Below are 54,679 nucleotides of genomic sequence, written 5' to 3'. Positions count from 1 at the left end.
AGCGCATTTTCAATCAGGTTGCCCAGCACGGTGACCAGCACGGCGACCTGTTGCTCGTTGGCGTTGTCCGGTACGCGTGACTCTTCGGCCAGCGTCAGCGTGAAGCCGGCTTCTTTCGCGCGATTGATTTTGCCGAGCAGGAACCCGGCAACTATCGGTGATCTAATTTTATGCTGAATCTCGCCGATATCGGTCTGATAATTTTGCGCGGTTTGCAGAATATACTCTTCCAGCTTGTCATAGCGCTTGATGTGCAAAAGCCCGAGGATCACGTGCAGTTTATTCATAAATTCGTGAGACTGGGCACGCAGCGCGTCGACATAGTTAACCATGCCATCCATGCGCTGCATCAGTTGGCTGACTTCGGTTTTATCGCGGAAGGTGCAGATCGCGCCAATCACGCGGTTTTGGCTGCGCACTGGTACGGTGTTGGTGAGTAACAGGCGCCCATTGCAGCCCACTTCTTGATCCGGAATCGCCACCCCGGTCGCCAGAACCTGTTGCAGGTTTCCCTGCAACGGCGCATGCGGCGGTTCTCCCGGCTGGCGATTGTTGGCAGAAAGCAGAATTTGCCGCGCAGTATGGTTAATTAGCGTCACGTTGCCGAGGCTGTCGACGGCAATCACCCCTTCTTTGAGCGATTGCAGCATTGCCTGACGCTGTTCGAATAGCGTAGAAATCTCATAGGGCTCAAGCCCGAAAAGAATATTTTTTAGCACCCGAACCAGCACCCAGGTTCCGAAACTGCCAATAATGGCGCTGAAAAGCACAAACCAAATGGCGTTCCAGCGGCTGGCATTGATTTGCGCCTGAACATCGTTCATGGAGATGCCGACAATCACCACGCCAATTTGTCGGCGCTGTGCGTCATAAATGGGCGTAAAGACGCGAAGCGCTTCTTCCAGCACGCCGTGGTTCACCGAAACGTTTTCCTGGCCGAGCAGGGCGGGCTGTAAATCTTCTCCGATAAAGCGCTGACCAACGCGACGGGGATCGGGGTGTGAGTAGCGGATGCCATGCATATCCGTGATCACCGCATAAAGCAAATGATTACGTTGTTCCACGGCGGTTGAAATCGGTTGAATAATATCGCTGTATGAGGGGGAGGTGAGTCCGCGTTTGATTTCCGGCGAATCGGCAAGTGTGCGCGCGATAGCGAAGGCGGTGTCCTGCAACCCCGTGCGCGTGGCTTTGGCGATTTGCGCAAGATAAAACGTGTAGATAACCAGCAGGACGGCACCGATGACACCGCAGACCATTAAGGTGACCAGCGTGCTGAGCTTCATCGGGCGTTTTGTCGCGCGTTGAGGCTGCTGAAAATCGTGCATCGGAATCCCTGTCATCAATAATAAACAAGCATTATCGCTGATAAGCCCGATTTCTTAAAGCGGCGTGACCCTTAGTAAAACAAACGTCTCTTTGTGACGCCACTCTCAGGCTATCCATATGAAACACTTTATATTGAGAGGCAACTCATAATAAGGAGGCAGTTTATGAGCATTAAGCTTACCGATGCAGTCATGGAGCGACGCAGTGCTGTTACCGCCGATATCGACAGATTGTCCACCGAGGACATGCTTAACGTTATCAACCAGGAAGATAAACGTATTGCCGATGCCATCACGCCATGTCTGGATGAAATTACCCGTTTAGTGGATCAAGCTGCGGCGGCGTTAAGCCGCGGTGGGCGTTTAGTGATAGTTGGAGCAGGGGCGTCGGGGCGCGCCGGGATGCTGGCTGCCAGTGAGTTTACCCCGCAGGGCCACGGCCCGGTTGTCGGGCTTATCGCGGGCGGGCCGCAGGCGATGCTGAATGAAAAAAGCGATGCCGCCTACGATTACGATCGTGGAGTGCTGGATCTCCAGGCGATTGGCTTTAATGAAAAAGATATGCTGCTGGGCCTGACCGTCGGTGGCAAGACGCCATGGGTGTGGGGTGCCATGCGCCACGCGTGGTCGCTGGGCGCGCCGGTTGCCGTGCTGACGCGCAATCCGCAAAGCGAAGCCGCGCAGCTGGCGTCGCTGGTTATCGCGCCGCAAACCGGGGCGGAAGTCGTTGCGGGCTACGGTAATCCTAAAGCCAACGCCGCGCAGAAGCTGGTTCTGAATATGCTGACCACCGGGCTGGCGATTCGCAGCGGTCGGGTTTACAGCAATTTGCGTGTGGATCTGCAAGGGGACACCACCCAGTGGTGCGAACGACAGATTGCGATTGTGATGGAAGCGGGAAGTTGTTCGCGCGCTGTGGCGAAAGCCGCACTCGAACGCTGCGATCATCATTGTAAAACCGCGATCCTGATGGTGCTCACAGGAATGGAAGTACAGGATGCGAATGCCCTGCTGGCGCAGAACAATGGTTTTGTGCGAGTGGCGTTGCAGGAAGCGCCATAGTCGTTGCTGGATTTAAAAACGAAAAAAGCCCGCTATGCGGGCTTTCAGATTGCTGACAAGGTGCGCTTTGTTAATGCCGGATGCGGCGTAAACGCCTTATCCGGCCTACAATCGTACAAATTCATGATGTTGCAGAAACCCTGTAGGCCTGATAAGCGTAGCGCATCAGGCATAAAGCCCGCTATGCGGGCTTTCAGGTTGCTGACAACGTGCGCTTTGTTAATGCTGGATACGGCGTAAACGCCTTATCCGGCCTACAATCGTGCAAATTCATGATGTTGCAGAAACCCCGTAGGCCTGATAAGCGTAGCGCATCAGGCATAAAGCCCGCTATGCGGGCTTTCAGGTTGCTGACAACGTGCGCTTTGTTAATGCCGGATGCGGCGTAAACGCCTTATCCAGCCTACAATCGTTCAAATTCATGATGTTGCAGAAACCTTGTAGGCCTGATAAGCGTAGCGCATCAGGCATAAAGCCCGCTCTGCGGGCTTTATGACCTGTAGAGGTTAGAACTGGTAGGTCAAGCCTACGCCCACCACGTCATCGGTAGAGATACCGTTGTCTTTGTAGAAGCGAGCGTCGTTATCCAGCATGTTGATTTTATAATCAACATAGGTAGACATGTTTTTGTTGAAGTAGTAAGTCGCCGCAACAGAAATGTAATTCACCAGCGCTTTGTCGTGGTAAGTCACTTCGTTGTGATAGTCGTTACCGCCCAGGTCTTTACCCTTAGAGTATACCCACGCTAAGGATGGACGCAGACCGAAGTCGAACTGGTACTGCGCAACCGCTTCAAAGTTCTGAGTTTTATTGGCGATGCCGTAGTCACCATATGGCGTCATGTTGCGGGTTTCCGCGTACATCATCGCCAGGTAAACGTCGTTGGCATCGTATTTCAGACCAACGGTCCAGGCTTCCGCTTCAGAGCCACCTGCGTTTTTGCTGTAGCGGTTGTCGATGCCGCCAGCAATAACTTGTTCATTGGTACGGTCAGAAGAAGAGAATGCCGCACCAACGCTCAGGCCTTGCAGTACGTCACCGAAATCATAGGTAGTGGACATACCGAAACCGTCGCCGTTCTGGAAGCGATAATCCTCGTGACCGTTTTTGGTACCTTCCTGATCTTCGTTCGCGTTGCTGCCTTCGTTATTGCCCTGATATTGCAGCGCGAAGTTCCAGCCTTCTACCAGACCGAAGAAGTCGGTATTACGGTAGGTTGCTACACCGTTTGCACGGCCGGTCATGAAGTTATCGGTCCAGGTATAGGAGTCGCCACCGAAAACAGGCAGCATATCGGTCCACGCTTCTACGTCGTACACAACGCCGTAGTTACGACCGTAGTCAAAGGAACCTGCATCGGCATAGCGCAGACCGGCAAAAGCCAGTTTTGCGTACATGTTGTCGCTGCCTTCGGTATCGTTCGCCTGAACTTTCATCAGCGCGTTACCAAAGCCAGTCAGTTCGTCGGTGATCTGCGTTTCACCTTTGAAGCCCAGTTCAACGATGGTTTCATCACCATCATCACCCGGATTGTCAGAGAAAGTATGACGAGCATCGACTTTCCCATAGAGATCCAGTTTGTTTCCGTCTTTATTATAAATTTCCGCCGCATTTGCTGCACCAGCCACTAATAAAGCCGGGACAATAATTGCCAATACTTTTCTTTTCATTATTTATTTCCTTTAAATAATAATGTTTATGAATGCTTTTAGATGTGTCGGCATTGCAATGGCGATATTATCTATAGAGTTCATTTTATTTTACGCTAAAAATGTAACGGATTTATATTAAATATTGCTAAATGTTTCCATTATTTTTGATGTGTATATTAAAGCTTTCATGTATTGGCGTTGATTATTTAACATGATGATTTTATTGATAAAGGTGTGATGTGCTTTGTTTGGTATTTATGCTTGTTATATGTTTTTGCTGAGCAGCAGGAGAGGGTATTCAAAAAAAAGCCCAATAAAAAAGTTTATCGGGCCTGCTTTAGATGAAAAAATTAACGAGTGCAGTGTTAAACAACAAAAGGCTAATAACGGAATTATAGTTACATGAACCAGATGAAAAAGAAAGTCTGAAAACGGAGCGTTGATTATCACAAAGATAAATATAAATACTATTTACATATAATATAATTATTTTTCTCAACACGTTACTACGCCACGGAACGCGTGTCTGTGAAACTTTTTTGAGCAACCAAAATTGCCGAAGATCAAACGATCGGCATTTTGCGCACCGGCAGAAGCGCCCCCTACTACTCTGCCTGCAAAGAGTCGCTATAATGTGACCGAAATCACACTTATGCCTTAAGTGGAATTTCAGTAACAACGATTTTCCTCGCTAAATGAGAGTGTTATATGGAAGAAACAATGACGCGTGGCCCTGGCGGAAAGCTGGCGTTATGGGTTTTTTATGCGTTCTGCGGTTATTTTGTCTGGGCGATGGTGCGCTACTTTTGGGTGATTAGCGAGGTAGAAACGATTCCTGGTGCGACGCTGGATGGCGAAATCGCCTCAACATCCGGCAAACTACTTGGTGCGCTTGTCGGTTTTATCGTGCTGGGTCTTGTTGGGCTGATCCTCGGCGGCATTGCCTGGTATACCCGTCCTCGCCAGATTCAGGACTGATACATTAAGCGAAACTTGTTATGCTCGTGGTCTTTTAAAAGGATGAAGAGCCCACGTATGACAATCGATGCCTGGCAAGCGCGTTTTGAAGAGTGGTTCACGCAACACTATTCTTGCGGCGATGCCGCCCACGATATTTCCCATTTCCGCCGGGTCTGGCACAGCGCCAGACACATCGCCGCAGACGAACCGGTCAACTTACTGGTGCTGCTCACGGCCTGCTATTTTCACGACATTATCAGCCTTGCTAAAAATCATCCCGATCGTTCTCGCGCGTCTCGGTTATCCGCCGAACGTGCGCAGGTCATACTGCGCCAGGATTTTCCTGACTTCCCGAACGAGCACTTACCCGCGCTGGCACACGCCATTGAAGCGCACAGTTTTAGCGCACAGATAACGCCACGGACGCTGGAAGCGAAAATCGTGCAGGATGCCGATCGTCTTGAAGCGTTGGGCGCAATCGGCCTCGCACGTGTTTTTGCCGTGTCGGGGGCCATGAACACGCCGTTGTTTGATGCAGACGATCCTTTTGCCGATTCTCGCCTGTTAGACGATAAACGTTGGGCGCTGGATCACTTCCAGACCAAGCTGTTACGTTTGCCGCAAACCATGCAAACGGCGAGGGGGCGCATGCTTGCACAACATAACGCGGATTATATGGTGCAATTTTTGGCCAAACTGAGCGCTGAGCTTCGCGGTGACCCTCAGGGGCTGGATGAGGCCGTCGTACGGCGATTTGCGCCGTCAGAATGAATTTCCTGCCGCAAAGTATGGTAATCTCACGCTTATTTGTCTGGTCTGGTTGAATCTATGCAACAGAGTGAGTCACTGAGTGCGGCCCCGCATCGGGCGGTTGAAACCGATGCCCAGGCACTGTTTGAACATGTGCTGGAAATTTACGATCTCAAAACCGTCGTGGCGCAGCTAAATTCGGTGGGTGAGCAGCACTGGAGCCCGGCTATCGTTAAACGGGTCGTGACGCTAGCGCGTGCCAATACGCGGTTGAGTGAAAATGAAGTTACCCAGCTGGCGGCTTTATTACCTAAACCTCCCGCACATCATCCTGATTACGCATTTCGGTTTGTTGATCTGTTTGCCGGTATCGGCGGTATTCGAAACGGGTTTGAAGCCATTGGCGGGAAGTGCGTGTTTACCAGTGAATGGAACAAACATGCGGTGCGTACCTATAAAGCTAACTGGTACTGCGACCCAAACGAGCATCAGTTCAATGCCGACATCCGTGATATCACCTTAAGTCATCACCCTGATGTGAGCGACAGCGAAGCCCGGGCGCATATTCAGCAACATATTCCCCAGCACGATGTGTTGCTCGCGGGCTTTCCGTGCCAGCCTTTTTCTCTGGCGGGCGTATCCAAGAAAAATGCGCTGGGCCGGGCACACGGTTTTGCCTGCGATACACAGGGCACACTGTTTTTTGACGTGGTGCGCATCATCGACGCGCGTCGCCCGCCCATCTTTGTGCTGGAGAACGTCAAGAACCTCAAAAGCCACGACGGCGGGAAAACCTTCCGCATCATTATGCAAACGCTGGATGAACTGGGATACGAGGTCTCTGATGCGGCGGATATGGGCGCTGACGACCCGAAAATTATCGATGGTCAGCACTTTTTACCGCAGCACCGCGAGCGTATCGTGCTGGTGGGTTTCCGCCGCGATCTTGGGCTGCATAAAGGCTTTACCCTGCGTGATATTCCTCACTACTACCCGGCGCGGAGGCCAGAGTTTGGTGAGCTGCTGGATCCCATAGTGGATGAGAAATTCATTCTGACCCCCGTACTGTGGAAATATCTCTACCGTTACGCGCGAAAGCATCAGGCAAAAGGCAACGGTTTTGGTTATGGCATGGTTGACCCGACGCGTCCCGGCAGCGTGGCGCGTACGCTTTCCGCACGTTATTACAAAGATGGTGCGGAGATCCTCATCGATCGCGGCTGGGATAAGGCACTGGGTGAGAAAGATTTTGACGATCCGCAAAATCAGAAACATCGTCCGCGCCGCTTAACGCCACGGGAATGCGCTCGTCTGATGGGCTTTGAACAACCCCAGAAACATCAGTTCCGCATTCCGGTTTCCGATACCCAGGCATATCGCCAGTTTGGCAATTCAGTTGTGGTGCCGGTTTTTGCCGCCGTGGCGCGTTTGCTGCGTTCGCGCATTCTGCAGGCCGTTGCAATGCGAGAGAAAAGTGGCGGACGTTCACGATAAAGTCACCCGCAGCAAAAACATGCGGGCAATCGGTACGCGCGACACGGCGATTGAACAACGTGTCGCCGCGTTACTTACCGAGTGCGGCTTCGCCTGGACGGCTCAGCAAAAAAACCTGCCTGGGCGTCCCGACTTTGCGCTCGACGAATACCGCTGCATCATCTTTACACACGGCTGTTTCTGGCATCACCATGACTGCTATCTCTTTAAAGTCCCCGCCACGCGCACGGAGTTCTGGCTGACAAAAATCGCCAGCAATGTGGCGCGCGACAGGCGCGATGTTGCCCGGCTGCATCAACTGGGCTGGCGGGTATTGATTATCTGGGAATGCGCCCTGCGCGGGCGGGAAAAACTGGCGGATAACGACCTGAAAGAACGGCTGGAGGAGTGGATCTGCGGCGGTGAAGGCAGCGCGCAGATCGGCACTCAGGGGATGTCGCAACTGATGGTTACTTCTCTTCCTGACAAGACGTAACGCTGCTTCTCGCCCCGACCAGATACTTCCCTAACGTCACCAGCACCACGGCGGCGATAATGATCACCAGCGCCAGCCACTCGACGCCCGACAAACGCTCGCCGTTGAACCCGGTACCCAGCAGTACAGCCACCACCGGGTTAACATAGGCGTAACTGGTGGCCACCGCCGGCGAGACGTTGCGGATTAAAAACATATAGGCATTAATGGCAATGATAGATCCGAAAACGGCAAGGTACGCCACCGCCAGCAAACCTGAGGTATCGGGCATTGTGCTCAGACGCTCACCCGTCAGCAGGGAAGCGCTCATCAGTACGATACCTGCCGCCAGCATTTCAACCGCGCCGGCCATCATGCCGACAGGCAATTCGATGCGCGAACCGTAGACGGAACCGAAAGCCCAGCTCATCGAACCAATCAAAATCAGTACCGCGCCCCACGGGTTACCGCTGAGGTTGCCGCCGCTGTTAAGAAGAATAATTCCACCAAGACCGATGGCGATACCCAGCCATTCGAGTTTACGCGTCGCAATACCAAAAAAGCGGCTGAAGCAGAGCGTAAACAGCGGCACCGTCGCCACCATCACGGCGGCAATACCGGAAGGCACATTCTGGTGTTCGGCGACGGTCACCATGCCGTTACCCACCGACAGCAGCAGCACGCCAATTAACGCGGCGTTCAGTAATGGGCGCCAGGCCGGCAGACGATGGCCGGTTAACAGCAGATAGCTCAGCAGCAAAATTCCCGCCGAAAGAAAACGCACACCTGCCATCATCAACGGTGGCCAACTGGCAACGCCGATGCTGATGGCGAAGTAGGTCGAACCCCAGATAATGTAGAGCGCAAATAATGCACCGATTAGCGGTAACAGTTGTTTGATACGCATAATTTCTCACGGGAAAACACCAAGGCGGGATATAGTAAGCGGCAAAATGATTCTCTGCGAGTGCTTTTATTCGTAGCGAAATGTTGAATTTGTGTATGCAAAATGTATTGTATGTGTAACCCGTACATTTGCATCATACTGTGTGATTAATAAACATAATAATGAAAGGAACGTACTGTGGCGGGAAGTAGTTTATTAACCTTACTGGATGATATTGCCACGTTGCTGGATGACATCTCCATGATGGGCAAGCTGGCGGCGAAAAAGACGGCGGGTGTGCTGGGCGATGATTTGTCGCTGAATGCGCAGCAGGTTTCAGGGGTGCGCGCGAATCGTGAACTGCCGGTGGTCTGGAGCGTGGCGAAGGGTTCACTACTGAATAAAGTGATCCTCGTGCCGTTGGCGCTGCTGATCAGCGCATTTATTCCCTGGGCCGTAACTCCGCTGCTAATGATAGGCGGGGCGTTCCTGTGCTTTGAAGGTGTTGAGAAAGTGGTGCATACGCTACATGCGCGTAAGCACAAAGAGGACGATGCCGCGCGTCAGCAGCGATTAGACGCCATCGCCAATCAGGATCCGATGGTTTACGAGCGCGATAAAGTCAAAGGCGCGATCCGCACCGACTTTATTCTCTCCGCAGAAATTGTCGCCATTACCCTTGGCATCGTGGCAGAAGCCCCGCTCCTGAATCAAATTCTGATTCTCTCGGGTATCGCTATTTTGGTTACTATTGGTGTTTACGGCCTGGTGGGCATCATCGTTAAACTGGACGATATGGGCTACTGGCTGGCGGAGAAAAAGAGCGCGCTGGCCCAGGGCACCGGCAAAGGTTTACTTTTTATTGCCCCCTGGTTGATGAAAATATTGTCAGTGGTCGGTACGCTGGCGATGTTTTTGGTGGGCGGTGGGATTGTGGTTCATGGCGTGGCGCCGCTGCATCATGCGATTGAAGGCTTCGCCGCGCAGCAGGGAGCGCTGGTCGCTATACTGCTGCCGACGCTTGCGAATCTGGTGCTCGGTTTTATTATCGGCGCGGTGGTGGTGGCGGTCGTCAATGGCATCAACCGCCTTCGTCAACGTGAAGGATAAAAAGTGCGCCCAGATTACGCAAACCCGCTGGCGATCGACTAATGTGAAACTGTTTCACCCTGATACCGGAGGCAACTATGGTCTTTTTGGTCAGTGATGAAGTTCGGGCTAAGAGTGGTGGTCAGCGCATGGTCGTAACGGGTTATGCCAGTGGGATGGTTGAATGTCGCTGGTATGACGGTTTCGGCGTCAAGCGTGAGGCCTTCCGTGAAGATGAACTGATGCCCGGCGGCGATCGCGCGCAGGAGAAAGCGTAGACAAAACGCCCGGCACTGGTCGGGCGTTTTTGACTCGAGACCGCGATTGTTGTACATCATGAATTCAAAGCTGTTTTTCCGTTCAGGAGTAAGTACGTTGTCTCTTCATCAGGAGTTTTGCCGGGAGCCTTTGTGCATCCCGTAACCCCCGAAAAATCCCCCGGTTGGTTGAGAAAGCTTAGCCAGCACACCCGACCCGGTAGAGTGGTAAACCTCTGCTTTTGCGTTGTTCTGCTGTTTTCAACGGTTCTGACGTGGCGTGAAACGGTGGTGCTGGAAGAGGCTTATATCTCCAGCCAGCGCAATAATCTGGAAAATGTCGCCCGTGAGATGGATGGGCAGCTGCAATTCAACGTCGATCGCCTGCTTTTTTTTCGTCATGGTATGCAGGCGGCGCTGCAGGCGCCACTGGGGTTTGAAGTTTTGCGCAACGCGGGAGCGGAATTTTCCAGTAAGCGTCAGGAGCCTGACTGGCATATTGCGCTGGAAAACCGTCGTACACTGCCGCTCAATGGTGTGTCGGACGCGTTTGTCGAGCAGTCTGATTTCTTATCTCGCGATAACCCTTTGGTCGCCAACGAGTTCACCGCGGCGTTAGAACTGGGCTATTTACTGCGTCTCTCTTCAATTACCGGGCAGCATCTTTCGCGCTTTTCACCGCGCATGCTCTACGTCTCGCGAGCCGGATTCTTCCTCAGCAGCGAACCGGTGACGCGTAATATTACTGAACAATTTTATGAACTGGTCACCAGCCCGTGGTTCATCCAGCAGTCTGAACGTGAAAATCCCGGACGCGGTGTGCGCTGGTATACGACATTCTCCAGTGATAAACAGCACGAAGCGCAGATGGTTACGGCGTCGGTGCCGTTGAATTATCAGCATTACTGGTTCGGTGTGCTGGCGGCGCAGCTCTCCGTCAGAGAAATGGGGGAGTTTTTGTTGCGTGCCGTGGAAGGCGAAACGGAAGGGGAGTATCAGCTTTATGATAGCCGCATGAACCTCATCGCCTCGTCCGACCCGCATGTCACGCCGCTCACGCAGGAGGTGCAGGCCCAGCTTGCTCGCGCTTACGAAGATAATAATCGCGGTAGTTTGCGTGAAATGACGCGCTATATCAGTTGGGAAAAGCTGCGTAATTTTGACGGTGTTCTGCTACGCATTCACAGCCTTGAAGAGGGGTTAAAGGGGGATTTTGGGCGTATCAGCATCGCGCTAACGCTGTTGTGGGTGCTGTTTACCGGCATGTTGATTCTTTCGTGGGTGGTGATCCGCCATATGGTGAGTAACATGTCCACATTGCAAGAATCCTTGCAGTGGCGTGCCTGGTACGATGCACTGACGCGTTTATATAACCGTGGTGCTTTGTTCGAGCGTGCTGCAACGGCATCGGCACAGTGTCGGCAGTCAGGAAAACCGCTGGCGGTTCTGCAACTCGATCTCGATCATTTTAAATCAATTAACGATCGCTACGGCCATCAGGCCGGCGACCGCGTGCTGGCACATATCGCCCGCTTAATTGCCAATAAAATACGCGAAGGGGATATTGCCGGGCGTGTGGGCGGAGAGGAGTTCTGCGTCGTCCTGCCAAACGCCACGCTCGCGCAGGCGCGAGAGATAGCCGAGCGGATCCGTGAATGTATCAACCGCCGCGAGATACTGGTGTCGAAAGGGCAAACCCTTCGCGTGAGCGCGTCTGTTGGTGTGTCGGGCAGCGACAATGAGCAGGGGCGTTATGATTTTGCCTATTTGCAATCTGTTGCCGATCGTCGTCTCTATCTGGCAAAAGAGGCCGGACGCAATCAGGTTCGCGCTGAAGACTAATTCCCCAGGAAGTGGCTGAGGCCTTCGTCCCAGCCACGTGGGCCTCGCAATTGTGTATGATACACCCGTTGCGGATCGTCATTTTTTAAATGAATTCCTTCCCGGCTCAGACTTTTCACCACGACAGCATAATCGGTGCTATCGAGCAAGTCCGCATCGTTAGGGCCATCACCTAATCCAAGAGAAAGGCGACTGTGGCCATCCCGCTGCAACATCCTGCGACGCAGAAAACTGACCGCCTGTGCTTTACCGCTTTGTTCATCCAGCACGTGCCAGAATCTCGCGCCCTGAATAAAACGCAGCCCAAGCTGTTGTAACGTCGCGGAAAACGCAGTCATGCGTTCATCAGTGTCGCGCCAGATAAGCGTCTCAGAAGCCTCCTGAAGGCGTGCCAGCGCCGCATGTTTGTCATTCAGACCGGACCATTCGCTGAGAACCTGCGCGTCAACGTCAGAAATCGCGGTAAATTTATACCCTTCGCGTTCGCGAAGATGGTGCAGGACGCCAACAATATCGGCATGCGTCGCCCCGCAAATAATGCGCGGCCAGGACTCGTCATCCTGCCATTTTGCATCAAGCTGAATAACCGCACCGTTCTCGGCAATAAACGCGCGGCCTTCGAGGCCAATTTCTTTCTGGATAAGCATCATTTCTGCGGCGGTCTTACTGCTACAGAGGATCACCGGCACATCCCGCTGCTTCAGACGCATCAGCCATGGCGCGGCTGGCTGCCAATCGTAAGTATGGTTATCCAGTAACGTGCCATCCAAATCTGTAAAGATAACCAGCGGTTGTTGCCGATCAAACATAAGTTCTCCTTATGTGCTCATTCGCTATTAAGAAAAATCTCAAAATAATAAATCGATATAAATGAGATAAAACTGATGACAACCCGCGTCGGATGCTGGACGTAGCGCATTACACCGACGCATCGTCTGTAACAGGATTGATCGGCTTGGTGAATAAATCTTGTCATTGGATATAAACGCAGATAATGTTTCATCCACATCAGATTTCCTGGTGTAACGAATTTTTCGATGACTTCTTGCAGATGCAAGTTTGATCCCGACTCCTCAAGCGTCGGGATTTTTTTATCCTCATTTTCAGCGATTGGCTTCGGTCACGCTAAAGTCGTGAATATCTAACTCAAACGCTTCAGCCAGCTCTCGCCAGGTATGATATTCGCGGCCATCAACGCTCACATGATAAGGATCATCAGCGGCACGATGAATTTCGCTTTCGCTGATTTCATTGATGGCTGCCAGCAGCGCATCAACGTTGACGCCGTGGGTCGCTTTGGCATGGTTCATCATCATTACCTCTTACCGCCCGTGCAATAATAAGTATATCCGGCATTTATTAATGTGCTCATTTTATGAGCGGAAGAGTGATTGGTGAAGAAAGCAGCAGTTACGGAGTAAGGCGCTGTCAGCGGAGGCATTTTGTTCTACACTGGGCAGAAACGTTGAGGAGATTGCGTATGCAGGTAAACGATCGTGTGACGGTCAAAACGGATGGCGGCCCACGTCGATCCGGCGTGGTGCTGGCGATTGAGCAGTTCAGTGAAGGAACAATGTATCTGGTCTCGCTGGAGGATTATCCGCTCGGCATTTGGTTTTTCAATGAAAATGGCCATCCGGACGGTATTTTCGTCGAGAAAGTAGACTGAATTAGGATGAAATTGACTGGCGGTTTTATCCGCCAGCAAGTCGTCATTAACGCATATTCACGTAAATGCCGGAGGTCACATTATCTGCAAGACGTACAACGTGATAGATCACTTGCTTATTATGCGTTTTAATTTTCCTCTTGATATTACCCTTATGTGACGATACCGTTTTGGCCTTAATATTCATTTGATCCGATATCTGAATCGTTCCCTGTCCTGACATCCACATCCGCAACATGCTCGATTCCGTTCGACTTAACGATAATGTCGACATGTTGATCTGTTTTACCTCGTCAGTTTCTTTTTTCAGATAATTCCCTAAAATATCATCCAGTGTTTCTGGCTTTATCGATTTGGAGCTTATTAACAGATTACTCCTAACCAGTAAGTATTCATCAAAATGGATATTCGCAATCGCCATAAAAACGATAAACAGCGTTCTGGGATGTTGATTAATGATTTGTTTAATGTGCTGACTGCTCTGTGCATCGTGGATAAAACAGTCTTCATTAATGAACACCACAGACGGGCGGCGGTCGCTACACAATGCCGCGAGTCCGTCGACATCGCTGATGTTATCAATATCGCGTTTCTTAACCCCTCGACTCGTCAAGTACCCTATCAATCCTAGCCGGGTGTAACTGCATAGATCCATAATAATCGTTGACATGGCATACCCTCACTCAATGCGTAACGATAATTAACCCCTTGCCTGAGCGCTTCATAACTCACTGAGCAATTTATAAAACTAACAACCAAGCGAAGACGATCAGGCGGCCTAAACTATCCCGTAAAGTTACGTATAATTTGCCAGGAATCTTCTCAAAGTAAAGTAAATGTTAGGTTATGTGAGTAGAGTAAAAACAAATAATCCGCGCCAGATATATCCTGGTAGATGTTTTATAAATGGGCTTTTAGGAATTTCCTTACAATAACAGGAATGAGGTTATGGAGAATTGACCCGGGGTAACTCGCTGATAATATCCGCTAAAAGATCGAATATTTCGCTAAATAAATGTTCGCAAAAAGGAGCAATAAGCGGCATTAACGCCGCCATTAATAATATCCCTACAGTTAATGTGATTGGAAATCCAATCACGAACACCGACAATTGCGGAGCCATACGATTAAGCATACCCAATGCAAGGTTAACGGTGAGCAGCAGCGTAATGACCGGCAGTGCCAGCATCAGGCCGTTGAGGAAGATGAGTCCGCCTGCTCGGGCAAGGGCCAGAAAGGCGTTGCTGTTGAGGGGGTCCCCCCCAATGGGCAAGGTATGAAAAGTATCAACCAGCAGCGAAATCAGCCATAAATGGCCGTTAAAAACCAAAAACAGCAGCATGGCGAGCATATCCATAATTCGCGCCAGTACAGGCATATTCAGGTTGCTGCCGGGGTCGACAAAGGTGGCAAACGACAACCCCATTTGCAGGCCGATAATTTCCCCGGCAGTTCTTACGGCGGCAAAGGCGAACTGCATCGTAAACCCCAGCGCAATGCCGATCAGGATTTGCTGTAGCGCCAGCCAAAGGGCATTCGGCGAGAAGAGCGGGACGTCCGGCACCGGGATAGCGGGGGCAATCACCACGGTGATAACCAGCCCGAGCCCGACTTTAACGCGCTTGGGGACGGTTCGCTCGCTCAAAATGGGGGCGGTGGAAATCAGTGCCAGCACGCGCAGTAGCGGCCAGAAATAGAGGCTTATCCAGTGGATCCACTGATCGCTGGTGATAGTGAGCATCAGGGTTAGCCGATGATATACGGAATGTTAGAGAACAGGGTGCGAACGTAATCAAGCAGCAGGTTAAGCATCCACGGCCCGGCGACCACGATAGCGATAAACACGGCGATGATTTTAGGAATGAAGGAGAGCGTCATCTCGTTGATTTGCGTCGCCGCCTGCAAAATGCTGATCACAAGCCCCGTAATCAGCGCAACCAGCAGCAGCGGGGCCGCCAACGCAAGGGCAACTTTCATCGCCTCGGTGCCCATCATCATTACGGATTCAGGTGTCATGGCAGGCTCCCGTTAGCTGTAAAAACTTTGCGCCAGCGAACCCACCAGCAATTGCCAGCCGTCGACCAGCACGAAAAGCATCAGCTTAAACGGCAGGGCGATCGTGGCGGGCGGCACCATCATCATCCCCAGCGCCATCAGCACGCTGGCGATCACCAGGTCGATAATCAGAAACGGAATAAAAATGGTGAAGCCAATCTGAAAGGCGGTTTTCAGCTCACTGGTCACATACGCTGGCAGCAGAATGCGCAGCGGCACCGCTTCCGGGCCTTCAATCGGCGCGCTGTTCGCCAGACGTGCAAACAGCGCCAAATCAGCCTCGCGCGTCTGACGCAGCATAAACTCGCGTAGCGGCTGCGAGCCTTTATCCATTGCTTCCTGTAATGAAATCTTATCTTCGCTAAAAGGCTGATAGGCGTCGGTATAAATCTTATCGATGACCGGCGACATAATAAAAAAGGTCAGAAACAGCGCCAGCCCCAACAGCACCTGATTCGGCGGCGCAGAGGGCGTCCCCAGTGCGTTACGCAGCAGGCCAAAAACGATAATGATGCGGGTAAAACTGGTCATCATCAGCAAAATCGCCGGAATAAACGTTAGCGAAGTGATAAACACCAACGTCTGAACCGGCAGCGACCAGCTTTGACCGCCACCCGCTAATGGCTGGCTGACCAGCCCCGGTAGCTGGGCGAAGGCGGCAGGCGAGATCAACAACAGCGCAGGGATGAGGACAGCGAAAATACGGCGCATCAGGATCTCCCGGAACGCTTGAGTACATTTTTCATCAGAGATGAAAAATCGGCGGCAGCAGGCTGCCCTGGGTGTGTATCGGGTGATGCGGGTGGCAGCGTGTGCAGGAGGGTAACCTGATTGGCGGTGACGCCCAGCACCAGACGCGCATCTTCTACGTTCACCACCACCACACGTTCACGCGGGCCGAGGGCGGCGCTGGCGCTAACCTTCAGACCCTGCGCGCCTCGCACGCTACTGCCCCCGACGCCAAAACGTTTGGCTATCCATGCTCCGGCGAGGATCAGCAGAATAATGCCGAGCAGCGCACCGCTGACCTGAATCAACGGTGAGGCGTCGGGGGCAGAGGCATGAGCGACGGTCGCGTGGGTCGGGCTTTTCATGTTTAGCGGCTCAGGCGACGCATACGTTCGGACGGCGTAATGATGTCGGTGATGCGCACGCCATATTTGTCCGCCACCACGACCACTTCGCCCTGGGCAATCAGGTAGCCGTTAATCAGGATATCCAGCGGTTCGCCCGCCAAACCGTCCAGTGCCACCACGGAACCCTGCGTCAAACGCAGGAGCTCTTTGATAGTCATCCGGGTACGACCCAGCTCCACGGTCAGCTTGACCGGAATATCCATAATCAGGTCGATATCCTGCAACGTACCGCTGACATCGCCGCCGCCGAGTTGCTGGAACACCGCATCAGCCGCGCTTTTACCGCTGGTGGATTGTTGTTCATTCAACGCTTCAGCCCACAGATCGTCCATTGCGCCGGTGTTCTCGTCGGACGGGTTATTCATATCACTCATTTGGGCTGTTCCTCATTCAACGAATTCAAAATCGGGTTAATCAGGTGTTCGACGCGCAGTGCATATTGTCCTTTCACCGTACCGTACTGGCTGGTCAGCACCGGCACGCCATCCACATGCGCGATGATGCGGTCGGGTTTATCAATAGGCAGCACATCGCCGGGTTTTAGCTTGAGGATCTGCGACAATCGCAGTGAAATGTCGGCAAAATTCGCCACCAGTTCCAGTTCGGAATGTTGCACCTGGCGCACCAGATTTTCGCGCCAGTTCTGATCTTCAGTGCGCGAGTTTTCCAGCGGCGGGTTAACCAGCAGTTCACGCAGCGGTTCAATCATGCTGAACGGCAGGCAGATATTGAATTCGCCGGTCAGGTTGCCGATTTCAACGTGGAAGGGCGTGTTGACCACAATGTCGTTAGGCGAGGTGGTGATATTGGTGAATTTAACCTGCATTTCCGAACGCACATACTCGACCTCAAGCGGGTTAATCGCTTTCCACGCGTCACGGTAGCCTTCGAGTGCCAGCTTCAGCATGCGGTTGATAACGCGCTGTTCCGTATGGGTAAACTCGCGGCCTTCCACCTTGGTCGGAAAACGACCGTCGCCACCGAACAGGTTATCGACGGCGATAAACACCAGGCTCGGCGAGAACACGAACAGCCCGGTGCCACGCAGTGGTTTCAGGTGGATAAGATTCAGGTTGGTCGGCACCGGGAGATTGCGCGCAAATTCGTGATACGGCTGAATTTTAATCGCCCCAACGGTAATGTCCGGGCTACGACGCAGCAGGTTAAACAGCCCCATGCGGAACTGACGCGCAAAGCGTTCGTTGATGATCTCCAGCGCCTGCAAACGTTCGCGCACCACGCGACGCTGGGTATTAGGATCGTAAGGACGAATGTCGTTTTCGCCCGCCACGCCTGCTTTCGGCTCATCGCGGTTATCGCTGTCACCGTTAAGCAGGGCGTCGATTTCGGCCTGTGAAAGAATGCTATCGCCCATGAGGTTATCGCAGAATAAAAGCGGTATAGAGAACGTCGGTCACGTCCTGCTTCGGCTGACCGGCAATCAGTGGCGTGCTCAGCGTCTCTTTAATGGCGGCGGCCAGTTTTTGTTTTCCGGCATCGGTTGCCAGTTGGGTGGCATCCTGGCGAGAAAGCAGCAGCAACAGACGGCTGCGCACTTCCGGCAGATACTCATTCAGCCGTGCGCGCGTCGCTTCATCTTTCAGACGCAACGTAATGCCGAGATAAAGCACGCGATCCGCATCGCCAAGGTTCACCGTAAAGGTATCCAGCGCGAAAAAGACCGGCGCGGCAGGGGGCGGCGTCTCAGCTTTACTTTCCGTGGCGCTGTGCTGCTGCATCCGCCAGTAGCTGTAACCGGCGGTCGCCACGGCGGCGAGCGTCACGAGGATCAGCAGCGGCAGCCAAATGGCGCGTTTGCGTTTTTTAGTGATAGCGGTGTCGGTCATCTGATGCGGTCTTCCTGTTGCATATACTGCTTATCGTGTGATTATCCCGACTCCCGCGCGGGTCAAAGCGTGGAAAAGACGGGAATAATCACGCTACCTCTGGCGTTTAGGCAAAAATGTCGACTCTGCCATCGCCGCGTGCGGCGGATTGCAACGCAGCAGGGACTGTCAACGCATCATCTTCGTCATCCCCGGATGTCGCGCGGCGCCAGGCCGACGGCTGGCCTGAAGCGTGTTGTTGCTGCTGCTGCCCGGCAAAACTCTCGCTGCTGATATTGCTTTGTCCAAGCTGAATGCCGTTATCGGCCAGTTGCGCGCGAAGCACCGGCAACGCGGCTTCCAGCGCCGCGCGCACGTGGCTGTGCGGTGACACCATCTGGATTTGCGCCTGGTTATCGTCGAGCTTAAGCGAGATATGCACCTGACCAAGCTCTTCCGGGTGCAGACGCAGTTCCGCGGTCTGCTGCCCCTGGCGTGTGAACAGGGTGATGTGCTGGCTGACGCTCTGCTGCCAGTCCGGCGAACCTAATGCAGCCTGTACGGTGGGGGCGGCGGCTGGCGGTGCTGTTTGCGCAGGTGCTGTGACGATCGCTGACGGCATTGCCGCAGGCGCCGCTGCGGTTGGCGTGCTGTCGGCTTCGACTTTCAGGGTCACCGGCGCCAACTGCGGTGCGCTTTGGGCAGCGGCAGGGAGCTCACGGCTGGTGAGTGGCTGCGCGACATCTTTGCTGGTACCGTGCTGGGCGATCGATTGATCGTCGCTGCGTGCAGTTAAACCGCTCAGGGCAGGCATGTCATTGCCTGCGGTAACCGTGGTCGATGGCACTGATTGTACCGGCGGCAGCATGGCCATCAGCGCGCTCATCCCGGCAAGGGAGGCGTCGCTGACGGTTTCGTCGTCATCGTCAGGCTCCAGCGGTTTGCTGTTCTGTACATCGCTTTTCAGATGTGAGGCCAACTGGCTGAGCAGGGTCTGTGTATCTGTGGTCGTACCGTCCGGCAGTTCAACCGGGATCTGTGCGGTCTCCTGTTGCAACAACCATTCGGTGACGGACGTTTTCGTGGGCGTTTTCCCGTCCGGCACCTGAGAAAGGGCGGCGGTAAGGCTTTTAAGCGGTTGCGTATTTTCACTCCCCAGCGCATCGCTGAGCAGGTTAAGAAAATCGGTTTCACCGCCCACCTGCGTGGATAAACCCGGCGTGACGCTCTCTGCGTCCGGGGCTAAAAGCGTGAGCAGGTTAATCATTGCGATTCCTTAGCGTTGCGCGCTGGGCAAATTCATCCATCTTTTTCTGGTCAAGACGGTTTTCCGCCAGCAGCGTGGCGCTGGCCTGACGCTCCTGCAATGTCTCCCACGCCTGAAGCCGCTGTTTTTTCTCGCGCCAGAAGGTCAGCGCCTGCTCCACTTTTTGGTTCCATTGCAGCAACTGTTGGCGATGTTGTTCAATCGCGCTTTCCAGCGTCTGAATAAATTGCTGGTAGTTTTGCCAGCGCAGGCTGGCAATCCCCTGACTCATGTCGCTGTTAAGGTTGTTTTGATATTCAAGCTGGTAATCCATCAGCATCTGTAATTGTTCTTCTACTTTCTGAAAACCACGACGCATCTCACCGAGCCTGAGCGCAGCGCTATCCACCTCGTTTTCCGCCAGCTCTTTGAGCGTGGCCAATGCACCTTGTTGCGCCATCTTGCGGTACCTCCTGCTTCATCAGGTTGACGGGAAAATTCGCTCAAGCCCCTGAAGAGAACTCTCCCAGTCGGCTTTTTCCAGAATGCCCTGCTGCAAAAACGCTTCCAGCTGCGGCCACAGGGCGATGGCGCGATCCAGCATCGGATCGCTGCCTTTGGCGTAAGCCCCGACGCTCACCAGGTCACGGTTGCGCTGGAAGCTTGAAAGCAGTTGTTTGAAATGACGTACGCGGGCGTAGTGCGGCTCGCTGATTAGCGCCGTCATGGCGCGGCTGATTGAGGCTTCGATATCAATGGCCGGATAATGCCCGGCCTCGGCCAGCCTTCGCGACAGCACAATATGCCCGTCGAGAATGGCGCGCGCCGAGTCGGCGATAGGATCCTGTTGATCGTCGCCTTCGGTCAGCACCGTATAAAAGGCGGTCACTGAACCGCCACCGCTGATGCCGTTCCCGGCGCGCTCAACCAGAGCGGGCAATTTGGCGAAAACGGAAGGCGGGTAGCCTTTGGTGGCGGGCGGCTCGCCAATCGCCAGGGCGATTTCACGCTGCGCCATCGCGTAGCGGGTGAGTGAGTCCATAATCAGCAGCACGTGCAGGCCGCGATCGCGGAAATCTTCCGCCACGCGGGTGGCATAGGCTGCACCCTGCATACGCAGCAGCGGCGACACATCCGCCGGGGCGGCGATGACCACCGAGCGGGCCCGGCCTTCGCTACCAAGAATGTTCTCGATAAAATCTTTCACTTCGCGTCCGCGCTCGCCAATCAGGCCAACCACAATCACGTCGGCCTGGGTGTAGCGCGCCATCATCCCCAGCAACACACTTTTGCCGACACCGGAGCCAGCAAACAGCCCCATCCGTTGCCCGCGCCCGACGGTGAGCAGCGCATTGATGGGCCGCACGCCGGTATCCAGCACATGTTCAATCGGCGTCCGCTGCAGCGGGTTAAACGGTGGCGTAATGAGTGCGCCGGTTTCGGTGGTCTCTGGTGCAGGCAGACCGTCGAGGGGTTTGCCGCTGCCATCCAGCACGCGCCCCAGCAGTGCAGGGCCGAGTGGTAACTGTTTGCCGCTTTGTAATCCGTCGCCGGAAGCATTACGGGCATAGACGCGTGCGCCGGGCAAAATACCTTCCACTTCTTCCAGCGGCATCAGAAACAGGCGCTGACCGTTGAAGCCCACCACTTCGCTTTCCACTTCCTGTGTATCCGCACCGATCTGACGTTCGATAATGCAGGTTGCACCGAGCGGCAGTTGCAGACCGGTGGCCTCCAGCACCAGCCCGGTTGCGCGGGTCAGGCGTCCATAGCGGCGTACGGCAGGAAGCTGGGCGATGCGCGCTTCGACGTTATCCAGCGTTGTTAACCAGCGTGTAAGGCGCGCGGTCATCAGCAGGCTCCTGGCGCGGCAAGACGGCAGAGCTCCTGCCAGCGGGTGGCGACGCTCGCATCAAGGTCACCTTCATCGGCGCTGACTTTGCAGCCGCCAGGGTGCAGCGTCGGATCGCCGCGCAGCCGCCAGCCGTGCAGGCTTAAGGTGGCACCCAGCACCGCTTCCACGCGCGGAAGGTCGTCAGGGTTGACGCGCAACTGCGGTTTGCCGCTGAACAGAGGTTCTTGCTGGAGCAATGCCTGAATCTGTTTAATCAATGCTGAACTGTCGATGGATGTGGTCTGGCCGATGATTTGTCGTGCGGCTTCCAGGGCCATCTGCATCAACCGTGAGGCGATAACGCTATCCATCGCATCCAGCGTATGCTGGAACTCGCTGACCAGTTGTTGCATACGCGTATGTAGCGGGGCTTGTTCCTGCTGTGCCTGCGTCAGACCTTGTTCCAGCCCCTGCGCCAGACCTTCCTGATAACCCTGCTGCTGCCCTGCGGCGCGCCCCTCCTGCAACCCCGCCTGATAACCCTGCTCGTGGGCCTGCATCTGGATTTGCGCCAGTTGCTGCTGGCGCAATGCTTCTTCAGAAAGCGTGACTTCCTGCGCGTCAGCTTCCTGCTCAGGAATAAAAATCTCCTCCTCAGATGGCGGAGCGAGATCGTCCGGCTGCCAGATTTTCCACGGCGTGGTATCAGACATAGGTGTCGTCTCCGCTGCCAATTACCATCTCGCCGGTTTCCGCCAGACGCCGCACAATCAGCAGAATCGCTTTCTGCTCGTTCTCCACCTGCGACAGACGCACCGGCCCACGGTTGGCGAGATCGTCGCGCAGAATATCGGCGGCACGCTGAGACATATTGCGCAGGAACTTCTCGCGTAGCGGCGGTTCGACCCCTTTGAGCGCGATAAGCAGCGATTCGGAGTCCACTTCCTGCAGCAGCCGCTGGATGCTGCGATCGTCCACCTCGACCAGGTTTTCGAACAGGAACATCTCGTCGATAATTTTTTGTGCCAGCTCGCCGTCGAATTCACGCACGGCGGTGATAACCGCTTCTTCCTGCTGGGTTTTCATCAGGTTGATGATTTCTGCTGCCGTTCTTACGCCGCCCATTTTGCTGCGCTTGAGGTTCTGACCATCAAGCAGGCCGTTGAGCACTTCGGTCAGCTCTGCCAGTGCGGCAGGCTGCACGCCGCCGAAGGTGGCGATACGTAGCATCACATCATGACGCAGACGCTCGTCGAACAGCGCCAGAATATCGGCGGCCTGCGCGCGTTTGAGATGCACCAGAATGGTGGCGATAATTTGCGGATGCTCATCGCGAATAATATCGGCGGCGCTCTGCGGCTCCATAAAGTTAAGCGTTTCGATACCGCTGGCGGTTTCGCGGGTTTCGAGAATGTCTTCCAGCAGGCTGGCGGCACGCTCCTCGCCCAGCGCTTTCACCAGCACCGAACGCAGATATTCGTTGGCGTTGACGCTCAGCGCGGCGAACTGTTCTGCTTCCTGCTCAAACTCCGCCAGCACTTCAGTAAGCTGCTTATTGGAGATCTGCTTCACATTGGCCATTGCGGTGCTCAACTGTTGCACTTCGCGCGCCGACAGGTGCTTAAACACCTCGGCAGCACGATCTTCGCCAAGGGTCATCAGCAGAATGACGCTTTTATCTACACCGCTTAATTTACTCATGATCGTTATTCATCCACTGGCGGATGACCAGCGCGACAACGCGCGGATCGTTATCAGACATATCGCGAATACGCTGGCTCATGACTTCCGCGCCCATTCGCTGGTTGGCGCGGCGTTGCTGAAGTTGCTCATCTTTGCTGAGATGCACTTCTACCGCGTCCTGCGTTTCCTGGATAACGCGCGCCTGCTCGGCGGCGGCCTGCGTCTCCTGCTGACGTCGCATTAACTGTGGACGAACCGCTTTGCGCCACAGCAGCCAAGCCACCAAGAGCACCAACAACCAGCGGCCCAGCGACATTAGCTGGTCGATAAACGACTGCTGTTGCCAGAACGGCAGTTCTCCGCCGGTTTCGTCCGACTGCGTGAACGGCGAATTGACCACGTTGAGGGTATCGCCACGCTGGCTGGAAAAGCCCATCGCCTCGCGGGTGAGATCGTCGATTTGCTTCATTTGCTCCGCGCTGAGCGCCTGCGTTTTGCCATCCGCCAGCGTGCGATAGTTCACCACTACCGCGACGGAAAGACGCTGGATGTCGCCCACGTTGCGTTTGGTATGGCGAATGGTGCGATCCACTTCGTAGTTACTGGTCTCGTTACGCTGTGTATTGCGCGGCCCGCCGCTGCTCTGGGGGCGGGTGGTTTGCGTCGCATTATTGGCAGGCGGGGTAGCAATTGGCGCAGTTGGTGTCGGTGCAGGCGAGTTGGAGAGCGCGCCAGGCACGCCGCCCGGGTACGGACTTCCAATTTGTTCGCTCTCGTTCACCTGACGTGAACGCAGTACCGCCTGGCTGGCGTCACCGTTCGGGCGATACTGCTCTTCGGTTTGCTCTTTATTATCAAAATCGATCTGCGCGGTGACCTGCGCGTGAACGTTACTGTTGCCCACGATGGGCCCCAGAATGGCTTCGATGCGGCGCTGCACGCGGCTTTCAACGTCGGCGGCGTACTTCAGCTGCGCGTCGTTCAGGTCACGGGCGTTGGTATTGGATTGGGTGAGCAGATGCCCGCTTTGATCGACCAGCGTCACGTTGCCCGGCGGCAGTCCGGCGACGGAACTGGAGACCAGATGCACCACCGCAGAAATTTGCCCTTCGTCCAGCGCGCGACCCGGTTCAAGATTGACGGTGACGGAGGCGGAAGGGGATTTTTGTTCACGCACGAACAGCGACGGTTTTGGCATCGCTAAATGGACGCGGGCGCTTTTCACCGGCCCCAGGGTCTCGATAGTGCGCGACAGTTCGCCCTCCAGCGCGCGCTGATAGTTAACCTGCTCGCTGAACTGGCTGATGCCGAACTTTTCTTGATCGAGCAATTCAAAACCGACCGCGCCGCCTTTTGGCAAACCGGCCTGCGCCAGACGCAGGCGAAGTTCATGCACTTTATCCGCAGGAACTTCGATTGCGCCGCCGTTATCCGCAAAACGGTAGGGGACGTTCATCTGCGTCAGCTGGCTGACAATGGCACCGCCATCCTGATCGGAAAGGTTGCTAAATAGCGTGCGATAGTCCGGGCTTTTCGCCCACAGCACCATTGCAACGATGATAGCCACCGCGGCGGCGCTGGCCACCATCAACGGAATTTTCGGGTTTGCGCGCAGGCGACTGACCCACTCCAGCGTTTTAGTTTGCGGTGTAGTGGTGGCGTTCGCGCTCATTGCGCACCTCGTAGATCCTGAAAGATGGCGTTAAATATGTACAAAAACAAAGCAGACTCCCGGGCGACGAACACAAAATGACAGCGCTGCCATTATTTGCTGTTGCGGGATTTTCTATGGTTCAAATAACCCGTTTTTTTGCCGCTATTTAACGCCTTTATCTTATTGACAAGATGCTAATCTCTGCTCCATTAACATTTTCAGGGGTGGATTATGGCAATTCAGGGTATTGAGGGCGTGCTGTCACAGTTACAAATGACGGCTAATGTGGCGCGCAATCAGCAGGTGGATACGCAGTCTACGGTGAGCTTCGCAGGACAACTGAGCGCCGCGCTCGACCGCATCAGCGATACGCAAAATGCCGCCCGCACCCAGGCGGAAAAGTTTACTCTCGGCGTACCGGGCGTGGCGCTGAATGATGTTATGACCGATCTGCAAAAATCATCCGTGTCGTTACAGATGGGCATTCAGGTCAGGAATAAGATGGTGAGTGCGTATCAGGAAGTGATGGGCATGCAGGTGTAGGTTATCTAACCTTATGATTGTAATTGTTTTATCACATCCGATCCCACCGCGTGGGGCATGGATGGGGCAAACTCACTTAATTTCTGGTTCAGAATGAGTACCTGGTCCTGATTGTTTTCCGCCATCCAGGATCCGTAAACACGATAAACCATCTGCGCGTCGGTGTGCCCCATTTGCTTCGCTATGAAGTTCGGGTTAGCACCGGCAGCTAACGACCAGCATGCATATGTGTGGCGTGACTGGTATGCTTTGCGATAGCGAATCCCGGCGTGTCGCATTGCAGCTTCCCATGACTGATTAATCGACCCCACAGCGTAATGATGCCCGGCACGGCCATTACGAGTCGCTATCTGTGGATTGAAGACGAAAGTGCATGGATGCATTTCTGAACGCCCAAACTCACGTAGCATGACTTCCACCTGATATTGCTTACTCAGTCGCGTCATCTCGGCCTGATTCCGCAATACGTCCATCGCTGGCTGAATCAGGTTGATGATGCGGTCCGTACCGGCCTCTGTCTTGGGAAGGGTAAACTCCTTCGGCAGAGTGTGGTTACGGCGGATCATCATCGTTCCCGCCTTCATGTCGATATCTTCCCAGGCCAGTGACACAAGCTCGCCGTGGCGGACACCGGTATACACTGCCAGAGACCACGTGTTTTTCAGTTGCTGATGCCGGCACGCATTTATCAATCTGACAAACTCATCACGGGTGAGTGGATCCGGTTCGCTACGTGACTTCTTCAACAGAGAAATACCTGCAAACGGATTGGTCTTGATGTACCCGCTAACCGACTCAGTGAATCGGCTATCAGTTGTGTCATCCGGGAATAGCGATCACCCAGTGGGCATGGGCGGAATTCCGGGAGCAGCTCGGCGCGAAGAAGGTGGCGAGCAAGACGATGGAGGGCCTGAAGAAGCTGATCTGGCTGGCGGCGCAGGACGTCAAAGCAGAGCTGGCGGGGCGTGAGGCTTACGAATATCTGGCGCTGGCGGAACTAACGGGCGTAGCGAAATCGACCTGGACGGAAACGTATCTGCCTCATTGGCTGGCAATGCGGAGCGGCTTTAAGCGGCTCGTTAATCTCAGTAACGCGATCACGTTCACAACAAAAGGCGACAAATTCGCACGCAATTCTTGCAAAACCGAACTGAAAAGTATGTATTTCATCTAAATATGCTATCGTCGCCATAGCTTTGATTGTCGACACGAAGAATTCAAGCCCGAGGTTAACGCCTTGGGCTTTTTTATGTACTCAGATTGCATCAAAAACCGCCAAAGTGATTAACTATTATGGTAATGTGAATTTAAATTCACTTATTTATCAGCTGAGGGGGTGGTTGTGATTGTAAGGACATGGCATGGTTGCGTGCCCGTACGACACGGAGATGGGTTTGCTGCGCACCTTGAATTAACTGGGGTGAAGCACTCGAAAAGTGTTAACGGAAACCAAGGTGCATACGTACGGCGTGAGCGACAGGGGGAGTGGGAGCATTTCTTTCTGGCAACGTACTGGAGTGATCTATCATCAATTAAGGACTTCGCCGGAGAAAATTACCACGAAGCGGTAACTTATCCAGACGATGAGCAGTTTGAGTTACTCTCGGATCCCTACGTTTTCCAGTTTGAAGTAGCTGAGATGAATGAGCTCTGACTAAGTAGAAACGCAGTGCGATTGAGGTAGTATATTCCTCATGAAGGATTCAAGCCTGAGGCCGGCGCCTTGGGCTTTTTAGTATCCATGAAAGAAGTAACGAATCTTTAGGCCAATGAGCCTCAGAATCGGCCAGACATAATACTGAATCACATGTAGCACAGGTGGAACAACCAATGCTGCACCTGTTGCGCAAAATGCATAAACAGCTGCATGCTTTGCAATTAATGAATATCTTAAATCTAATGTTTCAAGATTAATTGCATTCCTTGTGCATGAAGCTACAAAACCAGCAAGAAAAACACCGACAAACACATAAATCGATATGGTTATGAGCTTTAATAATTTCCAAATGATTTTCACAGTAGCTACCTTTTGATGCGTTTCTTCTATTTACACAAGAACGACTTGTTTAGCTAGCGTGTAGGTAGCTTCGTTCTGAATAATTCACAGCTCGTTGCCTTACCCTCATCCTCCCGGCCTGACGCCGGTTTTTTTTATTCTCAGGTTCCGGGAATCATCCTCGACATGCTTTGTTGTTAAATTCAGCCCGAGAACCTGACCCCCTTTTCAAACACAGCACCCGCAACTGTCGCGAGGTGATCATGGCAAAACGTATGAATGACGACCACAAAATTGTAGGCCTGTCCTGGCTAATCCTGCTCGGCATTGCATGCTGGGGCGGTTTAGTCCGCTACCTCATTGACGTAAAGCAGAATAAAGCCACGTGGAGCTGGATAAACGCGCTGGCACAGATCGCCGTCTCCGGCTTTACAGGGCTGATCGGCGGATTGATAAGCGTGGAAAGTGGCCTGAGTTTTCACATGATTCTTGTCACGTCCGGCATTAGCGGGGCGATGGGCTCCGTAGCGCTGACTTATTTCTGGGAACGACTGACGGGGATGAAGAATGCAAACCAGTGATAAAGGCATTGCTCTGATCAAGCAGTACGAAGGATGCAAGCTTACTGCTTATCCCGATCCTGGTACAGGTGGTGCTCCGTGGACAATTGGCTATGGATGGACGCAGCCTGTCAATGGAAAACCAGTGCGACCAGGAATGACGATTGACCAGGCGACAGCTGACCGCTTGTTAAAGACCGGGCTGGTGAGTTACGAAAATGACGTCTTGCGACTGGTGAAGGTAAAACTGAGTCAGGGCCAGTTCGATGCGCTGGTGTCATTCACTTACAACTTGGGTTCTCGTTCGCTGTCGACATCTACACTGCTGAGCAAACTTAACGCCGGTGATTACACTGGTGCTGCCAACGAGTTCACACGCTGGAATAAGGCTGGCGGCAAAGTACTGAATGGGCTGACACGTCGGCGTGAGGCGGAGCGCGCTCTGTTCCTGTCGTGATTGGCGCGCTGGTAAGGCGTTACTGGCTGCAGCTTCTTGTGGTGGCGTTAATCGGCGTACTGGCGTTTTTCGTGAACCACTCCCGCGACAACGCCATCACCTACAAAGACCAGCGCGACAAAGCCACCAAGAATCTCAGTTTGGCTAACGCCACCATCAAAGATATGCAGGTGCGCCAGCGTGATGTCGCTGCGCTGGATGCAAAATACACGAAGGAGTTGTCCGATGCTCAAGCTGAAAACGATGCTCTTAAGCGCAAGCTTGATAATGGTGGCCGGGTGCTCGTCAAAGGCCGATGTCCAGTGCCTGCCTCAACCGAAACCGCCAGCACCTCCGGCATGGGCCATGATGCCACCGTCGAACTCTCTTCAATTGCTGGACGAAACGTTCTCAGTATCAGAGACGGGATCATCAGTGACCAAACATCCCTGAGAGTCCTGCAGGATTACATCAACACCCAGTGCCTTAAGTGATTCTTCACCCAAATAACAGAGCCTGACTTCGGTCGGGCTTTTTTATGTCCGCGCATCTCACGCGTATTTAAACGAGAGCCTTTCAGTAAGCGAGCCTGAGAACAGCCGTTAAAGGTGGCGACCTCTCTCGGGCGGCTTTTCTGTGAGACAGGCTCACTTTCTAAAAGGTAAAGACGCTATGAATAATCCGTCAGTTATTCTGGCCTTTGACTTCCGCGAAATGGTTATTCCATCTAACGACAAGGTCATCACAACGTCCATGAAGATCGCCAGCTATTTCGGCAAGGCGCATAAAAACGTTCTTCGCACAATCAAGCGGCTGGATTCTGATTGCTCGCCAGACTTTAACCGGCTCAATTTTGAGCCCGTTGATGGGCATGCAGGTGTAATTGATGGTTGAGTGCGCGCGGGTGCCCCTCACCCCGGCCCTCTCCCACAGGGAGAGGGTGAAAAACGCAGGAAATTCAGCAACGTGCTCGATCGGTTCCCTCTCCCTGTGGGAGAGGGTTAGGGTGAGGGGCTAAAACAACTCACTTCTGAATCAAATAGCGAATCGTGGGCCCATCCTGCTGGATGTCCAGTACGGTGTAGCCGTAGTTGCGGGCGTCCAGCGGAATATTATTGATCGACTGCGGGCAGTCACTCACCACTTCCAGAATTTCGCCTTTTTTCAGCTGCGGCATCGCTTCGAGCGTGGCGACAGCCGGATACGGGCATGGCTCGCCGACCATATCCAGGCGGTAATCAGGCACGATATCTTTCATGCTGTCTCCTTCGCCGTGACAACGGCAGACTGATTTTTGCGTTTAAAAAAGTGTTTTTCCCAGCCGATGATCAGCATCAGCGCGGTAAATAACAGAAGGTACGTCACCAGCAGGCCGCCCGTCGGGCCGAAGGTGTTGAGCAGGTTGACTTTATCCCAGTTGGTGGCCAGTGCCGGAGAAATATCATCCCAGTAGTAGGCCAGAATGGTTGAACCGATGACGTTGCCAATGCCCACCCACCAGAAATGCACCTGGCCTTCCACCGCGCGATACATCCAGCCGGTTTCGCAACCGCCGGCCAGCACAATACCAAAGCCGAAGAGCAGGCCACCTATCACCGCATTCGGGCCCGCCCACATGATTTTGGCTTCTGCGCCTAACTGCACGTAACCGAAAATACCGATGGCGCTGGCCGCCATGCCGAAAATAATCGCTTTCGCCATATGGGTGCGCCCGGTGATCCACATATCGCGGAAGGCCGAGGTAAAGCAGATTTGCGCGCGTTCAATCAGCAGGCCAAAGCCGACGCCGAACAGCATCGCGAGGCCGAGCTTCGGTTTATCAATGGCGGTAAACAGCCCCCAGCCCACGATGCCGATAAACACCAGCATGCCCAGACGGAAGCGGCGACGCGCCTGATCCGGTTTTTGCGTCAATGGCGACGCGGCAGAGACTTTCTGCATTTTCACCGGAATGCGGAACAGCGGCAGGAGGGTGAAACGAGCGCCGAACCAGGAACCGATGGCGGTTGCCACGGCGAAGAACCAGGCGTGCAGTGAGAACTGAGGGATCCCGGTGAAGAATGCCGCCAGGTTACACCCCATCGCCAGACGCGCGCCGAAACCGGCTATCGCGCCGCCAATGATAGCCTGCAGGATACGCACACGGCTGCGTGGCATGCGCAGTTTGACGTTGTTTGCCCACAGTGCCGCAGCGAAACAACCACCGAACATGCCAATGATCATCATGCCGTCAATGCGAGAGAGCGGGGTGCCATCGAGGTGGATCAGTTTGTAGTAGCCCCACTCTTCAGCGTGAACGCCCGCCAGTTGCAGCAGTTGCCCGCCCCAGCGGGTGAATTCGCCGGTGACAGCCCAGAAGGTGCCGGTAATGCCAAAATAGTAGGTGGAGAGAATACCGGCAGCGATTACCGCCGGGGCAGGGGCCCAGAATTTGATCAGGTACGCCTGTTTGAAGTGTTGCCAGGTCATGGTGCTAGCCTCTGAACTCAGAAGGATCGAAAGAGCGGGAATTCTACGCTGCTCCATCCATCTGGCGAATGCTTTTTGCGTAAAACCTCGAACAGATCAATTTCAGACAAGGGGCGTGAAAGGGTGGCGGGCTTAAGGCTATAATGTCACAATATTTTTTTCTCCGTATGCAGGATGAATCATGAAAAAATTAGCAATGGTTGCCGCGCTGATGACGCTGGCAGGCTGCGTGCAGGTCGATAACTATAAAGACGTGGTGAAAGTGCCCGCGCCAGAGGGGCTTGTCGGTTACTGGCAAACGAAAGGGCCGCAGCGTTCGCTGGTGAGCCCGGAAGCCATTGGCAGTTTGATTGTCACCCGCGACGGCGATACGCTGGATTGCCGTCAGTGGCAGCGTACGATTGCCGTGCCGGGCAAACTGATGCTGCGCGGGGATGACCTGTATAACGTGACTGAAAAACGCGATGTTTATTCCGTTGATCGCGAAGATGGCACGCTGGAATACGATGGCATGACGTTGCAGCGTGTCGATCGCCCCACAATCGAGTGCATCGCCGCGCTGGAGAAAAAACCGCTGGCGAGCGCGTTGCCGACAGAACTGCCTGCAATGCAGCAGGAAACCTCATCCAGCAGCGTTCCGGCGGATATCGTTCCTATCAAATAAGCATTTTCCCGGCGGTTATCCCGCCGGGTGCGTTTTACAGCACATCCTCCAGTACCCAGACGCTTACGCTTCCCCCATTACAGGTAAAGGTCGCACTGCCCGCGTCGTCGGTCTCAACAATTTCTTCCCGATTATTGAGGAAATCCTTCCAGCGTTTGTTGCCGTAATTTTCGCCAAGGGTCATCGTTTTTTCACCGTCGTCGCCGTTCGACAACACCACCACGCACCCTGGCGCGTCGTCGGTACCGCTGCGGCTGAAGGCGATGCAGTTAGGGTGATCGAACCACAGGGTCTGTACGCCGTGGGCAAAGCGCTGGCGAGCGTCGATTAATTCATGCAGTTGTTCAATCACCGGCATATCGATGGTGTAGGTTTCGCCATCGCCGCCTGTGTCTTCATAGTGTGCGCCGAAAAGATCGGGATAAAAGACAGAAGGCACGCCGTTTTCCCGCAGCAGGATCAGTGCATACGCCAGCGGTTTAAACCAGGCTTCAACCGGGGCTTCCAGCGCCTGAAGCGGTTGGGTATCGTGATTGGCGACCAGCGTCACCGCGTGGAACGGATCGGCCTCGACCAGCGTGCCGGTGAAAATCTGGCTCATGTCATAGTCAGCGCCCATGCGTGAGGCTTCATGGAAATGCATCTGCAATGGTGCATCGAACAGCATCGTCTGGCCGTCGACCTGGTCGATATACTGCTGCAGTTTGTCCACTTCATGCGACCAGTATTCGGCCACAATAAACAGCGGTTTGGGCGCGACTTCCTGAACGTGCTCAATCCACTCTTTATAGAACCAGGCCGGAATATGTTTAACCGCGTCGAGACGAAAACCGTCGCAGTGGGTTTGATCCATCACCCAGCGCGCCCAGTATTTGATCTCTTCAGTCACTGCATGATTACGAAAATCGATATTTTCGCCCATCAGATAGTCAAAATTGCCCATCTCATCATCAACCTGATCGTTCCAGCCTTCGCCGGTGTAATCGTTGACGATTTTAAAAATGCCGTCTTCATTCGGATCCTCGATATGATCGATCCCGCTGAAGCATTTGTAATCCCAGATGAATTTTGAATATTGTCCTGCGCGGACAGGGAAGGTGTAGCGCGTCCAGGCTTCACACTCAACGATTTCTTCATCGATCTGCGTGCGATCGTCCTGGTTAACGCGCTGCACGCGAATGCGCTCTTTCTCATCCGCCCCCATTTTGTGGTTTACCACCACGTCCAGTAGTACGGCGATATCATGCTTTTTCAGGGCGTCAATGGCCGCCAGTAGCTGGCGCTTGTCACCATATTTAGTGGCAACGCTACCTTTTTGATCAAACTCACCTAAATCGAACAGATCGTAGCTGTCATAGCCCACAGAATAGCCGCCCGACGCGCCTTTATAGGCGGGCGGCAGCCAGATCATATTGATACCGATTTCATTCAGATTCGGCGCAAGCGCCTCAACTTCGGGCCATAACTCACCGCCAGTCGGGTAATACCAATGAAAGCACTGCAAGAGGGTGGGATTGCGCATACCTGTTCTCCGTGAAAGGCGACACAAGTACTATAAGTGGGAAATGCGCGCGGCGCGAGATTTGCGCAATTTCACGCCGCGAAGGTTAATGGCTGGTGTCGTTACTGCTTTGTGGCACCAGAACATGTCCACCCTGGTTACCATACGTTGTCATTACCGATTTTTGCATGGAGGACTGCCCAACGAGCGTAGCCAGCTCATCCATTCGCAGCTGTAAGCGGCGTTTCACTTCAGCTTCGTTATCCAGCACGGCGCGCAATAGCGGGCGGAGCTGGTCCTGAATGGCGCTTGACGGCGGATTCTGCTGGGTGAGATCCGCGACCTGATGCACCGCACGCACGTACTCCATCTCGCTGGCGATCAATTCATCCCACAAACCCTCTGTGGCAAGGCGGAGCATTATTTTGCTTTTCTCAACCAACTGCTGCCAGGCAATATACAAGTGCGGTGCGTGGTTCATTAGACGGCGTCCTGAATCAAGTTAGGCGTAAGTAACGACTCCTTCCACGCATCAGCAATGTTGCGCAGCAAGCCTTCCACTTCCTCAACGGCGGCAACATCGTTGTGCAGATTAGCCTGCAACAGGCGTCGCACCATGTAGCTGTACAGTGAAATAAGATTCAGGGTCAGTTCGTCACGGCTGTTCTCATCCAGTCCCACTTTTAGACCGTTTTCGATAATGTTAATGGCTTTCGACAGCGAGAGGCCTTTACCTTCCAACTGATTGTCCTGCATAAACAGACGAGCGCGAACCAGCGCGCTAAGCGCGCCGTCAAACAGCATGGTGACCAGCTGCGACTGACTGGCGCTCATGACTGCGCTCTCGACTCCGATTTGTGCGTAGGCCTGCGTGCCTTTTGCGCCGTACATGTTGTCTCCTGCTAATTATTTAGAGTTGCTGCTGGACGTATCGAACTGCTGCGTCAGATAGCTACTGGTCGAGTTCAGGGAGTTCATCAGCACGTCCAGTTGGGTGAACTGCGCTTTGTAGCGCGCCATCATCGTGTCGATACGATCGCTGGCGGCGTTGTACTGATCCGTCAAATTGTTCAGTGTTTTACTGACACCATCTTTCGCCGCCTGAATTATCCCGGTGGAGGAAAGCCAACTGGTCAGGTTATTGCCGATGGTGGTGGTGACGCCGGTATTTTTGCCGTCACCGATAAACATGTCGCCCACGCCGGAGGCATCTTTTTTCAGCGCCGCCTGCAGTTTGTCGGTCGATAGTTCGAGCTTGCCGGTGCTGGCGTCGGTGGTGATACCAATCTGCGACAAGGTTTTGTAATCGGAACTGCTGTGTGTGTTACCCAGCAGGGTTTTCAACTGCGTCTGGATCGTGCGCAGCGTGGAGTCGCCGAGCAGCGCGCCGTTGCTGGTGTCCTGGCTCTCTGCGCCTGCATCCACGGCGGTGTATTTGGTCAGGCTGCTGAAAGTGTCCTGTAGCGCGTTATAGGCATCCACCCACGCCTTGATCGCGCTTTCCGCTTTCGAGGTGTCTTTGGTGATGGTCAGCGTCTGGTTACCGGTGGTGACATCATTCAGGTTGAGGGTGATATCTTCCAGCGCATCGCTGATGGTGTTGCTGCTGTTCTCAATCGGAACGTTGTTCACCGTCAGTTTGGCGTTTTGCGCGGTGACGCTCTCTTCCATACCGTTGCTGGACGCTTTCGGGTCATAGCCCATGAAGCTTTGCAGGGCGCTATCGCCGCTCACACTCAGGGTCATCGCGTTGTCGCTGCCCGTATCGTTTGAGGTCACCGACAGGCGATATTGACCGTTGCCAACGTTGATAATACTGGCGCTAACGCCTGCTTTCGCATTGTTGATGGCATCACGAATGCCGGTCAGCGAGGAGTTGGCCGCGCTGATATCAATCGTGACCGGATCTTTTCCGCCACCCTGCTGAATAGTCAGCACGCTATCGCTGCTGGCAATGGCGGTTTTGGTGTCGGTCTGGCTGTTTTTGGTGGTCAGCGTTTGCGCCTGCGCCAGTTGCGTGATGCTGATGGTGTATTTCCCGGCAATCGCGCTCCCGGTGGTGGTGGCGCTGAAGGCGGTGCTGCTGCTGGTGGTGGAGGTGGCGGTAAACAGGTCGGCTTTATTCAGCGCGGTGTTGGCGGTCTGGAAGGATTCCAGCGCGCTTTTTAATGTGCCGTAAGCGCTCAGCTTCGCAGTATATGAACTCTGCTGCGTTGAAATAGGCTTCAGCGTCGATTTTTGCGCCGCTTCAAGACTATCCAGAATGCCGCTCAGATCCAAACCCGACCCGACGCCCAGCGTTGAAATACTTGCCATGATGAATTCCTTAATCGTGTGACACGTAGAACGAATACCGGGGTTATCGGCGGGAATGGCACAAAGTTTACGATTAATTTTGCTTATTTAATGGCGAGAATAGGGCGGTGTGAGGAGAGTATTTCGGCGGCTAGAAAAAAATTCTAAAGGTTGTGAGTGACCAGACGATAACAGGTTTGACGGCGACGAAGCCGAAGGGTGGAAGCCCAATACCTAAACCGTAGACTTGAAAACAGGAAAAGAAATCATGGCACAAGTCATTAACACCAACAGCCTCTCGCTGATCACTCAGAACAACATCAACAAAAACCAGTCTGCTCTGTCCAGCTCCATTGAGCGCCTGTCATCTGGTCTGCGTATCAACAGCGCAAAAGATGATGCAGCGGGCCAGGCGATTGCTAACCGCTTTACCTCTAACATCAAAGGCCTGACTCAGGCTGCACGTAACGCCAACGACGGTATTTCTCTGGCACAGACCACCGAAGGCGCACTGTCTGAGATTAACAACAACTTGCAGCGTGTGCGTGAACTGACTGTACAGGCGACCACCGGAACGAACTCTGATTCTGACCTGTCCTCTATCCAGGACGAAATCAAATCGCGTCTGGAAGAGATTGACCGCGTATCCGGCCAGACTCAGTTCAACGGCGTGAACGTGCTGGCAAAAGACGGCACCATGAAAATTCAGGTGGGGGCGAACGACGGTCAGACTATCTCTATTGACCTGCAAAAAATCGACTCAACGACTCTGGGTCTGACGGGTTTTGATGTTTCCACGAAAGCGAATATTTCTACCAGCGCTGTAACGACCGGCGGTACGTCCACGACAACGTATGCAGATAGCGCAACAGACGTTGATGTCACTACAAAAGCGACTAGCCTGGCTACTGACGCAACCATCACTAACCTCAAATTTGATAATACTAACGGCAAGTATTACGGAACCATCAGCAGTGCCACTGATAACACGATTGATGGTGACTATGAGCTGCACGTTGCTACAGATGGTAGTGTTACTGTAGCGGCAGCTGATAAGCAAGCGGGTACCGCTCCAGGTACTGCACTGACTTCGGGCAAAGTTCAGACTGCAACTACCACAACCACTCCAGGCACGGCTGTTGATGTCACCGCTGCTAAAACTGCGCTGGCGGCAGCGGGGGCTGACACAACGGGTCTGAAACTGGTTCAACTGTCTAATACGGATTCCGCCGGTAAAGTGACCAACGTGGGTTATGGCTTGCAGAATGACAGCGGCACTATCTTTGCAACCGACTACGATGGCACCACTGTGACCACGCCAGGTGCAGAAACAGTAACCTATAAAGATGCAACGGGTGCCAGCGTTACTGCGGCGGTTACCCTGGGGGGTTCTGATGGTAAAACCAAACTGGTCGAAGCGGCTGACGGTAAAACCTACGGCGCAACCGCTCTGAATGGTGCAGATTTGTCCGACCCGAACAACACGGTGAAATCTGTTGCGGATAACTCAAAACCGCTGGCGGCACTGGATGATGCTATCGCCATGGTCGACAAATTCCGCTCCTCCCTCGGTGCGGTACAAAACCGTCTGGATTCCGCGGTCACCAACCTGAACAACACCACCACCAACCTGTCTGAAGCGCAGTCCCGTATTCAGGACGCCGACTATGCGACCGAAGTGTCCAACATGTCGAAAGCGCAGATCATTCAGCAGGCCGGTAACTCCGTGCTCTCCAAAGCCAACCAGGTACCGCAGCAGGTTCTGTCTCTGCTGCAGGGCTAATCGCCTGCCCCACGCAAACCCCGCTCCGGCGGGGTTTTTCACGTTTCCTCTTCCCCGACTGCGCAAATAACCCCTCATTTCACCCACTATTCCCTCAATTAAAAATCATGCAGAAACGGATAATTGTGCCGATAACTTAATTAATGCAGGGCTGTTTATCGTGAATTCACTCTATACCGCTGATGGTGTAATGGATAAACACTCGCTATGGCAACGTTACGTCCCTCTGGTGCGCCATGAGGCGCTGCGCCTTCAGGTGCGTTTGCCGGCGAGTGTGGAACTTGACGATTTGCTCCAGGCGGGCGGCATAGGGTTATTGAATGCCGTTGAACGCTACGACGCTCTGCAGGGCACGGCATTTACCACTTACGCAGTGCAACGCATCCGTGGGGCGATGCTGGACGAACTACGCAGCCGTGACTGGGCACCGCGTAGCGTTCGGCGTAACGCGCGTGAAGTTGCGCAGGCGATGGGGCAACTGGAACAGGAACTGGGCCGTAACGCGACCGAAACAGAAGTTGCGCATCGGTTGGGTATTCCCATTGAAGAGTACCGTCAGATGTTACTCGATACCAATAACAGCCAGTTATTCTCCTACGATGAGTGGCGGGAAGAGCATGGCGATAGCGTCGAGATGGTGACGGAAGCCAATCAGCAGGAAAACCCGCTTCACCAATTGCTGGAGGGGAATCTCCGTCTGCGCGTGATGGAGGCCATCGAAGCCCTCCCTGAGCGGGAAAAATTGGTGCTGACGCTCTATTATCAGGAAGAGCTGAATCTGAAAGAGATTGGCGCGGTACTGGAAGTCGGAGAGTCACGAGTCAGTCAGTTGCATAGCCAGGCAATCAAACGCCTGCGCACGAAGCTGGGTAAGCTGGAGTAATGCCGCATAAGCAATGACGACGTGGAGTTTTCATCACTATGCAGCAATTAAAAAGACGGCCACTAAGCCGCTATCTTAAAGACTTTAAACACAGCCAAACACATTGTACTCACTGCCATAAAGCGCTCGATCGGGTAACGCTTGTTCGCCTTGGCGAAATTGTTAACAAGCTTGCCATCGCCCGGCTGGATATGCTGGTGGACGAGGAAACGTGGTTGCAGCAGCGTGGCGAGTGGGCCGCGTTATGCCGTTTCTGCGGCGAACTGCACTGCAAAGAGCAGAGTGATTTCTTCGACATTATCGGCTTTAAGCAGTATCTCTTTGAACAGACCGAAATGAGCCCCGGCACGGTGCGCGAGTACGTTGTGCGCTTACGGCGTCTGGGCGAGCATCTTGTAAAAAATAATATTCCCCGAAATCTGCTGCAGAAAGGCGCGCCGGATGAGATATTAATTCCCTGGTTGCCGCAGACCAGCACCAATAATTATCGTATTGCGCTACGAAAATATACGCAATTTGTTAATCGGGCTGGCATGGCACCGGGTCAGAATTTCGCGTATCCCGCGACCTCTGATATATATTAAAACGGAATAGCTTATAACTGTCTGGTGTTTGTCTGTTTTCACAAACGGCCTACACTACAAAAAAAGCAATCTTTTCGGGGGTATAATGAAATTAGCACTTTTCGGTCGTCAGGCATTAATGGGCGTGATGGCAGTGGCTTTGATGGCAGGTGTCAGCGCGAACACGTTCGCGGCGGAGAATCTGCTTAACCAGGTGAAAGAGCGCGGAACCCTGCGCGTGGGTCTGGAAGGCACCTATCCACCGTTCAGCTTCCAGGGCGATGATGGCAAACTGACCGGTTTTGAAGTCGATTTTGCCAACGATCTGGCAAAACATCTGGGCGTGAAAGCCGATCTTAAACCGACCAAATGGGACGGAATGCTGGCCTCTCTGGATTCCAAACGCATTGATGTGGCGATTAACCAGGTGACCATTTCACCTGAACGTAAGAAAAAATATGATTTCTCTACTCCGTACACTATCTCCGGTATTCAGGCGCTGGTGAAAAAAGGCAATGAAGGCTCCATTAAAACCCCGGCTGACCTGAAAGGTAAAAAAGTGGGCGTGGGGCTGGGTACCAACTACGAAGAGTGGCTGCGTCAGAATGTGCAGGGCGTTGATGTCCGTACCTATGATGATGACCCGACGAAATTCCAGGATCTGCGCGTAGGCCGTGTTGACGCTATTCTGGTTGACCGTCTGGCGGCGCTGGATATGGTGAAGAAAACCAATAACACGCTGGCGGTAACCGGCGAAGCGTTCTCCCACCAGGAATCTGGCGTGGCGCTGCGCAAAGGCAATGAAGACCTGCTGAAAGCGATCGATGGCGCGATCGATGCCATGCAGAAAGACGGCACCATGAAGGCGCTGTCTGAAAAATGGTTCGGCGCTGACGTGACAAAATAATCGAAGTTGCTTAAAAAAGGCGCTAACAGAGCGCCTTTTTTTATTTCCGCGGCAACTGGGTGCATAATCAAGAGAATTCAGTCAGGAGGTTTCATGTCTCTGCAAAACTTAACGCGCTTCCCGCGCCTCGAATTTATTGGCGCGCCGACGCCGCTGGAATATCTGCCGCGTTTCTCCGATTACTTAGGGCGCGACATTTTTATCAAACGCGATGACGTCACGCCGCTGGCGATGGGCGGCAATAAACTGCGCAAGCTGGAATTTCTGGCCGCAGATGCGCTACGTGAAGGCGCAGATACGCTGATTACCGCCGGGGCCATTCAGTCGAACCACGTGCGCCAGACGGCAGCGGTGGCGGCGAAGCTCGGCCTGCACTGCGTGGCGCTGCTGGAAAATCCGATTGGCACCACGGCGGAAAACTACCTGAGTAACGGTAACCGCCTGTTGCTGGATCTGTTCAATACTCAGGTGGAAATGTGCGACGCGCTGACCGATCCGAACGCGCAGTTGGCTGAACTGGCTACGCGCATCGAAGCGCAGGGTTTTCGCCCTTACGTCATTCCGGTCGGTGGCTCTAACGCGCTGGGCGCGCTGGGCTATGTAGAGAGCGCGCTGGAAATCGCTCAGCAGTGTGAAGGCGCGGTGGCTCTCTCATCCGTGGTAGTGGCCTCCGGCAGCGCCGGCACCCACGCCGGGCTGGCGGTAGGCCTTGAACAGGTGATGCCGGATGCGGAACTGATTGGTGTAACCGTTTCGCGCAGCGTCGCGGACCAAAAACCAAAAGTGGTGACGTTGCAACAGGCGGTCGCTGAAAGTCTTGAAGTGAGCGCCAGTGCGGATATTCTGCTGTGGGATGATTACTTTGCCCCGGCTTACGGCATGCCCAATGAAGCGGGTATGGAAGCGGTGAAACTGCTTTCGCGCCTGGAAGGCATTCTGCTGGATCCGGTTTATACCGGTAAAGCAATGGCCGGGCTTATCGACGGTATTACCCAGAAACGCTTTAAGGATGAAGGGCCGATTCTGTTTGTTCATACGGGCGGCGCGCCTGCGCTCTTCGCCTATCATCCGCATATCTAACGTAGAAAAAGACTTATGCAAGAGAGTATACAACTGGTTGTTGATTCGCTGCCGTATCTGCTCAAAGGCGCAGTGTTCACGCTGCAATTGAGTATTGGCGGCATGTTTTTTGGTTTGGTGCTGGGGTTCCTGCTGGCGCTGATGCGGATGTCGCAAGTCTGGCCGGTGCGCTGGCTGGCGCGATTCTACATCTCTATTTTTCGTGGTACGCCGCTTATTGCACAGCTGTTTATGATTTATTACGGCCTGCCGCAGTTTGGCATCGAATTAGATCCTATCCCTTCAGCGATGATTGGCCTGTCGCTGAACACGGCGGCGTACACGTCTGAAACCTTGCGTGCGGCAATTTCTTCTATCGATAAAGGCCAGTGGGAAGCTGCCGCCAGTATCGGGATGACGCCGTGGCAAACGCTGCGCCGGGCGATTCTGCCGCAGGCTGCACGCGTTGCGCTGCCGCCGTTGTCGAACAGTTTTATTAGCCTGGTGAAAGACACCTCGCTTGCGGCGACGATTCAGGTGCCAGAGCTGTTCCGTCAGGCGCAGCTTATCACGTCGCGCACGCTGGAAGTGTTCACCATGTACCTCGCGGCCTCGTTGATCTACTGGGTGATGGCGACGGTGCTCTCCTCGCTGCAAAACTACTTTGAAAATCAGCTTAACCGCCAGGAGCGTGATCCAAAATGAGTGCCATCGACGTAAAAAACCTGGTGAAAAAGTTCCATGGTCAGACGGTGCTGCATGGCATCGATTTGCAGGTAAATGAAGGTGAAGTGGTGGCGATTATCGGGCCGAGCGGCTCGGGGAAAACCACGCTGCTGCGCAGTATTAATTTACTGGAGCAGCCGGAAGGCGGCACCATTCGGGTGGGTGATATTACCATCGACACGGCAAAATCCATCAGCCAGCAGAAGGGGTTAATCCGCCGTCTGCGCCAGCATGTAGGGTTTGTCTTCCAGAGTTTCAATTTATTTCCTCACCGGACGGTGCTGGAAAATATCATTGAAGGCCCGGTCATTGTTAAAGGTGAAAATAAAGCTGAAGCCAGCGCCCGCGCGCGTGAATTGCTGGCGAAAGTGGGCCTGGCCGGGAAAGAGGGGAGCTATCCGCGTCGCTTGTCCGGGGGGCAGCAGCAGCGAGTGGCTATTGCCCGTGCGCTGGCAATGCGCCCGGATGTGATTCTGTTTGATGAACCGACGTCTGCGCTGGATCCTGAACTGGTCGGCGAGGTATTAAACACCATCCGTCAACTGGCCCAGGAGAAGCGCACTATGGTTATTGTGACGCACGAGATGAGTTTCGCGCGTGATGTCGCCGACCGCGCTATCTTTATGGATCAGGGACGCATTGTGGAGCAGGGCGAGGCGAAAGCGCTGTTTGCTAATCCGCAGCAGGCGCGTACCCGTCAGTTCCTCGAAAAATTCCTCATGCAGTAAACCGAAATCAATTACCGTCCTTAACCAAAATCAGGACGGTAATTGCCCGGACATCTCTTCGCCTGTCAGCTGAAAATTAAGATAATTTTGCGAGAATGTAATATTTTATACATATAAGCACTGTTTATGTGTTAGTTTTCTGTATTGATAAAAATAATTCTCAATAAGAGGCTTTCTCGTTCGTTATGAGGGACAGTGACTTTTTCAGTTGGCGGCGGGAGATGCTGCATCGTTTTCAATCCGCATCAACCAGCGACCAAATTTATACGCTTCTGCAGCAGCAAACCGAACACCTTGAATATGACTTCTTCTCGCTGTGCGTGCGCCATCCGGTGCCGTTCACGCGGCCTAAAACTTCACTCTATACCACTTATCCTGACGCCTGGATGTCGCATTATAAAGCCGCGAATTATCTGGCAGTCGATCCGGTTCTGAAGCAGGGCAATTTCCGTTTTGGGCATTTACGGTGGGACGATGCGTTATTCTGCGAGGCCCAGGAGTTGTGGGATGCCGCACGAGATCATGGTCTGCGCACGGGCGCGACGCAATGTCTGATGCTTCCAAATCATGCTCATAGTTTCTTTTCGGTATCACGAACACACGCGACAGAAGCAGGGCCAGATAGTGATGAAATTGAACTTCGCCTGCAAATGTTATTAGAGATGAGTTCTCTTGCGCTATTACGCGTTGAGGATGAAATGGTCATGCCGAGGGAGATGAAGTTCAGTAAACGTGAACTGGAAATACTACAATGGACGGCAGAGGGTAAAACATCGGCGGAGATTTCGATGATTCTATCAATTTCCGAGAATACGGTGAACTTCCACCAAAAGAATATGCAGAAGAAATTTGATGCGCCGAATAAAACGCAGATTGCCTGCTATGCGGTAGCGATTGGTCTTATCTGACTCTGTTTAATGTTCTGCGTGTCAGACGGAAAACCGGCTGTAGGCATTGCTTACAGCCGGTTTTTTATTACTGGCGGTAAGCTTGTTTAATTTGCTTAACGGTGCTGGAAAATACAGCAGACTGGGCTTCATCTTCCAGCAGTGCAATTTGCTTTTCCATTTTGAGAATCACGCGGCCAGCATCTGCCTGACCCATTGCCTGCAGCATCAGGGTCAGCATGGCTTTCAGACAGGATACCTCCTGGGCCAGGTGTTGGTTATTCTCCGCGGTGGAAAAATCAGGTGTGCTCATTTATTGCCTCGTATGATTTCTGCGCTGATGCGCGATACTGGATAGTGAAGGGCGCGAAGTATACCACAAGCCAGCATAAAAAATGGAGTGCTTGTTTTTTACCCGTTACTTTCGCCTCTCCTGATAATTAAAAATGGCCAGAACAGTGATTATGCACACAAAATGTTTAAATCTGGTTCTCTCATCGTTAATTATTGTTACATATTATATTGCGTATTTCTCATCTGCGAAAAATTGTCCATATACGGACAAATTGCGTAGAAAGTTGTAAAAAGAGTGCTTCGCATCTCACTGTTTTTAAGACATTTCCATCAGATGTACATTCTAATTTCCAAAAACGAGATCAAAATCGACGCTGTGACACTTTTAGACTTTCAAAATTGATATAAAACCCGGTACTATGGGAGTGAATTAAGAGGCAGTAGCGTTATCCCTATTCTGGAGATTATTCCTTTGATCAACGTCCTTCTTGTTGATGACCACGAACTGGTGCGCGCAGGGATACGACGCATTCTCGAAGATACAAAAGGTATTAGGGTCACCGGTGAAGTTAACTGCGGCGAAGACGCTGTGAAGTGGTGCCGCGCTAATCCCGTTGATGTTGTTCTGATGGATATGAACATGCCGGGCATCGGCGGCCTTGAGGCCACGCGTAAAATTGCGCGCTCTGCGGTTGACACAAAAGTGATTATGTTAACCGTTCATACCGAAAATCCGCTCCCCGCCAGGGTTATGCAGGCAGGGGCGGCTGGCTATTTAACCAAAGGGGCAGCACCGCAAGAAGTGGTGAATGCCATCCGCTCTGTATTCTCTGGCCAGCGCTATATTGCATCTGATATCGCGCAGCAGATGGCCCTGAGTCAGATTGAGCCGGAAAAAACAGAATCGCCATTCGCCAGTTTGTCTGAACGCGAATTGCAGATTATGCTGATGATCACCAAAGGCCAAAAAGTAAATGAGATCTCAGAGCAGTTGAATCTGAGTCCTAAAACGGTGAACAGTTATCGCTATCGCATGTTCAGCAAACTGAACATTCATGGCGATGTTGAACTGACTCACCTGGCAATTCGCCATGGTCTGTGTAATGCGGAGTCGTTAGCAAGTCAGTGAGTGAAGTTTTTGATTCAAAAGCCTTCCTGAAAACGGTCACCAGCCAGCCCGGCGTCTATCGTATGTATGATGTCGGCGGCACCGTTATTTACGTCGGTAAAGCCAAAGATCTTAAAAAACGCCTCTCCAGCTATTTTCGTCGCCAGGTCTCTTCCCGTAAAACGGAGGCGCTGGTGGCGCAAATTGCGCAGATCGACGTGACCGTCACGCACACGGAAACCGAAGCGCTGCTGCTGGAACACAACTACATCAAACTCTACCAGCCACGTTACAACGTGCTGCTGCGTGATGATAAATCTTATCCCTTTATTTTCCTGAGCGGCGATACCCACCCGCGGCTGGCGATGCACCGTGGCGCGAAGCATGCGAAAGGGGAATATTTTGGCCCGTTCCCTAACGGCTATGCCGTGCGGGAAACGTTGGCGCTGTTGCAAAAAATCTTCCCGATTCGTCAGTGTGAGAACAGCGTCTACCGCAACCGCTCGCGTCCCTGTCTGCAATACCAGATTGGCCGCTGCCTTGGGCCGTGTGTCGCCGGGCTGGTCAGCGAAGAAGAGTACACGCAGCAGGTCGATTATGTGCGCCTGTTCCTCGCCGGGAAAGACGATCAGGTGTTAACCATGCTGATCGCGCGGATGGAGAAAGCCAGTCAGGCGCTGGAGTTTGAAGAGGCGGCGCGCATTCGCGACCAGATTCAGGCGGTACGACGCGTGACCGAGAAACAGTTTGTCTCGAATAACGGCGACGACCTCGACGTCATTGGCGTTTCGTTTGAGGCAGGAATGGCCTGCGTCTATGTGCTCTTTATCCGTCAGGGCAAAGTGTTGGGCAGCCGCAGCTACTTCCCGAAAGTGCCCGGCGGTACGGAGCTTGACGAAGTGGTGGAAACCTTTGTCGGTCAGTTTTACTTCCAGGGTAGCCAGATGCGTACTCTGCCGGGGGAAATCCTGCTCGACTTTGCGCTCAGCGATAAAACCCTGCTGGCCGATTCGTTGTCGGAGCTGGCCGGGCGGCGCATCCACGTTGAAACTAAACCGCGCGGCGACCGCGCACGGTACCTGAAACTAGCCCGTACCAACGCGGCGACGGCGCTCACCACCAAACTTTCGCAACAGTCCACCGTGCATCAGCGCCTGAAAGCGCTGGCAGCACAGTTGGAACTGCCTGAGATTAAGCGGATGGAGTGTTTTGACATCAGTCATACGATGGGCGAGCAGACCGTGGCCTCCTGCGTGGTGTTTGATGCGAATGGGCCGCTGCGCGCCGAGTATCGTCGCTATAACATTACGGGCATCACACCGGGTGATGACTACGCGGCAATGAACCAGGTGCTACGCCGCCGCTATGGTAAAGATATAGAAGAGAGTAAGATCCCGGATGTTATTTTGATCGACGGCGGTAAAGGGCAACTGGGTCAGGCGAAAGCCGTTTTTGCCGAGCTTGATGTCACGTGGGATAAAAACCATCCTTTACTGCTCGGTGTGGCAAAAGGCAGCGATCGTAAAGCCGGGCTCGAAACGTTGTTTTTTGAACCGGAAGGTGAGGGCTTTAGCTTACCGCCAGATTCCCCTGCGTTGCATGTTATCCAGCATATTCGTGACGAATCACACGATCATGCGATTTCCGGGCACCGTAAAAAACGCGCTAAAGTAAAGAGCACCAGCACGCTGGAGACTATCGAAGGCGTCGGGCCGAAGCGTCGCCAGATGCTGCTTAAGTACATGGGCGGCCTGCAGGGTTTGCAAAACGCCAGCGTTGAAGAGATAGCGAAAGTTCCGGGTATCTCACACGGCCTGGCAGAAAAGATCTTCTACTCGTTGAAACATTAGGGGCTCTGTAGCAACATAGGGCTAATATTTACTAACAACAGATAGTTACCTTGCATGCAATATAATATTCCTACGTTGCTTACCCTGTTCCGCGTCATCCTTATCCCGTTCTTTGTGTTGGCGTTTTATCTCCCGTTTGTTTGGGCGCCGTTCGCCTGTGCACTGATCTTCTGTATTGCCGCGGTAACCGATTGGTTTGATGGCTATCTGGCGCGTCGCTGGAACCAGAGTACGCGTTTTGGCGCATTTCTTGATCCGGTAGCCGATAAAGTGATGGTGGCCATCGCTATGGTGCTGGTGGTTGAACACTACCACACGTGGTGGGTGACCCTGCCGGCTGCTATTATGATTGGCCGTGAAATTATTATTTCTGCCCTTCGTGAGTGGATGGCAGAGCTGGGTAAACGCAGCAGCGTGGCCGTCTCCTGGATTGGCAAAGTGAAAACCACTGCGCAAATGGCGGCCCTGGCGTGGCTGTTGTGGCGTCCCAATGAGTGGGTGGAGTGGGCCGGTATCGTACTGTTCCTGTTTGCGGCGGTACTGACACTGTGGTCAATGCTGCAATATTTGAACGCTGCGCGTGCAGATTTGCTTGAACAGTGATCGTTTCGGCGTAATTTTCAGCAAACAACACAAAGTTGCTAAAAATACCGTTGACTCAGTGCGTCAGATAAGTAGAATGCAACGCATCGAACGGCGGCACTGATTGCCAGACGATAGCAAAATCAAGTGGTTAGCAAATCAACTTGATGACGCGGGAATAGCTCAGTTGGTAGAGCACGACCTTGCCAAGGTCGGGGTCGCGAGTTCGAGTCTCGTTTCCCGCTCCAAATTAAAACATCGGCAGTTGCGGGTGTTACGTTTTAAAGGCGCGTTAGCAAAGCGGTTATGTAGCGGATTGCAAATCCGTCTAGTCCGGTTCGACTCCGGAACGCGCCTCCACTTTCTTCCCGAGCCCGGATGGTGGAATCGGTAGACACAAGGGATTTAAAATCCCTCGGCGTTCGCGCTGTGTGGGTTCAAGTCCCACTCCGGGTACCATGGGAAAGCAAAGAATAATCAAAGCAATAAGCAGTGTCGTGAAACCACCTCCGGGTGGTTTTTTTGTATCTGTTTTTCTTTGCTTCCATTTATCCTGCTCTCCCTCAATACTTGTCTGAACGCTCCCTTATAAACGTGATGAGATCAAAAAATGAAAACAGGACCCTTAACCGAAAGCGAGCTGGAATGGCTGGATGAGACCATCGAGAAATATTCGACGGATAAATCGATCCTCGACGTTTCCGAGCTGGACGGTATGCTCACGGCCATCCTTTCCTCGCCACAAGAGATTGAGCCAGCGGACTGGCTTCTGGCTGTATGGGGTGGGGCGGATAGCGTGCCGCGCTGGTCAGCGGACCGTGAGCGCGATCGTTTCATCAACCTTACGTTGCAACATATGGGCGATATTGCTGAGCGTCTGAATGACTATCCCGATCAGTTTGAACCTCTTTTCGGCACGCGCGAGGAAGAGGGCCAGGAGCTGACAGTTGTGGAAGAGTGGTGCTATGGCTATATGCGTGGCGTGGGCTTAAGCGACTGGTCGGGTTTGCCGCCTGCGTTACAGGAAGATCTGGATGCCATCGCACTGCACGGTGAAGAGCAGAAAGCAGAGGCGCTGGATAACTTCACGGCTGAAGAGTATCTGGAAAGTATCGACAAGATCCGCCCGGCAGCGCTCATGTTGCATGGGTTCTGGATGGCGCATCCGAAAATGACGCCGATGCAGCAGCCTGTCAGAAATGAGGGGAAAGTGGGGCGTAACGAGCCATGCCCCTGCGGCAGCGGAAAGAAATACAAACAGTGCTGTGCCAATAAATGAAAAAATGCCGGGTGTATTACCCGGCTTTTTTTTTAGCCTACTGCAGGTAAAAGATTTGCCGCTATCGCTACCTGAATCGCAATCACCGCAATCCCACAGGCAAACACAAACCATAACGCGGGCGTTCCGCCAGCGACGCGATAACCACCTTGTGGGTGATGTTTACGGCTCTGCATCGTCAGCAGTGATGGGATAATCAACGCCAGCACCGCCAGTGCCACGCCCGCATAACCCAACGCCATCACAAAACCACGCGGATAGAAAAGGGCGAAGGCCAGCGGCGGCAGGAAGGTAATGCCACCCGTTTGCAGGCGACCTCTTACGCCGTTCTGACGCTGGAACAAATCCGCCAGATAATCAAACAAGCCCAGAGCCACGCCGAGGAAAGAGGTTGCCAGCGCCAGATCGGCAAACAGATGTACCGCCAGTTCGACGTGGGCTGACGCGACAACGGCGCGAATCGCTTCCAGCAGACCGTTAAGCCCCGTATGCTGTGCCATCAAACCGGCAAAGACGCTGGACTCAATGCTACCCAGTGTCGCCAACTGCCAGAAGAGATAAGCGACCAGCGGAATGAAACTGCCAATCATAAACACGCGACGTAGTTTACGAATGTCGCCATTCATATAGCTCACAATGCTGGGTACGCTGCCATGAAAACCGAATGAGGTGAAGATCACCGGGATGGCCGATAGCGCCAGACCCTGTTGCAACGGCAGCGTCAACAAATTGATTTTATGAATGTGTGGCAGCAGCAGCGCCAGCATCACCACCAGAAAAATAATCTTGGCGCTGAACAGGAAGCGGTTGAAAAGGTCGACCAGCGATGTGCCAATACAAATCACCGTGCCGCCAATCGCCGTGAACAGCAGTACACCAATAGCGGGCGGCATATTGACGGAAAACCACTGGCTAAGACTGGAGGCCAGCAACTCACCCGCACCGCTGATATAGGCGGCAGTCAGGGCGTACATTAAAAATAACATGCTGAAACCGGTTAGCCACTGACCATAGCGGCCGAGATAGCGGTGTGCGAGAGAGCCAAGGCCGGTGTCAGCAGGGACGTGTTGATACACTTCCAGCAACAGCAGGGCGGTGTAGCACATCAATGCCCAAAGCCCAATTAACAGCACCAGCGTTACGCCGAAGCCGACGCCAGCCGCAGCCAGCGGCATCGCCAGCATACCAGCACCAATGGTGGTGCCCGCTACGATTAAAATACTCCCCAGGGTACGGTTCTTCACGCTTTCCTCTACGACTGCACGTATATACGACACGAATATGTCGCGCAGGTTATGTGAAACCAGACGATTCGTCAAATCACGATTACAGGGTGTGTAATAAAAAGTTTACGAATAAAGTGAGTTAAGAAAGCCTGCGCTAGCGCAAAAAAGGTATATCAAATGCAGGTTAATGTGACGGTTTTAGCGGAGGCATTATGGAATCTATTCACGGTCATGAAGTGCTGAATATGATGATCGCATCAGGCGAATCTTATTCAAAAGAAAGTCTGGTAATGGCAATTGAAAACCGTTTCGGTGAGAGCGCGCGTTTTCATACCTGTTCGGCAGAAAATATGACCGCAGCTGAGCTGGTTGCATTTCTGGAGAAAAAAGGCAAGTTTGTTCCGGTGGATGCGGGATTCACCACGGCGGAAAGTAAAATTTGTCGACATTAATAAGCAGCGGCGAAATAACGCCGCTGCCCGTTAATTAATTCTGAGTATCGAGCGTAGAGAGCTCTTTATCAATAAAGTAGAGGCCTTCACCGCTTTTCCCGGCGAGGGTCAATTTATCAATCACAGATTTAAACAGTTTCTCTTCTTCGTGCTGCTCAGCGACATACCATTGCAGGAAATTAAAGGTTGGATAATCCTGATTGGTCATCGCGGCATGCGCCAGCTCATTGATCTTAGACGTAATCAATTGTTCATGCTCGTAGGTGGCGCGGAACAGATCGTCCAGTGACGCGTATTCTGCCACCGGTGAAGCAACGCTGTGGATGCATGGCAGGCTACCGGTGTCGGTCAGGTAATCGAACAGACGCTGCATGTGCTGCATCTCTTCCTGAGCGTGGCGGCGCAGAAACGCAGCGGCGCCCTCAAAGCTGTTAAAGCTGCACCAGGCGCTCATCTGTTGATAAAGCAGGGAGGAGTAAAGCTCGAGATTCATTTGTTGATTTAATTTCTCGATCATTTCCGTTTTTAACATTGTCAGGCTCCATAAAGGCGTAATTAATTATGGAGGAACTATAAGTTGTTATTAAATTATTTGCAAAAGGTAAAATTAAAAACCCTTATTTAATAATGCGAATGGGAATAAAACGCATTGGCATAATAAATACGCCGGAATTTATTCCGGCGTAGAATTTAATTCCATGCGGGTGCAACTGGTGTAACAGCGATCCCTCTGCATTGATACTGCAGCGTCACGCTTTCGTTAATACATAATGGCCCGCTGCTGCTAACACAGGTGGTAATTGGCTGTCCGTAAGCAAAGGCAGAGGCGTATCCCATTTGCTGGCAAGCTTTTGTCGCCGTCCCGTTCGCGACATAGTCATCGGTCTTTGCGTTCTGCAACATTGCCTGGCCATAAGTCAGACGCACGACGCCGCTGGTCGCATCCATTTCGCTCACGGCGGCCTCTCGGTGGACGCTACAGGCAGATAGCACAAGCGCGATAGCGCTAATCGTTAAGAATGTTTTCATGGTGTTACCCGGGGCAATCTATCATTGCTCTATCCTGTCACATGCCGGTGTGGGCAATCTTCCGATTAAAGACGATAACCGTGCTTTCTTATGGCGACGATGGGCGTCTGATAAAGCAAAAATGTGAGCCTTGCTGTGATTTTTAAAACCATTTTTCATAAAATTTGAAAGTATGTTTGTGAGGTTGTAAGGTTGATACATTGTTATCGAACCCTTGCGGGAGACGCCCGCGCTGCATTCAGGAGAGGAAAGAATGAAAATTGCACTGATGATGGAAAACAGCCAGGCCAGCAAAAACGCCATCATTCATAATGAGTTAAAAGCGGTTGCCGATGAAAAAGGCTTCCCGGTTTTCAACGTGGGTATGAGCGATGAAAATGACCATCATCTGACCTATATTCACTTGGGTATCATGGCCAGCATCCTGCTGAATTCCAAAGCGGTTGATTTCGTCGTAACTGGATGCGGTACCGGCCAGGGGGCGCTGATGTCCCTGAACATCCACCCGGGTGTGGTATGTGGTTACTGCATCGATCCTGCTGATGCCTTCCTGTTCGCGCAGATCAACAACGGTAACGCACTGTCGCTGCCCTTCGCGAAAGGCTTCGGCTGGGGCGCGGAGCTGAACGTGCGCTTTATTTTTGAAAAAGCCTTTACCGGTCGTAACGGGGAAGGTTATCCGCCAGAGCGTAAAGAACCGCAGGTTCGTAACGCGGGCATTCTGAACCAGGTGAAAGCGGCTGTGGTGAAGGAAAACTATCTTGATACGCTGCGTGCGATTGACCCGGAGCTGGTGAAAACCGCTGTTTCTGGCCAGCGTTTCCAGCAGTGTTTCTTTGAAAATTGCCAGAATAAAGAGATCGAAGCGTTTGTGCGTGAGATCCTCGGGTAATTCTGTATGAAATGAAAATCCCCACGTAAGTGGGGATTGAGACTGATGGCAAACGCGAAATTGCCTGATGCGCTCCGCTTATCAGGCCTACAAGAATTCTGCAATATATTGAATTAATGCGATTTTGTAGGCCGGATAAGGCGTTTACGCCGCATCCGGCAAGAACAACGTGCAATCCGTCAGCAATCTGAATCCCCACCGGTGTGGGGATTTTTGATTCTATGCTTTCACCTTTTGAGATACCGACACACCAGCATCTTGAGTCAGCCGTAGCGTGTCCATCATCCCAGCCAGACAGATCAGAGCGATAAACACAAACGCCAGTCTGAAGCTTATTCCCGGCATGGCGCCGAGTGCCAGCACTTCACTCACTTTCTCCCCCAGACGAATACCGATTGCCCCAAGGGTGATACCAAGCCCGATAGCTAACTGACTGGCGGTGCTGAACAGCGTATTGGCATAACTCATCTGCGAGCCGGGCACGTCCGCAAACGCCAGCGTGCTCACGCCGGTAAACTGGATGGAGCGGAATACGCCGCCTAAATAGAGCACCAGTAATATGGCCCACTCGGGAGTTTGTGGCGTTAAGAAGGCGCAGGCGACCAGAGCCACCACGTTCAAAGCGCCATTAATCAGTAACAGGCGGCGGAACCCCAGCCAGCGAATCAGCGGTGTCGTGGCGGGCTTGATGGTCAGATTGCCGACAAATACCGCCAGTACCAGCAGGCCTGAATGGAACGGATCCATCCCAAAACCGACCTGAAAAAGCAGCGGCAGCAGGAAAGGCACCGCACTGATTGAAGCCCGGAATAGCGATCCTCCGTACATCGTGACTCGGAAAGTCGGTACGTTCAGCGCATCCAGACGGATCATCGGCCATTTGGCTCGCCGGAAATGGTACAGCGAGTAATAAAATGCCAATCCGCCAATAGCAAAGAGTGTCAACACCACCCAATTGTGTATGCGTTGACCGCCCAGCGCTTCCATGGCGCACACCAGGCATACCATCGCCACCGAGGTAGCGAGAAAACCAGGCAGGTCAAAGGGGCGGCGTTCGTCATCGCGGATGTCGGGAATGATACGTAGCGACAGCAAAATGGCGATAATGCCCAATGGAACGTTAATAAAGAAGATCCACCGCCAGTCCGCGACGCTGGTGATAAACCCACCCAGCGGCGGCCCGATAATGGGGGCGATGAGCGCGGGCCAGGTGAGCGTGGCGATAGCCGTGATGAGCAGATGTTTTGGTGTAGTACGCAGAACCGCCAGACGTCCAACGGGTACCATCAGCGCGCCGCCCATTCCCTGAAGGATGCGCATGGCGACAAAACTATCGACGGTAGTTGCCAGGCCGCAAAATACGGATGCCAGGGTAAAAATGGCCAGCGCCAGGGTGAATATTTTCCGTGCGCCGAATCGGTCGGCAATCCAGCCGCTGGCGGGGATGAGAACGGCCAGCGTGATCAGATAGGCGCTGATACCAATGTTAAGATCGACGGCGTCTTCACCAAAACTTTTGGCCATGTCGGGCAGGGCGGTGGCGATCACGGTGCCATCAAGAAACTCCATAAAAAACGCCCCGGCAACCAACAGAGCAGCAGGCGACAGTCCGCGCTTGTTTTGTGCCTGGAGAGGCTCACTCATTTTTGTTTTACCCTATCAAAATAATCTGCAATTTTTCTAATATAAGTTTTTAGCTAAGTAACGGATTTGTTTCAGATAATAGATCTTAATCGCGGTTTGCTGAAAAATTAAACGTGACGCATGTCCCGTTTTGGTTGATTTTTGTGATGAATGTCATACTATGTGTCAAAAGACAATAACACCTGCGTAACAAAATCGGAGCATCACAATGAAACAACGCATGCGCAAAATCCTCAAAAGCATGTTCGAGAACTATTGCAAAACTTTCAAAGACGTACCGCCAGGCGCTATGTTCTGATAAAAAAACCTGCCACGGCAGGTTTTTTTATGTCTGCAAGGAGCAGGCTTCGTTCCTTTCGAGTACCATAGTACCCCTAAATGTTAAGGAGCGTATATGTCCCAGAACCTGACTGCTGATGAAGAACTGGTATCCGACGTGGTAGCCTGCCAGTTGGTCATTAAGCAAATTCTTGATGTCATCGATGTCATCGCCCCCGTCGAAGTGCGTGAGAAAATGTCCACTCAACTGAAATCTATTGATTTTGCTGGGCACCCATCCGCTGATCCGGTCACGCTGCGCGCGATCCAAAAAGCCATTGCCCTGATTGAGCTGAAGTTTACACCGCAGGGTGAAGCACACTGATTGATACGGGTTATGCAACCGGCAGGTTTATGCTGCCGGTTGTCGCTTGGGAAGGGATTAATGCACCTGGTGATTCACCACGTTCAGCAGATGCTGATCGGTTTGTTGCATACACAGCCCCGCTTTATTGGCGTTGCGTACTTCCTCAAGAATGGCCTGCAATAAAACGCCATCCTGCTGTTGCTCTACTTCAAGATTGGTCAGGAAGTTCAGCGTGCTGTCGTCGCGCAGAACCTTTGCCTGCTCGGCCAACTCAGAAAGCGTAGTGCTGCGCTGGTTGTACTCTTCAATGGTCTTCAGGAAGAGTTCTTCGAGTGATGCACACTGTTCTTCGTGTGGCTCGATGGCTTTCACGACCGGATAGCCGCCAGATTTCTTCATGTAATCAAATACCCGCATCATTTGGGTGACGCTGGTTTGCGCCTGCGCGCGAAGGAAAGTCGCGGTGCCGTTGAGGCGTTGTTCAGAACACCACTCGCTCAGACGGAGATAGAGATTAGATGCGTAAAACTCAAGGTTCATTTGAGTATTCAGTTTTTGAACCATTCCTGGGACTGCCATACCAATATCCTTATTTCCTGGAAGGGACAACTCACGTTAACAGGCGGATTTTTACTTTAAATTGATACGCTACAATGAAGCAGCCTGAATTAATTTACGTTTAAATCACGCTATTTACGCGTCAGAGAACAATAACAGAATGTAATATTCAACGACCTCTGAATGTGACCGATGTACGATTCCTGACTCGGCTCGAAAAATAATACCGCGCACTCCAGCCTAAGAAAACTCTTAAGTTTGTT

Annotated in this window: 63 protein-coding genes, 3 tRNA genes and 4 pseudogenes (1 of these 70 cut by a window edge); 36 read left to right on the top strand and 34 right to left on the bottom strand. The window is 53.1% G+C overall.

What is annotated here, in order from left to right; all coding sequences use genetic code 11:
* A protein-coding gene (locus DBY68_RS14760; protein WP_108475205.1) for a sensor histidine kinase crosses the window boundary here: on the bottom strand, window positions 1-1,328 show its 5' portion. It extends 292 nt beyond the left edge of the window; only the first 1,328 of its 1,620 coding nucleotides appear in the window; the start codon lies at window positions 1,326-1,328; the stop codon falls past the left edge of the window.
* Window positions 1,329-1,493: 165 nt separating this feature from the next.
* Between DBY68_RS14760 and DBY68_RS14755 the strand changes: the two genes are divergently transcribed.
* Window positions 1,494-2,390, top strand: coding sequence for an N-acetylmuramic acid 6-phosphate etherase (locus DBY68_RS14755; protein ID WP_108475206.1), 897 nt, complete (start codon window positions 1,494-1,496; stop codon window positions 2,388-2,390).
* A 506-nt stretch (window positions 2,391-2,896) separates the two neighbouring features.
* Here DBY68_RS14755 and ompC read toward each other — a convergent pair.
* Entirely contained in the window at window positions 2,897-4,060 is a 1,164-nt protein-coding gene (gene ompC, locus DBY68_RS14745) for a porin OmpC (RefSeq protein WP_108475208.1), read from the bottom strand.
* Window positions 4,061-4,750: 690 nt separating this feature from the next.
* On the opposite strand from ompC, the gene drpB reads away from it, so the two are divergent.
* The 4 genes from drpB to DBY68_RS14725 are packed head-to-tail and all read left to right on the top strand — an operon-like array spanning window position 4,751 to window position 7,721.
* Window positions 4,751-5,020 carry a cell division protein DrpB gene (drpB, locus tag DBY68_RS14740; protein WP_108475209.1) on the top strand — a complete coding sequence of 90 codons (270 nt, stop codon included), beginning with the start codon at window positions 4,751-4,753 and terminating at the stop codon, window positions 5,018-5,020.
* 57 nt (window positions 5,021-5,077) lie between these two features.
* Window positions 5,078-5,773: a phosphohydrolase gene (locus DBY68_RS14735; protein WP_108475210.1), complete on the top strand. Its 696-nt coding sequence runs from the start codon at window positions 5,078-5,080 to the stop codon at window positions 5,771-5,773.
* Between the two features lie 57 nt (window positions 5,774-5,830).
* Entirely contained in the window at window positions 5,831-7,246 is a 1,416-nt protein-coding gene (locus DBY68_RS14730) for a DNA cytosine methyltransferase (protein WP_108475211.1), read from the top strand.
* On the top strand, window positions 7,227-7,721 hold the full coding sequence (locus DBY68_RS14725) for a very short patch repair endonuclease (RefSeq protein ID WP_108475212.1): 495 nt from the start codon (window positions 7,227-7,229) through the stop codon (window positions 7,719-7,721). Before DBY68_RS14730 ends, DBY68_RS14725 begins: the two co-directional genes overlap by 20 nt.
* On the opposite strand, the gene yedA is transcribed toward DBY68_RS14725, so the two are convergent.
* Window positions 7,696-8,607 (bottom strand): drug/metabolite exporter YedA, encoded by a 912-nt coding sequence (gene yedA / locus DBY68_RS14720; RefSeq protein ID WP_108475213.1) that lies wholly within the window; start codon window positions 8,605-8,607, stop codon window positions 7,696-7,698. The two genes, DBY68_RS14725 and yedA, sit on opposite strands and share 26 nt — an antisense overlap.
* Window positions 8,608-8,784: 177 nt before the next feature.
* Here yedA and DBY68_RS14715 point away from each other — a divergent pair, with 177 nt between their 5' ends.
* The 3 genes from DBY68_RS14715 to dgcQ all read left to right on the top strand — a co-directional run bounded on the left by DBY68_RS14715 (window position 8,785) and on the right by dgcQ (window position 11,774).
* Window positions 8,785-9,696 carry a DUF808 family protein gene (locus DBY68_RS14715; protein WP_108475214.1) on the top strand — a complete coding sequence of 304 codons (912 nt, stop codon included), beginning with the start codon at window positions 8,785-8,787 and terminating at the stop codon, window positions 9,694-9,696.
* Between the two features lie 77 nt (window positions 9,697-9,773).
* On the top strand, window positions 9,774-9,953 hold the full coding sequence (locus tag DBY68_RS14710; protein ID WP_108475215.1) for a DUF2158 domain-containing protein: 180 nt from the start codon (window positions 9,774-9,776) through the stop codon (window positions 9,951-9,953).
* Between the two features lie 132 nt (window positions 9,954-10,085).
* Window positions 10,086-11,774, top strand: a complete 1,689-nt coding sequence (gene dgcQ, locus DBY68_RS14705) for a cellulose biosynthesis regulator diguanylate cyclase DgcQ (RefSeq protein ID WP_108475216.1) — start codon at window positions 10,086-10,088, stop codon at window positions 11,772-11,774.
* Here dgcQ and DBY68_RS14700 read toward each other — a convergent pair.
* Together DBY68_RS14700 and DBY68_RS14695 are read right to left on the bottom strand one after the other, a co-directional pair.
* The gene (locus DBY68_RS14700; RefSeq protein WP_108475217.1) at window positions 11,771-12,583 is read right to left on the bottom strand and encodes a mannosyl-3-phosphoglycerate phosphatase-related protein; all 813 of its coding nucleotides are present in this window, start codon (window positions 12,581-12,583) and stop codon (window positions 11,771-11,773) included. The two genes, dgcQ and DBY68_RS14700, sit on opposite strands and share 4 nt — an antisense overlap.
* 294 nt (window positions 12,584-12,877) lie before the next feature.
* Window positions 12,878-13,090 (bottom strand): YodD family protein, encoded by a 213-nt coding sequence (locus DBY68_RS14695; RefSeq protein ID WP_108475218.1) that lies wholly within the window; start codon window positions 13,088-13,090, stop codon window positions 12,878-12,880.
* 164 nt (window positions 13,091-13,254) lie between these two features.
* Here DBY68_RS14695 and dsrB point away from each other — a divergent pair, with 164 nt between their 5' ends.
* On the top strand, window positions 13,255-13,443 hold the full coding sequence (gene dsrB, locus DBY68_RS14690) for a protein DsrB (RefSeq protein ID WP_112296194.1): 189 nt from the start codon (window positions 13,255-13,257) through the stop codon (window positions 13,441-13,443).
* 46 nt (window positions 13,444-13,489) lie between these two features.
* On the opposite strand, the gene rcsA is transcribed toward dsrB, so the two are convergent.
* The 14 genes from rcsA to fliF all read right to left on the bottom strand — a co-directional run bounded on the left by rcsA (window position 13,490) and on the right by fliF (window position 24,895).
* Complete coding sequence (rcsA, locus tag DBY68_RS14685; protein WP_108475220.1) at window positions 13,490-14,113, bottom strand: transcriptional regulator RcsA; 624 nt, start codon at window positions 14,111-14,113, stop codon at window positions 13,490-13,492.
* Between the two features lie 276 nt (window positions 14,114-14,389).
* Window positions 14,390-15,184, bottom strand: coding sequence for a flagellar biosynthetic protein FliR (gene fliR, locus DBY68_RS14680; RefSeq protein WP_108475221.1), 795 nt, complete (start codon window positions 15,182-15,184; stop codon window positions 14,390-14,392).
* Window positions 15,185-15,189: 5 nt separating this feature from the next.
* The gene (gene fliQ / locus DBY68_RS14675; RefSeq protein WP_043953144.1) at window positions 15,190-15,459 is read right to left on the bottom strand and encodes a flagellar biosynthesis protein FliQ; all 270 of its coding nucleotides are present in this window, start codon (window positions 15,457-15,459) and stop codon (window positions 15,190-15,192) included.
* A 12-nt stretch (window positions 15,460-15,471) separates the two neighbouring features.
* Window positions 15,472-16,209, bottom strand: a complete 738-nt coding sequence (gene fliP, locus DBY68_RS14670) for a flagellar type III secretion system pore protein FliP (RefSeq protein ID WP_108475222.1) — start codon at window positions 16,207-16,209, stop codon at window positions 15,472-15,474.
* Entirely contained in the window at window positions 16,209-16,592 is a 384-nt protein-coding gene (fliO, locus tag DBY68_RS14665) for a flagellar biosynthetic protein FliO (RefSeq protein WP_108475223.1), read from the bottom strand. Before fliO ends, fliP begins: the two co-directional genes overlap by 1 nt.
* A gap of 2 nt (window positions 16,593-16,594) precedes the next feature.
* Complete coding sequence (gene fliN, locus DBY68_RS14660) at window positions 16,595-17,008, bottom strand: flagellar motor switch protein FliN (protein ID WP_108475224.1); 414 nt, start codon at window positions 17,006-17,008, stop codon at window positions 16,595-16,597.
* Window positions 17,005-18,009 (bottom strand): flagellar motor switch protein FliM, encoded by a 1,005-nt coding sequence (gene fliM, locus DBY68_RS14655; protein ID WP_108475225.1) that lies wholly within the window; start codon window positions 18,007-18,009, stop codon window positions 17,005-17,007. Before fliM ends, fliN begins: the two co-directional genes overlap by 4 nt.
* Window positions 18,010-18,013: 4 nt before the next feature.
* Complete coding sequence (gene fliL / locus DBY68_RS14650; RefSeq protein ID WP_108475226.1) at window positions 18,014-18,481, bottom strand: flagellar basal body-associated protein FliL; 468 nt, start codon at window positions 18,479-18,481, stop codon at window positions 18,014-18,016.
* 106 nt (window positions 18,482-18,587) lie between these two features.
* Window positions 18,588-19,727 (bottom strand): flagellar hook-length control protein FliK, encoded by a 1,140-nt coding sequence (locus DBY68_RS14645; protein WP_108475227.1) that lies wholly within the window; start codon window positions 19,725-19,727, stop codon window positions 18,588-18,590.
* On the bottom strand, window positions 19,720-20,166 hold the full coding sequence (fliJ, locus tag DBY68_RS14640; protein ID WP_108475228.1) for a flagellar export protein FliJ: 447 nt from the start codon (window positions 20,164-20,166) through the stop codon (window positions 19,720-19,722). The genes DBY68_RS14645 and fliJ overlap by 8 nt, the downstream gene beginning before the upstream one ends.
* 21 nt (window positions 20,167-20,187) lie before the next feature.
* Window positions 20,188-21,558 carry a flagellar protein export ATPase FliI gene (gene fliI / locus DBY68_RS14635; protein ID WP_108475229.1) on the bottom strand — a complete coding sequence of 457 codons (1,371 nt, stop codon included), beginning with the start codon at window positions 21,556-21,558 and terminating at the stop codon, window positions 20,188-20,190.
* Window positions 21,558-22,253, bottom strand: coding sequence for a flagellar assembly protein FliH (gene fliH / locus DBY68_RS14630; RefSeq protein ID WP_108475230.1), 696 nt, complete (start codon window positions 22,251-22,253; stop codon window positions 21,558-21,560). Before fliH ends, fliI begins: the two co-directional genes overlap by 1 nt.
* The gene (fliG, locus tag DBY68_RS14625; protein WP_108475231.1) at window positions 22,246-23,241 is read right to left on the bottom strand and encodes a flagellar motor switch protein FliG; all 996 of its coding nucleotides are present in this window, start codon (window positions 23,239-23,241) and stop codon (window positions 22,246-22,248) included. Before fliG ends, fliH begins: the two co-directional genes overlap by 8 nt.
* The gene (fliF, locus tag DBY68_RS14620; RefSeq protein ID WP_108475232.1) at window positions 23,234-24,895 is read right to left on the bottom strand and encodes a flagellar basal-body MS-ring/collar protein FliF; all 1,662 of its coding nucleotides are present in this window, start codon (window positions 24,893-24,895) and stop codon (window positions 23,234-23,236) included. Before fliF ends, fliG begins: the two co-directional genes overlap by 8 nt.
* A gap of 210 nt (window positions 24,896-25,105) precedes the next feature.
* Between fliF and fliE the strand changes: the two genes are divergently transcribed.
* On the top strand, window positions 25,106-25,420 hold the full coding sequence (fliE, locus tag DBY68_RS14615) for a flagellar hook-basal body complex protein FliE (RefSeq protein WP_108475233.1): 315 nt from the start codon (window positions 25,106-25,108) through the stop codon (window positions 25,418-25,420).
* Between the two features lie 11 nt (window positions 25,421-25,431).
* Here fliE and DBY68_RS14610 read toward each other — a convergent pair.
* Window positions 25,432-26,208 (bottom strand): annotated as a pseudogene (locus DBY68_RS14610) (site-specific integrase); the annotation flags it as partial.
* A 47-nt stretch (window positions 26,209-26,255) separates the two neighbouring features.
* On the opposite strand from DBY68_RS14610, the pseudogene DBY68_RS14605 reads away from it, so the two are divergent.
* Window positions 26,256-26,574: pseudogene (locus DBY68_RS14605) on the top strand (bacteriophage antitermination protein Q); the annotation flags it as partial.
* A 188-nt stretch (window positions 26,575-26,762) separates the two neighbouring features.
* On the top strand, window positions 26,763-27,074 hold the full coding sequence (locus DBY68_RS23105; RefSeq protein ID WP_108475234.1) for a hypothetical protein: 312 nt from the start codon (window positions 26,763-26,765) through the stop codon (window positions 27,072-27,074).
* A gap of 78 nt (window positions 27,075-27,152) precedes the next feature.
* On the opposite strand, the gene DBY68_RS22795 is transcribed toward DBY68_RS23105, so the two are convergent.
* On the bottom strand, window positions 27,153-27,437 hold the full coding sequence (locus tag DBY68_RS22795) for a hypothetical protein (protein ID WP_146745465.1): 285 nt from the start codon (window positions 27,435-27,437) through the stop codon (window positions 27,153-27,155).
* 254 nt (window positions 27,438-27,691) lie between these two features.
* Here DBY68_RS22795 and DBY68_RS14595 point away from each other — a divergent pair, with 254 nt between their 5' ends.
* Both DBY68_RS14595 and DBY68_RS14590 read left to right on the top strand, forming a co-directional pair.
* The gene (locus DBY68_RS14595; RefSeq protein ID WP_123009791.1) at window positions 27,692-27,997 is read left to right on the top strand and encodes a phage holin family protein; all 306 of its coding nucleotides are present in this window, start codon (window positions 27,692-27,694) and stop codon (window positions 27,995-27,997) included.
* On the top strand, window positions 27,984-28,433 hold the full coding sequence (locus DBY68_RS14590) for a lysozyme (RefSeq protein WP_108475235.1): 450 nt from the start codon (window positions 27,984-27,986) through the stop codon (window positions 28,431-28,433). Before DBY68_RS14595 ends, DBY68_RS14590 begins: the two co-directional genes overlap by 14 nt.
* Window positions 28,434-28,480: 47 nt before the next feature.
* Here the strand turns inward: DBY68_RS14590 and DBY68_RS22790 are convergent, their stop codons facing one another.
* A complete protein-coding gene (locus tag DBY68_RS22790; protein ID WP_146745464.1) occupies window positions 28,481-28,666 on the bottom strand; it encodes a hypothetical protein in 186 nt (61 codons plus the stop codon).
* Between DBY68_RS22790 and DBY68_RS22785 the strand changes: the two genes are divergently transcribed.
* Together DBY68_RS22785 and DBY68_RS14580 are read left to right on the top strand one after the other, a co-directional pair.
* The gene (locus DBY68_RS22785; protein WP_146745463.1) at window positions 28,659-28,865 is read left to right on the top strand and encodes a lysis system o-spanin lipoprotein Rz1; all 207 of its coding nucleotides are present in this window, start codon (window positions 28,659-28,661) and stop codon (window positions 28,863-28,865) included. The two genes, DBY68_RS22790 and DBY68_RS22785, sit on opposite strands and share 8 nt — an antisense overlap.
* Window positions 28,866-29,084: 219 nt before the next feature.
* Window positions 29,085-29,279, top strand: a pseudogene (locus DBY68_RS14580) (Rha family transcriptional regulator); the annotation flags it as partial.
* A 157-nt stretch (window positions 29,280-29,436) separates the two neighbouring features.
* Here DBY68_RS14580 and yedF read toward each other — a convergent pair.
* On the bottom strand, window positions 29,437-29,670 hold the full coding sequence (yedF, locus tag DBY68_RS14575; protein WP_108475236.1) for a sulfurtransferase-like selenium metabolism protein YedF: 234 nt from the start codon (window positions 29,668-29,670) through the stop codon (window positions 29,437-29,439).
* On the bottom strand, window positions 29,667-30,881 hold the full coding sequence (gene yedE / locus DBY68_RS14570) for a selenium metabolism membrane protein YedE/FdhT (protein WP_146745462.1): 1,215 nt from the start codon (window positions 30,879-30,881) through the stop codon (window positions 29,667-29,669). The genes yedF and yedE overlap by 4 nt, the downstream gene beginning before the upstream one ends.
* Before the next feature lie 181 nt (window positions 30,882-31,062).
* Between yedE and yedD the strand changes: the two are divergent.
* A pseudogene (yedD, locus tag DBY68_RS14565) lies at window positions 31,063-31,473 on the top strand (lipoprotein YedD); the annotation flags it as partial.
* A 106-nt stretch (window positions 31,474-31,579) separates the two neighbouring features.
* On the opposite strand, the gene amyA reads toward yedD, so the two are convergent.
* The 4 genes from amyA to fliD form a co-directional block, all read right to left on the bottom strand.
* Window positions 31,580-33,067, bottom strand: a complete 1,488-nt coding sequence (gene amyA / locus DBY68_RS14560) for an alpha-amylase (RefSeq protein WP_108475239.1) — start codon at window positions 33,065-33,067, stop codon at window positions 31,580-31,582.
* Between the two features lie 85 nt (window positions 33,068-33,152).
* The gene (fliT, locus tag DBY68_RS14555; RefSeq protein WP_108475240.1) at window positions 33,153-33,527 is read right to left on the bottom strand and encodes a flagella biosynthesis regulatory protein FliT; all 375 of its coding nucleotides are present in this window, start codon (window positions 33,525-33,527) and stop codon (window positions 33,153-33,155) included.
* The gene (fliS, locus tag DBY68_RS14550) at window positions 33,527-33,937 is read right to left on the bottom strand and encodes a flagellar export chaperone FliS (protein ID WP_108475241.1); all 411 of its coding nucleotides are present in this window, start codon (window positions 33,935-33,937) and stop codon (window positions 33,527-33,529) included. The genes fliT and fliS overlap by 1 nt, the downstream gene beginning before the upstream one ends.
* Before the next feature lie 15 nt (window positions 33,938-33,952).
* The gene (fliD, locus tag DBY68_RS14545) at window positions 33,953-35,362 is read right to left on the bottom strand and encodes a flagellar filament capping protein FliD (RefSeq protein ID WP_108475242.1); all 1,410 of its coding nucleotides are present in this window, start codon (window positions 35,360-35,362) and stop codon (window positions 33,953-33,955) included.
* A gap of 247 nt (window positions 35,363-35,609) precedes the next feature.
* Here fliD and DBY68_RS14540 point away from each other — a divergent pair, with 247 nt between their 5' ends.
* The 8 genes from DBY68_RS14540 (at window position 35,610) to sdiA (ending at window position 42,898) form a co-directional block, all read left to right on the top strand.
* Entirely contained in the window at window positions 35,610-37,124 is a 1,515-nt protein-coding gene (locus tag DBY68_RS14540; RefSeq protein ID WP_108475243.1) for a FliC/FljB family flagellin, read from the top strand.
* Window positions 37,125-37,284: 160 nt separating this feature from the next.
* Complete coding sequence (locus tag DBY68_RS14535; protein WP_108475244.1) at window positions 37,285-38,007, top strand: RNA polymerase sigma factor FliA; 723 nt, start codon at window positions 37,285-37,287, stop codon at window positions 38,005-38,007.
* A gap of 32 nt (window positions 38,008-38,039) precedes the next feature.
* Entirely contained in the window at window positions 38,040-38,591 is a 552-nt protein-coding gene (gene fliZ / locus DBY68_RS14530) for a flagella biosynthesis regulatory protein FliZ (RefSeq protein ID WP_108475245.1), read from the top strand.
* A gap of 85 nt (window positions 38,592-38,676) precedes the next feature.
* Window positions 38,677-39,477, top strand: coding sequence for a cystine ABC transporter substrate-binding protein (gene tcyJ / locus DBY68_RS14525; RefSeq protein WP_108475246.1), 801 nt, complete (start codon window positions 38,677-38,679; stop codon window positions 39,475-39,477).
* 93 nt (window positions 39,478-39,570) lie between these two features.
* Window positions 39,571-40,557, top strand: a complete 987-nt coding sequence (gene dcyD / locus DBY68_RS14520) for a D-cysteine desulfhydrase (protein ID WP_108475247.1) — start codon at window positions 39,571-39,573, stop codon at window positions 40,555-40,557.
* A gap of 15 nt (window positions 40,558-40,572) precedes the next feature.
* Window positions 40,573-41,241: a cystine ABC transporter permease gene (gene tcyL, locus DBY68_RS14515; RefSeq protein ID WP_108475248.1), complete on the top strand. Its 669-nt coding sequence runs from the start codon at window positions 40,573-40,575 to the stop codon at window positions 41,239-41,241.
* The gene (gene tcyN / locus DBY68_RS14510) at window positions 41,238-41,990 is read left to right on the top strand and encodes an L-cystine ABC transporter ATP-binding protein TcyN (protein ID WP_108475249.1); all 753 of its coding nucleotides are present in this window, start codon (window positions 41,238-41,240) and stop codon (window positions 41,988-41,990) included. The genes tcyL and tcyN overlap by 4 nt, the downstream gene beginning before the upstream one ends.
* 185 nt (window positions 41,991-42,175) lie before the next feature.
* Window positions 42,176-42,898 carry a transcriptional regulator SdiA gene (gene sdiA, locus DBY68_RS14505; RefSeq protein WP_108475250.1) on the top strand — a complete coding sequence of 241 codons (723 nt, stop codon included), beginning with the start codon at window positions 42,176-42,178 and terminating at the stop codon, window positions 42,896-42,898.
* 67 nt (window positions 42,899-42,965) lie between these two features.
* On the opposite strand, the gene DBY68_RS14500 is transcribed toward sdiA, so the two are convergent.
* On the bottom strand, window positions 42,966-43,190 hold the full coding sequence (locus DBY68_RS14500; RefSeq protein ID WP_015963966.1) for a DUF2594 family protein: 225 nt from the start codon (window positions 43,188-43,190) through the stop codon (window positions 42,966-42,968).
* 453 nt (window positions 43,191-43,643) lie between these two features.
* Here DBY68_RS14500 and uvrY point away from each other — a divergent pair, with 453 nt between their 5' ends.
* From uvrY to DBY68_RS14465, 7 genes are all read left to right on the top strand, one after another.
* Window positions 43,644-44,300 (top strand): UvrY/SirA/GacA family response regulator transcription factor, encoded by a 657-nt coding sequence (uvrY, locus tag DBY68_RS14495; RefSeq protein ID WP_108475251.1) that lies wholly within the window; start codon window positions 43,644-43,646, stop codon window positions 44,298-44,300.
* Window positions 44,297-46,129: an excinuclease ABC subunit UvrC gene (gene uvrC / locus DBY68_RS14490; RefSeq protein ID WP_108475252.1), complete on the top strand. Its 1,833-nt coding sequence runs from the start codon at window positions 44,297-44,299 to the stop codon at window positions 46,127-46,129. Before uvrY ends, uvrC begins: the two co-directional genes overlap by 4 nt.
* Before the next feature lie 54 nt (window positions 46,130-46,183).
* Window positions 46,184-46,732, top strand: coding sequence for a CDP-diacylglycerol--glycerol-3-phosphate 3-phosphatidyltransferase (pgsA, locus tag DBY68_RS14485; RefSeq protein WP_015963969.1), 549 nt, complete (start codon window positions 46,184-46,186; stop codon window positions 46,730-46,732).
* 151 nt (window positions 46,733-46,883) lie between these two features.
* Window positions 46,884-46,959: transfer RNA gene (locus DBY68_RS14480), tRNA-Gly, on the top strand.
* A gap of 38 nt (window positions 46,960-46,997) precedes the next feature.
* Window positions 46,998-47,071 (top strand) — tRNA-Cys (locus tag DBY68_RS14475).
* Window positions 47,072-47,083: 12 nt separating this feature from the next.
* Window positions 47,084-47,170: transfer RNA gene (locus DBY68_RS14470), tRNA-Leu, on the top strand.
* Window positions 47,171-47,321: 151 nt separating this feature from the next.
* Window positions 47,322-47,990: a YecA family protein gene (locus tag DBY68_RS14465; protein WP_108475253.1), complete on the top strand. Its 669-nt coding sequence runs from the start codon at window positions 47,322-47,324 to the stop codon at window positions 47,988-47,990.
* A 32-nt stretch (window positions 47,991-48,022) separates the two neighbouring features.
* Here the strand turns inward: DBY68_RS14465 and tyrP are convergent, their stop codons facing one another.
* Window positions 48,023-49,234, bottom strand: coding sequence for a tyrosine transporter TyrP (gene tyrP / locus DBY68_RS14460; protein ID WP_108475254.1), 1,212 nt, complete (start codon window positions 49,232-49,234; stop codon window positions 48,023-48,025).
* A gap of 194 nt (window positions 49,235-49,428) precedes the next feature.
* Here tyrP and DBY68_RS14455 point away from each other — a divergent pair, with 194 nt between their 5' ends.
* Window positions 49,429-49,668 carry a YecH family metal-binding protein gene (locus DBY68_RS14455; protein WP_108475255.1) on the top strand — a complete coding sequence of 80 codons (240 nt, stop codon included), beginning with the start codon at window positions 49,429-49,431 and terminating at the stop codon, window positions 49,666-49,668.
* A 34-nt stretch (window positions 49,669-49,702) separates the two neighbouring features.
* On the opposite strand, the gene ftnA is transcribed toward DBY68_RS14455, so the two are convergent.
* Window positions 49,703-50,200: a non-heme ferritin gene (gene ftnA, locus DBY68_RS14450; protein WP_108475256.1), complete on the bottom strand. Its 498-nt coding sequence runs from the start codon at window positions 50,198-50,200 to the stop codon at window positions 49,703-49,705.
* A 158-nt stretch (window positions 50,201-50,358) separates the two neighbouring features.
* Window positions 50,359-50,697: a YecR family lipoprotein gene (gene yecR / locus DBY68_RS14445; protein WP_108475257.1), complete on the bottom strand. Its 339-nt coding sequence runs from the start codon at window positions 50,695-50,697 to the stop codon at window positions 50,359-50,361.
* Between the two features lie 253 nt (window positions 50,698-50,950).
* On the opposite strand from yecR, the gene DBY68_RS14440 reads away from it, so the two are divergent.
* Window positions 50,951-51,589 (top strand): RpiB/LacA/LacB family sugar-phosphate isomerase, encoded by a 639-nt coding sequence (locus tag DBY68_RS14440; RefSeq protein ID WP_108475258.1) that lies wholly within the window; start codon window positions 50,951-50,953, stop codon window positions 51,587-51,589.
* A gap of 219 nt (window positions 51,590-51,808) precedes the next feature.
* On the opposite strand, the gene DBY68_RS14435 is transcribed toward DBY68_RS14440, so the two are convergent.
* Window positions 51,809-53,233 carry an MFS transporter gene (locus DBY68_RS14435; RefSeq protein ID WP_108475259.1) on the bottom strand — a complete coding sequence of 475 codons (1,425 nt, stop codon included), beginning with the start codon at window positions 53,231-53,233 and terminating at the stop codon, window positions 51,809-51,811.
* A gap of 208 nt (window positions 53,234-53,441) precedes the next feature.
* Here DBY68_RS14435 and azuC point away from each other — a divergent pair, with 208 nt between their 5' ends.
* Complete coding sequence (gene azuC, locus DBY68_RS14430; protein ID WP_015963980.1) at window positions 53,442-53,531, top strand: stress response protein AzuC; 90 nt, start codon at window positions 53,442-53,444, stop codon at window positions 53,529-53,531.
* Between the two features lie 96 nt (window positions 53,532-53,627).
* A complete protein-coding gene (locus tag DBY68_RS14425; protein WP_015963981.1) occupies window positions 53,628-53,876 on the top strand; it encodes a DUF2766 family protein in 249 nt (82 codons plus the stop codon).
* Between the two features lie 57 nt (window positions 53,877-53,933).
* On the opposite strand, the gene DBY68_RS14420 is transcribed toward DBY68_RS14425, so the two are convergent.
* Window positions 53,934-54,437 carry a non-heme ferritin-like protein gene (locus DBY68_RS14420; RefSeq protein ID WP_108475260.1) on the bottom strand — a complete coding sequence of 168 codons (504 nt, stop codon included), beginning with the start codon at window positions 54,435-54,437 and terminating at the stop codon, window positions 53,934-53,936.
* Between the last annotated feature and the right edge of the window lie 242 nt (window positions 54,438-54,679).

The organism is Pseudocitrobacter sp. RIT415 (assembly GCF_003057695.2).
Taxonomy (GTDB): Bacteria; Pseudomonadota; Gammaproteobacteria; order Enterobacterales; family Enterobacteriaceae; genus Pseudocitrobacter; species Pseudocitrobacter faecalis.
The sequence above is the reverse complement of the archived record's forward strand: the minus strand, read 5'-3'. Positions and strand labels throughout refer to the sequence as shown.

Bases quoted from the DNA above. Each gene is read 5' to 3' on its own strand.
- fliM (WP_108475225.1), bottom strand. From the start codon at position 18,009: ATGGGCGATAGCATTCTTTCACAGGCCGAAATCGACGCCCTGCTTAAC.
- azuC (WP_015963980.1), top strand. From the start codon at position 53,442: ATGAAACAACGCATGCGCAAAATCCTCAAAAGCATGTTCGAGAACTAT.
- fliN (WP_108475224.1), bottom strand. From the start codon at position 17,008: ATGAGTGATATGAATAACCCGTCCGACGAGAACACCGGCGCAATGGAC.
- DBY68_RS14735 (WP_108475210.1), top strand. From the start codon at position 5,078: ATGACAATCGATGCCTGGCAAGCGCGTTTTGAAGAGTGGTTCACGCAA.
- fliJ (WP_108475228.1), bottom strand. From the start codon at position 20,166: ATGGCGCAACAAGGTGCATTGGCCACGCTCAAAGAGCTGGCGGAAAAC.
- DBY68_RS14590 (WP_108475235.1), top strand. From the start codon at position 27,984: ATGCAAACCAGTGATAAAGGCATTGCTCTGATCAAGCAGTACGAAGGA.
- DBY68_RS14465 (WP_108475253.1), top strand. From the start codon at position 47,322: ATGAAAACAGGACCCTTAACCGAAAGCGAGCTGGAATGGCTGGATGAG.
- fliF (WP_108475232.1), bottom strand. From the start codon at position 24,895: ATGAGCGCGAACGCCACCACTACACCGCAAACTAAAACGCTGGAGTGG.
- yecR (WP_108475257.1), bottom strand. From the start codon at position 50,697: ATGAAAACATTCTTAACGATTAGCGCTATCGCGCTTGTGCTATCTGCC.
- DBY68_RS14755 (WP_108475206.1), top strand. From the start codon at position 1,494: ATGAGCATTAAGCTTACCGATGCAGTCATGGAGCGACGCAGTGCTGTT.
- sdiA (WP_108475250.1), top strand. From the start codon at position 42,176: ATGAGGGACAGTGACTTTTTCAGTTGGCGGCGGGAGATGCTGCATCGT.
- yedE (WP_146745462.1), bottom strand. From the start codon at position 30,881: ATGACCTGGCAACACTTCAAACAGGCGTACCTGATCAAATTCTGGGCC.
- fliD (WP_108475242.1), bottom strand. From the start codon at position 35,362: ATGGCAAGTATTTCAACGCTGGGCGTCGGGTCGGGTTTGGATCTGAGC.
- fliQ (WP_043953144.1), bottom strand. From the start codon at position 15,459: ATGACACCTGAATCCGTAATGATGATGGGCACCGAGGCGATGAAAGTT.
- fliH (WP_108475230.1), bottom strand. From the start codon at position 22,253: ATGTCTGATACCACGCCGTGGAAAATCTGGCAGCCGGACGATCTCGCT.
- tcyL (WP_108475248.1), top strand. From the start codon at position 40,573: ATGCAAGAGAGTATACAACTGGTTGTTGATTCGCTGCCGTATCTGCTC.
- DBY68_RS14700 (WP_108475217.1), bottom strand. From the start codon at position 12,583: ATGTTTGATCGGCAACAACCGCTGGTTATCTTTACAGATTTGGATGGC.
- fliL (WP_108475226.1), bottom strand. From the start codon at position 18,481: ATGACCGACACCGCTATCACTAAAAAACGCAAACGCGCCATTTGGCTG.
- DBY68_RS14730 (WP_108475211.1), top strand. From the start codon at position 5,831: ATGCAACAGAGTGAGTCACTGAGTGCGGCCCCGCATCGGGCGGTTGAA.
- dsrB (WP_112296194.1), top strand. From the start codon at position 13,255: ATGCAGGTAAACGATCGTGTGACGGTCAAAACGGATGGCGGCCCACGT.
- tcyN (WP_108475249.1), top strand. From the start codon at position 41,238: ATGAGTGCCATCGACGTAAAAAACCTGGTGAAAAAGTTCCATGGTCAG.
- DBY68_RS14645 (WP_108475227.1), bottom strand. From the start codon at position 19,727: ATGATTAACCTGCTCACGCTTTTAGCCCCGGACGCAGAGAGCGTCACG.
- DBY68_RS14435 (WP_108475259.1), bottom strand. From the start codon at position 53,233: ATGAGTGAGCCTCTCCAGGCACAAAACAAGCGCGGACTGTCGCCTGCT.
- fliP (WP_108475222.1), bottom strand. From the start codon at position 16,209: ATGCGCCGTATTTTCGCTGTCCTCATCCCTGCGCTGTTGTTGATCTCG.
- tcyJ (WP_108475246.1), top strand. From the start codon at position 38,677: ATGAAATTAGCACTTTTCGGTCGTCAGGCATTAATGGGCGTGATGGCA.
- fliG (WP_108475231.1), bottom strand. From the start codon at position 23,241: ATGAGTAAATTAAGCGGTGTAGATAAAAGCGTCATTCTGCTGATGACC.
- DBY68_RS14440 (WP_108475258.1), top strand. From the start codon at position 50,951: ATGAAAATTGCACTGATGATGGAAAACAGCCAGGCCAGCAAAAACGCC.
- DBY68_RS14420 (WP_108475260.1), bottom strand. From the start codon at position 54,437: ATGGCAGTCCCAGGAATGGTTCAAAAACTGAATACTCAAATGAACCTT.
- yedA (WP_108475213.1), bottom strand. From the start codon at position 8,607: ATGCGTATCAAACAACTGTTACCGCTAATCGGTGCATTATTTGCGCTC.
- dcyD (WP_108475247.1), top strand. From the start codon at position 39,571: ATGTCTCTGCAAAACTTAACGCGCTTCCCGCGCCTCGAATTTATTGGC.
- ftnA (WP_108475256.1), bottom strand. From the start codon at position 50,200: ATGTTAAAAACGGAAATGATCGAGAAATTAAATCAACAAATGAATCTC.
- amyA (WP_108475239.1), bottom strand. From the start codon at position 33,067: ATGCGCAATCCCACCCTCTTGCAGTGCTTTCATTGGTATTACCCGACT.
- DBY68_RS14595 (WP_123009791.1), top strand. From the start codon at position 27,692: ATGAATGACGACCACAAAATTGTAGGCCTGTCCTGGCTAATCCTGCTC.
- pgsA (WP_015963969.1), top strand. From the start codon at position 46,184: ATGCAATATAATATTCCTACGTTGCTTACCCTGTTCCGCGTCATCCTT.
- DBY68_RS14500 (WP_015963966.1), bottom strand. From the start codon at position 43,190: ATGAGCACACCTGATTTTTCCACCGCGGAGAATAACCAACACCTGGCC.
- DBY68_RS14455 (WP_108475255.1), top strand. From the start codon at position 49,429: ATGGAATCTATTCACGGTCATGAAGTGCTGAATATGATGATCGCATCA.
- DBY68_RS22785 (WP_146745463.1), top strand. From the start codon at position 28,659: ATGCTCAAGCTGAAAACGATGCTCTTAAGCGCAAGCTTGATAATGGTG.
- yedF (WP_108475236.1), bottom strand. From the start codon at position 29,670: ATGAAAGATATCGTGCCTGATTACCGCCTGGATATGGTCGGCGAGCCA.
- DBY68_RS14695 (WP_108475218.1), bottom strand. From the start codon at position 13,090: ATGATGATGAACCATGCCAAAGCGACCCACGGCGTCAACGTTGATGCG.
- fliI (WP_108475229.1), bottom strand. From the start codon at position 21,558: ATGACCGCGCGCCTTACACGCTGGTTAACAACGCTGGATAACGTCGAA.
- DBY68_RS14710 (WP_108475215.1), top strand. From the start codon at position 9,774: ATGGTCTTTTTGGTCAGTGATGAAGTTCGGGCTAAGAGTGGTGGTCAG.
- DBY68_RS14540 (WP_108475243.1), top strand. From the start codon at position 35,610: ATGGCACAAGTCATTAACACCAACAGCCTCTCGCTGATCACTCAGAAC.
- ompC (WP_108475208.1), bottom strand. From the start codon at position 4,060: ATGAAAAGAAAAGTATTGGCAATTATTGTCCCGGCTTTATTAGTGGCT.
- fliO (WP_108475223.1), bottom strand. From the start codon at position 16,592: ATGAAAAGCCCGACCCACGCGACCGTCGCTCATGCCTCTGCCCCCGAC.
- rcsA (WP_108475220.1), bottom strand. From the start codon at position 14,113: ATGTCAACGATTATTATGGATCTATGCAGTTACACCCGGCTAGGATTG.
- drpB (WP_108475209.1), top strand. From the start codon at position 4,751: ATGGAAGAAACAATGACGCGTGGCCCTGGCGGAAAGCTGGCGTTATGG.
- fliS (WP_108475241.1), bottom strand. From the start codon at position 33,937: ATGTACGGCGCAAAAGGCACGCAGGCCTACGCACAAATCGGAGTCGAG.
- DBY68_RS14425 (WP_015963981.1), top strand. From the start codon at position 53,628: ATGTCCCAGAACCTGACTGCTGATGAAGAACTGGTATCCGACGTGGTA.
- fliT (WP_108475240.1), bottom strand. From the start codon at position 33,527: ATGAACCACGCACCGCACTTGTATATTGCCTGGCAGCAGTTGGTTGAG.
- fliR (WP_108475221.1), bottom strand. From the start codon at position 15,184: ATGCTCACTATCACCAGCGATCAGTGGATCCACTGGATAAGCCTCTAT.